The sequence below is a fragment of the Serratia sp. CY44782 genome, assembly GCF_052168715.1.
GTDB lineage: Bacteria > Pseudomonadota > Gammaproteobacteria > Enterobacterales > Enterobacteriaceae > Serratia > Serratia nevei.
Genome location: NZ_JBJNME010000012.1, coordinates 1 through 57671, shown reverse-complemented (window position 1 = coordinate 57671; position 57671 = coordinate 1). Strand labels below are relative to the sequence as shown.

Genomic DNA, 57671 nt, shown 5'->3' with positions numbered 1-57671 from the left:
CAAGCGATTCCCAGGCGTGCTGGCATTAGACCAGATCAACCTGACGCTGAATAAAGGCGAAGTGCACTGCCTGGCCGGGCAAAACGGCTGCGGCAAAAGCACCATCATTAAAATTATCTCCGGCGTCTATCAGCCGGAAAAAGGCGCCAACATTTCGCTGGAAGGCAAACTCTTCCACGCCCTGACGCCGCAGCTGTCCGGTTATTACGGCATACAGGTGATCTACCAGGACCTGTCGCTGTTCCCCAATCTGACGGTGGCGGAGAACATCGCCATCCACCGTTACCTGCCCGGCGGCCACTTCTGGGTGCGCAAGCGATTGATGCGCCAGACGGCGCTCGACGCCATGGCGCGGGTCGGCATACTCATCGACCCTGATAAAAAGGTGGAAAAACTGTCGATCGCCGATCGGCAGCTGGTGGCGATTTGCCGCGCCATCGCCGCCGAGGCGCGGCTGGTTATCATGGACGAACCGACCGCCTCGCTGACCCGCCAGGAGGTCGACGGCCTGCTGCGGGTGGTCAACGAGCTGAAGGCGGCCGGCATCTGCGTGGTATTCGTCAGCCACAGATTGGACGAAGTGATGGAAGTCGCCGATCGCATCAGCGTGATGCGCGACGGCAAGCTGGTAGGCACCTGGCCGGCCAGCGAACTGGACAGCCATGAACTGGCGTTCCTGATGACCGGCCAACGCTTCCACTACAGCCCGCTGCCGCCGCTGCCGCCGGCCGAACAGGCGCCGCTGCTCGAGGTGCGCAACCTCAGCCGCGGCGAGAAATACCGCAACGTCAATCTGGCGCTGCGCGGCGGCGAGATCGTCTCGATCGTCGGCCTGCTCGGCGCCGGCCGCACCGAACTGTGCCTCAGCCTGTTCGGCATGACGCGGCCGGACAGCGGCGAGATCCGCATCGAGGGCCAGGCGGTGCAGCTGCACAACAACCGCGAAGCGGTGCGCCACGGCATCGGCTATGTGTCGGAGGATCGCCTGACGCAGGGGCTGATCATGGAACAATCCATCTACGACAACACCATCGTCACCGTCTTCGATCGGCTGCATACCTCGCTCGGGCTGTTGGATCACGCCAAGGCGACCGAGCTGGTCAACCGGCTGATCCGCGATCTGAACATCAAGGTGTCCGACAGCGCGTTGCCGGTGAAAACCCTGTCCGGCGGCAACGCCCAACGCATCGCCATCGCCAAATGGGTGGCGACCCAGCCGAAGATCCTGATCCTCGACTCGCCCACCGTCGGCGTGGACATCGCCAACAAAGAGGGGATCTACCAGATCGCCCGCGATCTGGCGCAGCTGGGCATGGCGGTGCTGATGATCTGCGACGAGATCCCGGAAGCCTATTACAACAGCCATCGGGTGATGGTGATGCGCAAGGGTGAACTGATCGCCGAATTCGCGCCGCACCAGAGTACCGAGCAACAGATCGCCGAGGTGGTGAATGGATAAGTCATTATTGGCCCGCCTGGCCGGGCGGCACGAGTTTTATCTCGGCCTGTTGGTGCTGCTGCTGGCGATCGGCCTGAGCGCCGGCACCGACGAATTTCTGACGCTCGGCAACCTGACCGACGTCGCCACCAGCTACGCCATTCTCGGCATCCTGGCCTGCGGGCTGTTCGTGGTGCTGATCGCCGGCGGCATCGACATTTCGTTCCCGGCGGTCACCGCCATCGCCCAGTATGTGATGGCCAGCTGGGTGATCCAGCACGGCGGCAGCTTCCCGCTGGCGTTCGCCCTGGCGATCGGGGTCGGCCTGCTGCTCGGGCTGGTGAACGGTTTCCTGGTGTACTGGCTGAAAGTGCCGGCGATCATCATCACCATCGCCACCCTTAACCTGTTCTACGGCCTGCTGGTGTACGCCACCAACGGCACCTGGCTGTACGGCTTCCCGGACTGGTTCATGAACGGCATCAACTGGTTCTCGTTCCAGGGTGCCGACGGCTACGACTACGGCCTCACGCTGCCGCTGCTGTGCCTGCTGGGGACCATCGTCGTCACCGGCGTGCTGATGAACCGCACCCGGCTGGGGCGCCAGATCTACGCGATGGGCGGCAACCGCGACGCGGCGTCGCGCCTGGGGTTGAACCTGCTGCGGCTGCATTTTTGCGTCTACGGCTACATGGGCATTCTGGCCGGCGTCGCGGCGGTGGTGCAGGCGCAGATCACCCAGTCGGTGGCCCCCAACTCGCTGCTCGGCTTCGAGCTGACGGTATTGGCGGCGGTGGTGCTGGGCGGCACCAGCATGAGCGGCGGCCGCGGCTCGTTGACCGGCACCCTGCTCGGCGTGGTGCTGCTGGCCTTCCTGCAAAACGGGCTGACGCTGCTCAGCGTCTCGGCCTATTGGCACCAGGTATTCAGCGGCGCGATCATTTTGATCAGCATCAGCACCACCGCCTGGAACGAAAAACGCAAGCTGCTCAAGGAGATCTGACATGACGCAGTTAACTCGGTTGATCCCAAGCGATCGGATCATTCGCCTGCAGGGCGCGATCATCATCGCGGTGGCGCTGCTCTTCGCCGGGCTGCTCGGATCGCGCTTCTTCAGCCTCGGCAACTTCCAGTCGATCGCTTCGCAGCTGCCGATCCTCGGCCTGCTGGCGCTCGGCATGGGCATTACCATGCTGACCGGCGGCATCAACCTGTCGATCATCGCCGGCGCCAACGCCTGTTCGCTGGTGATGGCGGCGATCATCGTCAGCCATCCCGATCAGCCGCTGTTCCTGGCGCTGGCGCTGTTGGCCGGCCTGCTGGTGGCGGTGGCGATGGGCGCGCTGAACGGCGTGCTGGTGGCCTGGATCGGCGTTTCGCCAATCCTCGCCTCGCTCGGCACCATGACGCTGATCACCGGCCTGAACATCCTGCTGTCCAACGGCGCGGTGATCTCCGGCTTCCCGGCGGCGATTCAATTTCTCGGCAACGGCGCCGTGCTCGGCGTGCCGGTGGCGCTGATCCTGTTCCTGCTGGTGGCGGCCGGGCTGTGGCTGCTGCTGGAACACACCACGCTGGGCCGCAGCCTGTACCTGATCGGCTCTAACGAACAGGCCACCCGCTTCAGCGGCGTGAACACCGCGCGGGTGCAGATCGCGGTGTATATCCTGTCGGCGCTGCTCGGCTGGGGCGCCGCCCTGCTGATGATGGCCAAGTTCAACTCGGCCAAGGCCGGCTACGGCGAATCTTATCTGCTGGTGACCATTCTGGCCTCGGTGCTGGGCGGCATTAACCCGGACGGCGGTTTCGGCCGTATTCTGGGGCTGGTGCTGGCGCTGATCGTGCTGCAAATGTTGGAAAGCGGCCTCAATCTGCTGGGGGTCAGCAGCTACCTGACCATGGCCCTGTGGGGCGGCGTGCTGATCCTGTTTATCGCGTTACAGAATCGAAAAGCCTGAGGAGAAAATAATGGCGAGCTATTTTATTGGCGTAGATGTGGGCACCGGAAGCGCGCGCGCGGGCGTATTCGATCTCAATGGCCGCATGGTCGGCCAGGCCAGCCGGGCCATCGATCTGTACCGGCCGAAGGCGGATTTCGTCGAGCAGTCGTCGGATAACATCTGGCAGGCGGTGTGCAATGCGGTGCGCGACGCGGTCAACCAGGCCGACATCAACCCGATCCAGGTCAAGGGGCTGGGCTTCGACGCCACCTGTTCGCTGGTGGTGCTGGATAAAGAGGGCAAGCCGCTGACCGTCAGCCCCTCCGGCCGCACCGAACAGAACATCATCGTGTGGATGGATCACCGGGCGATCGCCCAGGCCGAGCGCATCAACGCCACCAAACACCGGGTGCTGGACTTCGTCGGTGGCATCATTTCGCCGGAGATGCAGACGCCGAAACTGCTGTGGCTGAAACAGCACATGCCCACCACCTGGGCCAACGCCGGTTACCTGTTCGATCTGCCGGACTTCCTCACCTGGCGCGCCACCCAGGACGCCACCCGCTCGCTGTGTTCGACGGTGTGCAAGTGGACCTATCTCGGCCACGAACAGCGCTGGGACAAGAGCTACTTCCAGCAGATCGGGCTGGAAGACGTGCTGGAACATGACGCGGCCAAGATCGGCAGCGACGTCAAAATGATGGGCGAGCCGCTGGGCCACGGCCTGACCCAGCGCGCCGCCAGCGAGATGGGGCTGATTGCCGGCACGGCGGTGAGCGTGTCGATCATCGACGCCCACGCCGGCACCCTCGGCACGCTGGGCGCCACCGGCGTCTCCGGCGAGGTGGCCGACTTCAACCGCCGCGTCGCGCTGATCGGCGGCACCTCCACCGGCCACATGGCGATGTCGCGCACCGCGCGCTTTATCGGCGGCGTCTGGGGGCCGTATTACTCGGCGATCCTGCCGGAATACTGGCTGAACGAGGGCGGCCAGTCCGCCACCGGCGCGCTGATCGACCACGTCATCCAGTCGCACCCGTGCTACCCGGAGCTGCTGGCGCAGGCGAAAACCCAGGGGCAGACCATCTATGAGGTGCTGAACGCCATTCTGCGCCGCATGGCCGGCGAGCCGGAGAATATCGCCTTCCTGACGCAGGACATTCATATGCTGCCGTACTTCCACGGCAACCGCTCGCCGCGCGCCAACCCAACGCTGACCGGCATCCTGACCGGGCTGAAGCTGTCGCGCACGCCGGAGGACATGGCGCTGCACTACCTGGCCACCATTCAGGCCATCGCGCTCGGCACCCGCCACATCATCGAAACCATGAACCACAGCGGCTACAGCATCGACACCATCATGGCCAGCGGCGGCGGCACCAAGAACCCGATCTTCGTGCAGGAGCACGCCAACGCCACCGGCTGCGCCATGCTGCTGCCGGAGGAGAGCGAAGCGATGCTGCTGGGCGGCGCCATGATGGGCACCGTAGCGGCCGGCGTGTTCGACACCCTGCCGGAGGCGATGAGCGCCATGAGCCGCATCGGCAAGACGGTCACGCCGCAGACCAACCAGATAAAAAGCTACTACGATCGCAAATACCGGGTATTCCACGAGCTGTACAACGACCACATGAAATACCGCCGGTTGATGCAGGAGGAGGCGTGATGCAGCAGGAATGGCGGCAGGCCGTGCAGGGTTGGCAAACCTACAGCCAGGAGCTGGCGCAGCTGGGCGAACGCCTCGACGCGCACACCTGGCAGCGGCTGCTGACGCTGCTGGCCGACTGCCGCGGTAAAATCGCCGTCACCGGCGTCGGCACCTCGGGGATTGCGGCGCGCAAGATAGCCCACATGCTGGCCTGCGTGGAACGGCCGGCGGTCTACCTCGACGCCACCGGCGCGGCGCACGGCGATCTGGGTTTTCTGCGCGCCGACGATCTGCTGATCCTGATCTCGCGCGGCGGCAATTCCGACGAGCTGACCCGCCTGCTGCCGACGCTGCAGGCCAAGGGGGTGACGCTGATCGCGGTGACGGAAAACCCGCATTCCGCCATCGCGCAGGCGGCGCAGCTGACGATCGCCACCGGGGTGCAAAAGGAAATAGATCCGCTGAACATGCTGGCCACCACCTCAATTGTGCTGGTGCTGGCGATCTTCGACGCCGCCTGCGCCTGCCTGATGGCGCGCAGCGGTTACGACAAGGAGACCTTGTTGGCGGTGCATCCGGGCGGCGGCGTGGGGAAAAGCTTGCGGGAGGAAAACTGAGGCCCGACACCGCGGGCCCGGCTGACGTTACAGCGGCATGTAGATATCGAAACGGTGGCTTTTGGTCAGCGTGGCAGCGTGCGCCGGCACGTCGGCCAGCGGCGGCGCGTAGTCCGGACGTTTCACCACCACGCGCTTGGTCGCCAGGCGGCGCGCCGGCTCCAGCAGGCCGTCGGCGTCATCGTCGCTGCCCACCAGCGATTGAAACACCCGCATCTCTTTCTTCACCAGCGCGCTTTTTTGCTTGTGCGGGAACATCGGATCGAGATACACCACCTCGGGGCGCGGGCTGAGATCCGCCAGCGCCGTCAGGCTGGAGGCGTGCAGCAGCGTCAGGCGCTCGCGCAGCCACGGGCCGATTTCCGCATCCTGATAGCCGCGCTGCAGGCCGTCGTCCAGCAACGCCGCCACCACCGGATTGCGCTCCAGCATCCGCACCCGGCAGCCCAGCGCCGCCAGCACGAAGGCGTCGCGCCCCAGCCCGGCGGTAGCGTCCACCACGTCCGGCAGATAGCTGCCCTTGATGCCGACCGCTTTGGCCACTGCCTCGCCGCGGCCGCCGCCGAAGCGGCGCCGGTGCGCCATGGTGCCGGTGACGAAATCGACGTAGATCCCGCCGAGCTTCGGCTCGTCGCGCTTGCGCAGCTCCAGCCGCTGCGGGGTCAGTACCAGCGCCATCGGCGCGTTGTCGTCGGACGTCAGCTGCCAGCGCTGCGCCAAAACAGACAAGGCGCCGGGATCGGCGCCTGCTTCACACAATAAACACACGCTCACGTGTCGGGTTATCCTTTAATGCCGTAATGGCGCAGCATAGCATCCAGCTGCGGCTCGCGGCCACGGAAGCGTTTGAACAGCGCCATCGGCTCTTCCGACCCGCCGCGCGACAGGATGTTGTCGAGGAAGGATTTGCCGGTTTCGGCGTTGAAAATCCCCTCTTCTTCGAAGCGCGAGTAAGCGTCGGCCGACAGCACTTCCGCCCACAGGTAGCTGTAGTAACCCGCCGCGTAGCCGCCGGCGAAGATGTGGCTGAAGGCGTGCGGGAAGCGGCCCCAGCTTGGCGAAGGCACCACCGCCACCATTTTCTTCACTTCCGCCAGCGTCGGCAGGATCTGCGCGCCTTTTTCCGGGCTGTATTCGAAGTGCATGCGGAAATCGAACAGGCCGAACTCCAGCTGGCGCAGGATGAACAGCGCCGCCTGGTAATTCTTGGCCGCCAGCAGCTTGTCGAGCATGGCCTTCGGCAGCGGCTCGCCGCTCTGGTAGTGGCCCGAGATAAACGCCAGCGCTTCCGGCTCCCAGCACCAGTTTTCCATAAACTGGCTCGGCAGTTCGACCGCATCCCACGGCACCCCGTTGATGCCGGAGACGCCGGCGGTATCGATCTGCGTCAGCATGTGGTGCAGACCGTGGCCGAACTCGTGGAACAGCGTGGTCACTTCGTTATGGGTGAACAGCGCCGGCTGGTCACCCAGCGGGCGGTTGAAGTTGCAGGTCAGGTAAGCGACCGGTTTTTGCAGCGTGCCGTCGGCCTTGCGCAGGCTGCCGACGCAGTCGTCCATCCAGGCGCCGCCGCGTTTGTTTTCGCGGGCGTACAGATCGAGGTAGAAGCTGCCGCGCAGCTCGCCGTTAGCGTCGAACAGATCGAAGAAACGCACGTCCGGATGCCAGGTCTCCACGTCTTTACGCTCTTTGGCGGTGATGCCGTAAATGCGTTTCACCACTTCGAACAGCCCTTCCACCACCCGCTGCTCCGGGAAGTACGGGCGCAGCTGCTCGTCGCTGATGGAGAACAGGTGCTGCTTCTGTTTTTCGCCGTAATAGGTGATGTCCCAGGCTTCGAGCTCGTCCACGCCATAGTGCTGTTTGGCGAAGGCGCGCAGCTGCGCCAGCTCTTGCTCAGCCTGCGGGCGGGCGCGCTTGGCCAGATCGCTCAGGAAGCCGATCACCTGCTCCGGGCTCTCCGCCATTTTGGTCGCCAGCGACTTGTCGGCGTAGGTGTCGAAGCCCAGCAGCTGAGCCAGCTCGTGGCGCAGCGCCAGCGTTTCCGCCATCACTTCGCTGTTGTCCCATTTGCCGGCGTTCGGCCCCTGATCGGAGGCGCGGGTGGCGAAGGCGCGGTACATCTCTTCGCGCAGCGCGCGGTTGTCGGCGTAGGTCAACACCGGCAGGTAGCTCGGCATGTCCAGCGTCAGCAGCCAGCCGTCCTGCTCTTTGGCCTGCGCCATCGCCTGTGCCTGCGCCAGGGCGCTCTCCGGCAGGCCGCTCAGCTCGGCTTCGTCGGTAATCAGTTTGCTCCAGCCCATGGTGGCGTCGAGCACGTTGTTGCTGTAGGTGGAACCCAGTTCGGACAGGCGCGCGACGATCTCGCCGTAGCGCTGCTGTTTATCCGCCGACAGACCGATGCCCGACAGTTCGAAATCGCGCAGCGCGTTGTCCACCGCCTTGCGCTGCGGCACGCTCAGCGCCTCGAACGCCGCACCCTCTTTCAGGCTGCGGTAGGCCTGGTACAGCCCTTCGTGCTGGCCAACCCAGGTGCCATACTCGGACAGCAGCGGCAGCGCCTGCTCATAGGCGGCGCGCAGCTCCGGGCTGTTTTTCACCGAGTTCAGATGCCCGATCGGCGACCAGATGCGCGACAGGCGATCGTCCGACTCCGCCAGCGGCTGACACAGATTATCCCAGGTGAACGGCCCCGGCTGCGCGACCACGCGCTCTACCGCGGCGCGGCAGTCCGCCAGCGCGGATTGCACCGCAGGCACGATATCTTCAGGGCGGATCGCCGAGAACGGCGGCAGGGAAAACGGGGTCAGCAACGGATTTGTCATAGGGCAGTCCTGATTAGCGTTGGGGCCCGCCGCGGGGGCGAGCCTTAAAATGCGTATGAATCTCTAACATGGAGCCAGACAACAGGAAAATCAATGCCCGGCGTTGATCGTTCGTGCCTTAAACGGCGCTTTGCCGGATGCGGGCGGCCAGCGCCGCCAGCTGTTCGTCGTCGGCGCGCGCGGCGTCGTGGGAGGAGATATAGCCCTCGTAACGTTCGAAAAACTTCGGCGAGGTCGATTCGATCGGCCGCCACTGATCCAGCGACGCGGTGCCGTGCAGCGGGATCAGTTTGGCGTGTACATGGTCGACGCCGTAGCCCTCGAACACCATGCCGCAGCGGCCGACGTCGTCGAACGCGCGGTCCAGCTGTTTCGCCACCCGCTTGGTCGCCAGCATCAGCGCGCTCAACACCTCGTCCGGCAGGTCAAAGGCGTAGCTCGGCTGGTGCGCCTTGGGGATCACCACGCTGAAGCCGTCGGTGTTGGGAAAGATGGACAGGAAGGCCAGATGGTCGTCGTCTTCCCAGATTTTATGGCACGGCGCCTTGCCCGCCACGATGTCGCAAAAAATGCAGCTCATCCTTTCTCCTTGTGATTCACAGCGTTTCAACCCGTTCGAACTCTTCGAACACCAGCCACATGTCCGGCGCAAAAGTGCCCTCGCGGGTAAAGAACGCCTGATGCCCCTCGCGCCAAAACGCCAGGCTTTTGTCGCCTTCGCCCTCTTTGGCCGCCATCTCGGCGGTCACCTGGTCGTAGCGCACCAGGCGCAGCGCCAGGGTTTTGATCACGCAGGCCGGTTCGCCGCGGCCGTCGAGAATAATGCTATCGTCGCCGATCATCGGCGTTTGCTCCCGGCGATAGCTCGCATAGGAGCTGCAGGTGGCGGTCTTTTCCCCGCTCAGCACCAACTGCAGCAGTTCGTCGGCCAACTCGGGGCCGTCGCCGAACGCCCAGCGCGCCGCGTCGGGGTAGTTCGCCAAAATCGCCTGTTTGCTCATCGTCCTGTCCCTTTTTGTGAACTGAACGGTGTGCCAGTATGCAAAGCCGGCGGCCGAGAAACTTCGCCGAGATAAGCAATTTTGCCGGCATATTTCGGTTTTTTTGCGAACCAGCCCATTTGCGCCTCATGAACCGTATTACGCCAATAGCCACAGCGTCCAGCTCAAGTTGAGCCACGCAAGATACCCGCGACTTCGTTGCGGCGGCAATGAAAACCTTCGATGCCATCTGGCGTGACGGTTTTCGCTACCAAAAGGCGGGCATCATGCTGAACGATTTTTGCGACAAACCTAGCCAAACCGATCTATTCGACGAGCGGCCGCCCCGCGCCGTTAGTGAACAGCTGATGAAGGTTATCGATGGCATAAACCAATCCGGGCTGGGAAAAGCCTGGCTTGCCGGCCAGAGAAGCAATACAACCTGGACGATGCGTCGCTAACTATTATCCCCTTGCTACACAACGAGAATTCAGAACATCTCGGTGGCTAAATTAGCTTAGATTAGAAAGTAAAACATGAAAGCTGGTTGATGATAGCGATTATCACTTTCATTGGAATGCTGCATCTGTGATGCTACCATCACAGAGAGTCATATCACATTGAAAAGGAAAAGCAGGATGAAAACAAGAGCAGTGCTGGCAACTCTGGTTTTATGCAGCAGTTTTTATTCCATCGCTCAAACGGCCGACGACACAAGCGCTGATATTCTTAACCGCTTGGATATGACCTCCTTTCCCAACTCTCTGGGGCCACGTCATTTAAAGCAGGGCACAACATTAGCTGAGTTAAAAAGCACTACAATTTCCAGTGAGAAAGGAATGGCAACTGCAACTAACTCGGACAATAGCTGGACTTACGCGCTGAAAGTGCTGGATGAAGACAAACAGAAAGAAACCTATACGGTTTGCTTTAACGATAAGGCGTTACCTGGCCCCCCGACATACAACAACAGCCAAGAGCTGGTTGTGAAGAAAAGTCCCCAAGGAACTTACAAGGTTATTCAGGTTGTAGCCGAAAATTCAGTTTGCTCGTCGTCGAAATAACCAATGTAAAATGCCTGGGAATTGGAAAAAGACATAATTCCCAGGCGTTAGATTATTTCAACTTACCGCTATTAATATCGGATTGGATCAATGCCGCTTCCGATTGCCTCCGCGTAGGATAGGCGTCACCGAAATTGTTGAGTTCATTAACCACATTGGCCCACTGCTTCTGCGTGACATAGTTCCAGAAAGTGGGTGCCGCCTGTGCCAAGTTTTGGCCATACTGATAGGCAACACTGACGATCGCAGTACGCGTGTTGAGTGGCAAGGCGCTAAATGAACTGCCGGCAGCAGAGGAATAACGGCTGGCCATACCGGCTGAATATTGGTTGACATAAATATTGGAGATGTCCATCGCCTGTGATTCGGGCAATGACAGGGGCGACTGATTCAACTTATCGACCGCGGATTGCCCTTTCAGTCCCAGATATGGACTTAAAATATCGACCAGATTTTGCGGCACACCGTCATTCAGCATGGACTGAGCGGAACGGCCCCCCAGGTCAATCCCTACGCCAATAGTCACGCCAGATTGGCCTAAAGCATTACCGGCCGCATCACGGGGGACATAGCCAGCCGCATGAAAACCCTCTTTCTCACGGATAAATTCCGTTTTTGCGATACGGTTAGAGTTGGACAGGAATGAAGTCATCTGGTTAACGTCGTCGAAAGTGATGAACGTCTTGTCTGATAAGACCAGGATCATCGCCCCCTGCTTCCAGACATCACCCAGGCGATTAAGCTCGTTCAAGGCGTCACTGAAATTCTTGTACGTCAGTAACAGGCGTTTATCACCTCGCTCAATAGAGACAGTATCGTCGTAAGGGAGTTCGCCTGTCAGCGGATCGATGGTACTTTGGTCACGTTTAGTGGCATCAAAGACATCATTATTGATAGCAAGAACCATGAAATCATCATGACCGGCGATATGGAACGGAACAGGGAAATTGAGCCCACCACCGGCGTTTCCGCCTGTTACAGGCACACCATCAGGCGCTGAAGGAGACGTGGGTTTACCGATAACGACAATAGTATCACTCATAATTAATTCCTCTTTGCGATTAAATGAGTCGTGCAAACAACTGTATATGCAACCAGTAATTTGCCTTGTCGATATCGTTACCGCGATTGATCTGTGTTGTGCCATTCCTCTCACAACAGCAGCGCATGGAGGCGACAGCTGAGCAGCAGCACAAACGCCAAAAAATCAGCCGAGAAGAGATGCTGCAGCGGTACGTCAGCCACATCCCAGCGCGGCATTTTAAAACGGTGCGCTATTACGGTTTTTTGGCCAACCGCAGACAGGACACGCTGCTGCCGAAGGTCTACGACGTCTGGAGATGACGGTACGGGAGAAACCGAAGCGCCCCGGGTTCGCAGTGCTGATGAAGATCTTTCAGGGCACCGACCCGTATCAGTGCATCCTATGCAAAAGCCGCCTGCATTTTACCGGCACGGTGACGGGCGAAGCACGCCACGAAATTGCTCTCTGACAGACTGTATCGGATGGCGAAAAAACGATGACTCCAGACCCAGACCCCGTTGCTGGATAAATACGCCTGAAAAATTAGTTTTAGATTAAAAACAAATCAAAACTGGTACTTTTACGCATAAATCATCGCGATTCTGCACCATCAGGGGATGCGGTGTGCTGCCGTTCATGGTTAGTCACTCTCAAAAGAAACGAACCAATCTCCTAACCATGAACGTCTGCGGCAACGGAGTCCAGTTTTTCCCGGCCAGACAGTTTATACTGTGCAGATTATAAGCCTTATTGCATTGAATGCTCCGTCTGCGGAGCACAAGGAATCGCCACCCGTCATGTTAAGTTATCGCCACAGTTTCCACGCCGGCAACCACGCCGACGTGCTCAAACACACCGTTCAGAGCCTGATCATCGAGTCGCTGAAGGAAAAAGAGAAGCCATTCCTGTATCTGGATACCCACTCGGGCGCAGGCCGTTATCAGCTCAGCGGCGAACACGCCGAGCGCACCGGCGAATACCTGGAAGGCATCGGCTTGCTGTGGCAGCGCGACGATCTGCCGGAAGAGCTGGCGGCCTACATGAGCGTGGTACACAACTTCAACCGTTCCGGCACGCTGCGCTACTATCCCGGCTCGCCGCTGATCGCCCGCCAACTGCTGCGCCCGCAGGACAAAATTCACCTGACCGAGCTGCACCCGAGCGACTACCCGCTGCTGCGCAGCGAGTTCCAGAAAGACGAACGCGCCAAAGTGCAGCGCGCCGACGGCTATCAGCAGCTGAAATCCCAGCTGCCGCCCCTGTCGCGCCGCGGCCTGATCCTGATGGACCCGCCGTATGAAATGAAGACCGATTACCAGGACGTGGTCAAAGGCATTCAGGAAGGCTACAAGCGTTTCGCCACCGGCACTTACGCGCTGTGGTACCCGGTGGTGATGCGCCAGCAGATCAAACGCATGCTGCGCGATCTGGAAGCCACCGGCATTCGCCGCATTCTGCAGATCGAACTGGCGGTGAAACCCGACAGCGATCAGCGCGGCATGACCGCCTCCGGCATGATCGTCATCAACCCGCCGTGGAAACTGGAACAGCAGATGAAAAACGTGCTGCCGTGGCTGCACAAGGTGCTGGTGCCGTCGGGCATCGGCCAACATCTGGTGAACTGGGTGGTACCGGAATAATCCCCGGCAGGGCGCGGTTCGCCGCGCCCTGCGTCCACCTATCGCAGCCATCGACGCAATCTTTGCGACAAACCCCGGTCAGGCGTTAAACTCTTACCCTCTTCAAATTCACAACTCATGGAAATCCCAGATGACGAAACATTACGATTATCTAGCAATTGGCGGCGGCAGCGGCGGTATCGCATCGATCAACCGGGCAGCCATGTACGGCCAAAAGTGTGCGCTGATTGAAGCCAAAGAGCTGGGCGGCACCTGTGTAAACGTGGGTTGTGTACCGAAAAAAGTCATGTGGCACGCGGCGCAGATCGCCGAGGCCATCCATCAGTACGGCCCGGACTACGGCTTCGACACAACCGTCAACGCCTTCGACTGGAAGAAGCTGGTCGCCAACCGCACCGCCTATATCGACCGTATCCACAACTCCTACGACAACGTGCTGGGCAAGAACAAGGTCGACGTGATCAAAGGCTTCGCGCGCTTCGTGGATGCGCACACCGTGGAAGTGAACGGCGAGACCATCACCGCCGACCACATCCTGATCGCCACCGGCGGCCGCCCGAGCCACCCGGCTATTCCGGGTGCGGAATACGGCATCGACTCCGACGGCTTCTTTGAGCTGGACGCCATGCCGAAGCGCGTCGCCGTAGTCGGCGCCGGCTATATCGCCGTGGAGATCGCCGGCGTGCTGAACGCGCTGGGCGCGGAAACGCACCTGTTCGTGCGCAAGCACGCGCCGCTGCGCAGCTTCGATCCGATGATCGTCGAAACCCTGGTGGAAGTGATGAACACCGAAGGGCCGAGCCTGCACACCGAATCGGTGCCGAAAGCGATCGTCAAGAACGCCGACGGCAGCCTGACGCTGCAGCTGGAAAACGGCAAGGCATTCACCGTCGACTGCCTGATTTGGGCCATCGGCCGCGAACCGGCGACCGACAACCTGAACCTCGGCGTTACCGGGGTGAAGACCAACGAGCAAGGCTACATTGACGTCGATAAGTTCCAGAACACCAACGTCAAAGGCATTTACGCGGTGGGCGACAACACCGGCGCGGTAGAGCTGACCCCGGTCGCCGTGGCCGCCGGCCGCCGCCTGTCCGAGCGCCTGTTCAACAACAAGCCGGACGAGCACCTGGATTACAGCAACATCGCCACCGTGGTGTTCAGCCACCCGCCGATCGGCACCGTCGGCCTGACCGAACCGGAAGCCATCGAGAAGTTCGGGGCAGACAACGTGAAGGTATACAAATCCTCCTTCACCGCCATGTACAGCGCCGTGACGCAGCACCGCCAGCCGTGCCGCATGAAGCTGGTGTGCGCGGGTAAAGAAGAGAAGATCGTCGGCCTGCACGGCATCGGCTTCGGCATGGATGAAATCCTGCAGGGCTTCGCGGTAGCGGTGAAGATGGGCGCCACCAAGAAGGACTTCGACAACACCGTGGCGATCCACCCGACCGCGGCGGAAGAGTTCGTTACCATGCGCTAACCGCTGCGGTTAGCCCACTCGCAGGCCGGTAAACACCGGCCTGTTCTTTTTGTGCGGTTTACTATTCCCTTCGCACCCGCCTGCTTTTTCTGCCATTATTCTGCCTGATAAATTAGCGGGACTGATACAACCTCCCCGCGCCTCTGGAGAACACCGATGCTGTTCAAACTATGCAAAACCCTTGCGATGGCCTGCGTGGCCCTGATTATCGCCCAGAGCAGCGCGCTCAGCTTTACCCTGGAAGTGGCGGGCAAGATCGACAACGTGACCGACCCGGTCAATAAAAGCTATCTGTTCACCGATAAGCAGCTGTTGGCGATGCCGGTGCACAGCATCACCACCTCCACTTCCTGGACGCCGCAGAGAAAATTCGAAGGAATTTCAGTGGCCGATATCCTCGAGCGCGTCGGCGCCAAGGGCGAGACGCTGACCTTCTACGCGCTGAACGATTATTACATCGACGTACCGCTGTCCGACGTCAAAAAGTACAACATGATCCTGGCCTACAAGATGGACGGGGAGATGCTGAAGCTCAGAAACTTCGGCCCGCTGTTCCTGGTTTACCCGCGCGACGCCGCCGGGCCTGAACTGAACTCGCCGTTGTACAACTCGCGCTTTATCTGGCAAGTCGACAGGATCGTGATCAAATGAAGCTGACGACCTTTAAGAACGGCAGCAGGCTGGCGATCCCGGCCATCTTCGCCGCGCTGTTTCTGGTGGCTTCGACCGTCACGCTCTATTACTACAGCGCCACCCTGTCGAAGAAAGGGCTGTATGCCATCGCCGGCACGCAGGAGAATTACTCGTGGTCGATCGCCAAGTTCTCCATCAAGCTGGCGGAATTCGACACCTTCGTCGAGCAGCAGAGCCACGCTCCGCAGGTCGACAACGACAATCTGCGGCTGCGGTTCGAAATCCTCTATTCGCGCTTTTACGTGCTGGAAACCGTCTCCGAATCGACCCAGCCGCTGTACGCCGAGCCGGGTTACCCGGAAGTGGTCAAACAGATGCGCCTGCAGATGGATCGCATCGATAAGCTGTTGGACAGCCCGAAAATCGACTTCGACCAGGTTTTCGCGGCCATGAAGGCCATCAAGCCTTACGCCATCGAAATGGCCAACCTGACCGACCACGCCGAGGTGAAGCAGCGCACCGCCGCCTATGAGGATTACATCGAGAAACGGCACATTATTTTTTATGGGCTGGTGATCGTCATGTTCTCGGTGATTGCGCTGATCGCCATCACCCTGATCGTGTTCCGCCAGCAGCGGTTGACCATTCGCCAGCAGGCCAAGGCCATCGAGGCGGAGAAAGCGACTCGCACCAAGAACGCCTTCCTCGGCGCCATCGGCCACGAGCTGCGCACCTCGTTGCAGAGCGTGATGTCGGCCATCGACGTACTGGTGAACACCCGGGTGTCGGCGGAGCATGCGGACACTTTCCAGCGGCTGGAGACCGCCGCGCAGCAAATCGAAAGCCAGATGAAAGATCTGACCGACTATGCGCACCTCGACAGCGGCATGATGGAATTGCGCATCGTGCCGTTCGACGCTCAGAAGCTGATCGCGGAGACCGCCAACGAAATCGCCACCCTGACCCGCAAAGAACAGGTCAAACTCAGCTGCGAGGTGGAGTGCAGCCACCTGCTGGTGCACTCCGATCCGCTGCGCATCCGGCAGATTATCGTCAACCTGCTGACCAACGCCTACAAATACACCGAAAGCGGCAGCATCACGCTGCACAGCTGCCTGCGCCGCCAACCGGGCGGCAGTTCGTTGATCATCGAAGTGACCGACACCGGCATCGGTATCGAAAAAGACCAGCTCGATCAGATCTTCAAGCCCTTTACCCAGTTGGATCAGTCACATACCAAGCAGTATGCCGGCGTGGGGATGGGGCTGGCGATCGTGCACGGCCTGGTGACGTTGCTCGACGGCACCATCACGGTGTACAGCGAAATCAAGAAGGGCAGCACCTTTATCGTCAGCATTCCGGTGCAGATCAGTGAAGACGAACGTGCCGACGAGCCCGCCGCCGCCAATACTTCTCTGCAGCAGAAGCCGCAGCAGGTGTTAGTGGTGGACGACAACAGGTCGGTGGGTGACGCCTTTGCGGCGCTATTGGACAAGCTGGGCTATCAGCACGAACTGTGCGACTCGCCGGAACGCGCGCTGCAGAAGCTGCTCAGACGCCCTTACGACGCGCTGTTGCTGGATCTGCAGATGCCGGGCATCGACGGGGCCGCCCTGGCCAGGCAGCTGCGCAACCGTCGCGGCCCCAACCGCCATGTGCCGATCATCGGCATCAGCGCCTACACGCCGGAGCAGCTGACGGCGGACCAGCGCGCCCTGTTCGACAACTACCTGATGAAGCCGGTTCGGCTGGATGCGCTGTCTAGCGCGCTGGCCGAGGTGTTCCCCGCTAAAAATTAAAACAGCGTTGCAGTGCGGCTTCGATCACATGGAGCCGCACCGGCTTTTCATAAGGGCCGAGCACGTCGTACTCGCGCATCGCCTGAGCGATTTCCGACTCGCGTCGGTCGGTCCCCAGCTCGCCGGTCAGCACCAGTACCGGCGCATCCGGGTTGTCGGAGGCGCGGATAGTGGCGATACAGCGATCTGCCGTTTCCTCACCGATCAGCCAGTCCACCACGTAACCGTCGAACAGGCTTTGCTGCAACGCCTGGCAGAAGCTGTCGACGTCGTAAAACGCCACCGCGTTGAAACCGCAGCCGCCGAGATACTTGGCCAGCTCATCGGCCGCCTGATGCGAATCGTCCAATACCGCGATGCTCAGCCGCTCGTCGTCGCCGAAGCCGGGCCGGATTTCGATCAGATCGACGCCGTAACGCGGGCCTGCCGGCGCCTCATCGGCGCGATAGATATGCCACTGCCCTTCCACGCGCAGCGCCACAAACTCCGCCGGCCGCCCGGCAGCAAGCTCGTCGCCGATGTGCCCGACGCAAGGTATCGCCACCCCCGCCACGACAAAGATGGCATCGCGCGCCATGTTTGGCTCGGGCGTCTCGTGTTCGGCGCTCAAATCGGCGATCGCCGCCGGCGTTTCTCCCAGTGCGGCCGCGACGCTGTTGATCTGCTCCAGCGTCCAGGGGCTTTGCCCTTTCAGTTTGCGGTGCGCATGTGAAAAACTCAGGTCCAAGATGCGGCTGAGCTCTCGGGCATGCTGACGTTTTCCAATCCCGTAATGTAAAAACAGCTCCCTGACCCGATTGGCAATCGACTGTGAATCGAATTTTTGGTGATTGTTATCCATTTGTTCCTTCGATTTTTTTTACTGATTTATCAGTCGTTTTGATTATTTCTGCTGAAAAAGCCACATCTAAAACTAGCATCTCATGCAATTATGCGTTAAAAACGTTGCTTGACATACCATGTTGCATCGTCAAACATGGTATCAAAAGAGACATACAGCAATACACTATAAAAAATAACACCAGCACGTTTTTTAATAATAACCATAGTAACACCAGGGAAAATTTGTTCCGTTGCCGCTACTGAGACGATGAGCACATCGCTCGGACTGCACAAGCAAAACGGGGCTTGAGCCTTTAGCGCTAATCTGTTTTACCCACTTTTGAGCCGGGATCCGTCAGGGTCCCGGTTTTTTATTGCCCCTGGCGCCGCGCCATCATACGGACTCACCCCGCAGCCGCAAATAAAAACGGAGCCGGCATGCCGGCTCCGTTGTCCTTGAGATCGCCGTTGAAGGTCAGAAGCGCCAGGTGAAACCGGCGTTGACGCTGTTGTCCTGGTGGTGCTGCGACAGCAGCCCGCCGTAGCCCAGCGACAGCGTGGCGTTTTCGTTCACCGCCACTTCCGCCCCCGCCTTCAGCACCATCCCGTCGCGCGAGACCGGCACGCTGTCCACCACGAACGGCGCGTTGCCGCCGTTGAACCGCAGCCCGGTGCCGCGCTCCAGACCGCCGTACTGGTGTTGCCACCCCAGTTCGCTGCGCAGCGCCACCGTCGTGCCCGGGGTCACCTGCCATTCGGTGTCCGCACGCAGGCCCAGCGTCGACACCGTCGTATCCGTGTGCTGTTTATCCCCGCGCAAGGCCGCCGCGCCGCCGCTTTCCGCGATGCCGTTGTTCTCGAAGTTCACGTACGCCAGGTTCACGAACGGCTCCAGGTTCAGCCACTCACCCTGCACGCTGTAGCCCGCTTCCGCGAACAGCTGCTCGGTGCGCGCGCTGTACTTCGCCGTGTCGCGGTCCGACTGCATCCCGTAGTTCACCGACCGCTTGGTGTCGATGCGGTGCCAGGTGTAGCCCGCCCCGCCGCGCAGCGCCAGCGCCCCGAACTGCTTGTCGCCGTACGCCGCCAGGTGGTAGTTGTCGCTGTCCGCCTTCGACCCGTACCCGCCGTGCAGCGAGGTACGGGTGTAGCCGGTCGCCACCCCCAGCCGCCAGTCGGCTGCCGCCGCCGAGTCCAGCCCCACCAGCACCCCGTAGGTCGAGGCCTGATAACCCGTGGCGTTGGCGTCGCCCGACGCGTGGTCCCACGCCCCCAGCAGCTGCGCCCAGGCACCATCCTCGTCCGCCTTGATGGCCGACGAGCTCGCCAGCCCTTCCGCCTGACGCAGACGCCCGTTCAGCGCCTCACGCAGGTAGCGGCTGTCGTTCACCAGCGCCGACGCGATATCCGCATGGATTTGCCCCGACAGCTGACGGAACGCCTGCCGCGCTTCGCCCGCCGTACCGCTGCCGAGCAGGCTCTCGTACACCGGGTTGCCCGCCGCCAGCGCATCCGCCGCCGCCGCCACCGCACGCTCGTTCGGCGTCTGCGCCACGCTGGCGAAGCTCGTGCCGTTGCGCCCGACGCTCAGCGTCACCCCGGTCGGCTGGTAGCTCAGCCCGGTGCCGAGGAACAGGTAGTTTGGCGCCACCGCGTCAAACTGCCCGCTCACCCCCTGCTGCGCGCTCAAAATGTTGTACTGCTGGCCCAGCAGGCTGCGCACCTCGCTTTGCGTCAGCAGGTTGGGGCTGTTCTCCAGCCTCACCTCTACCTCGCCGCCGCCGATCGTCGCCGATCCGCTGCTCTGGATCCGATCGCTCTGGCCGTTCGGCCCCACTTCCACCGCGTAGCGCGAACCCGGCTCGAAGCTGACGTTGCCCGCCACGTTCAGGGTGCCGATCGAGTTGCCCGGCGCCACGGTGCCGCCCTGACGGGCGGTCAGCGAACCGACCGTGCCGCTGCCGCCGACGGTGCCGCCGTTCTGCACGCTGACGGCCGAGGTGACAGAGCCGTTGACTGCCAGCCGCCCCTGATTGACCAGCGTCGGGCCGGCATAGGTGTTGGTGCCGGTCAGCTCCAGGGTTCCCGCGCCCTCTTTGGTCAGGCCGCCGTGGCCAGAAATGTTGTTGGAGTAGATTTCCCATCCACAGTGGAAGTCATCACATTTCCTGGCGTGCAGCGTACCGGCATCCACCTCGGCACCCCTCCCCGGAATATTGGCGACAAACTGGGTCGGGCCATAGGCCACGCCCGTCGGATCCGGGATGCGGAACTCCGCGGGAATATCCTCGACGGTATAGAACATACCCGGGCCGTTGATGGCCTTGCCCAGGTTGATCATCCCCCAGCCATAGAGCGCATCGATGCCCGGCGCGCCCATGTCGGTGGCGGTGGTTTTCAACACGTCGGCAATCTGCGCCGAGGTCATGTACGGGAAGCGCTGCAGCAACACCGCCACCGCGCCGGTGACGTGCGGCGTCGCCATCGAGGTGCCGTTTTTATTGCCGTAGTCCGACACCAGGTTGGCCGGATCGGAACCGTTGGCCACGGTGCTGTAGATTTTGCTGCCCGGCGACGAGACGCAGAAGCTGGCGGTATAGCCACAGCGGGAAGAGAAGCTGCTGATGGTGTAAGGCACGCTGTTGGTCGATGCCGCATCCTGCGCCACGCTGGCAACCGACAGCCAGTTCGGCGCGATGTCCGGCACGAAGTAGGCCAGCCCGCTGATCACATCCGGTTGGTTGTAGTTGCCGTCGTTGCCGGCGGCGAACAGCACCAGAATATTTTTGCGCGCCGCGTCGATGGCGCCCTGATAGCCTGCGCCGGCCAGGCTGCCGAGCAGCGGTTTGACCTGATCGAATTGTTCCTGCGCATCCTTCAGCTCAAAGTGCAGCGCGTTAGGATCGCGGCCGCCGTCGGACAGAAAGTCGGGAATACTGACGCCCCAGCTGTTGTTGATCACCCGCGCACCGCTGTTGATCATCGCCTGCCAGCCAGCATTGGTGACGGCGCCGTCCAAGCCGAGAAATTCGCCGTAGGCCGGGCCGTCGTTGTCGTTATCGACGCTGATCACCTGCGAATCGAAGGCCACGCCGTGCATGCCAACGCCATCGCGCTTGGCGGCGCTGATGCCCGCGACGTGCACCCCGTGATTGCTCAACGTCGCCCCGTTATAGAAATGGAAGGTGCCGTCGAAGTAAAAGCGGTCGCCAGCGTTAATGCCCGGCCGGTGCGGATCGGTGTAGGCGCGATAGCCTTCGGTGACCACGTTGATCAGTTTGCCGTCGCCGGCGAACTCGGGATGGCGGTTGACCGGGGTATCGAAAATGCCCACCTTCTGCCCTTTGCCGGTATAGCCTGCGGCATAGGCCTCATCGGCGTGGATCGCCCCCAGCCCCCAGTTGGCGTTGAATTCGGCGCTGCGCCAGCTGGCCGGATCGCCGGCTTGGCCGTTCACCTCGTGCGGTGCTGCCTGCGCATACCCCGCCAGCGCCATGCAGCAGACCAGCGCGTTCAGCCGCCACGGTGAGCGACGAACGTTTCCTTTGCTATCAAAACCCATTGTTGTTGTCATTTCCTTACCTTTTGCTTGTTATTGGCCGGCGCCCCAGGTGCGCCGGGTTCTCATTAGCAGGATGTGAAAAAGGAACCGCCCGCAGACGGTTCCCCTACAAGGATTGAGTCGATGTTGCTTAGAAGCGCCAGATGAAGCCGGCGTTGACGCTGTTGTCCTGGTGGTGCTGCGACAGCAGCCCGCCGTAGCCCAGCGACAGCGTGGCGTTTTCGTTCACCGCCACTTCCGCCCCCGCCTTCAGCACCATCCCGTCACGCGAGACCGGCACGCTGTCCACCACGAACGGCGCGTTGCCGCCGTTGAACCGCAGCCCGGTGCCGCGCTCCAGACCGCCGTACTGGTGTTGCCACCCCAGTTCGCTGCGCAGCGCCACCGTCGTGCCCGGGGTCACCTGCCATTCGGTGTCCGCACGCAGGCCCAGCGTCGACACCGTCGTATCCGTGTGCTGTTTATCCCCGCGCAAGGCCGCCGCGCCGCCGCTTTCCGCGATGCCGTTGTTCTCGAAGTTCACGTACGCCAGGTTCACGAACGGCTCCAGGTTCAGCCACTCACCCTGCACGCTGTAGCCCGCTTCCGCGAACAGCTGCTCGGTGCGCGCGCTGTACTTCGCCGTGTCGCGGTCCGACTGCATCCCGTAGTTCACCGACCGCTTGGTGTCGATGCGGTGCCAGGTGTAGCCCGCCCCGCCGCGCAGCGCCAGCGCCCCGAACTGCTTGTCGCCGTACGCCGCCAGGTGGTAGTTGTCGCTGTCCGCCTTCGACCCGTACCCGCCGTGCAGCGAGGTACGGGTGTAGCCGGTCGCCACCCCCAGCCGCCAGTCGGCTGCCGCCGCCGAGTCCAGCCCCACCAGCACCCCGTAGGTCGAGGCCTGATAACCCGTGGCGTTGGCGTCGCCCGACGCGTGGTCCCACGCCCCCAGCAGCTGCGCCCAGGCACCATCCTCGTCCGCCTTGATGGCCGACGAGCTCGCCAGCCCTTCCGCCTGACGCAGACGCCCGTTCAGCGCCTCACGCAGGTAGCGGCTGTCGTTCACCAGCGCCGACGCGATATCCGCATGGATTTGCCCCGACAGCTGACGGAACGCCTGCCGCGCTTCGCCCGCCGTACCGCTGCCGAGCAGGCTCTCGTACACCGGGTTGCCCGCCGCCAGCGCATCCGCCGCCGCCGCCACCGCACGCTCGTTCGGCGTCTGCGCCACGCTGGCGAAGCTCGTGCCGTTGCGCCCGACGCTCAGCGTCACCCCGGTCGGCTGGTAGCTCAGCCCGGTGCCGAGGAACAGGTAGTTTGGCGCCACCGCGTCAAACTGCCCGCTCACCCCCTGCTGCGCGCTCAAAATGTTGTACTGCTGGCCCAGCAGGCTGCGCACCTCGCTTTGCGTCAGCAGGTTGGGGCTGTTCTCCAGCCTCACCTCTACCTCGCCGCCGCCGATCGTCGCCGATCCGCTGCTCTGGATCCGATCGCTCTGGCCGTTCGGCCCCACTTCCACCGCGTAGCGCGAACCCGGCTCGAAGCTGACGTTGCCCGCCACGTTCAGGGTGCCGATCGAGTTGCCCGGCGCCACGGTGCCGCCCTGACGGGCGGTCAGCGAACCGACCGTGCCGCTGCCGCCGACGATGCCGCCGTTCTGCACGCTGACGGCCGAGGTGACCGAGCCGTTGACTGCCAGCCGCCCCTGATTGACCAGCGTCGGGCCGGCATAGGTGTTGTGACCCGTCAGCACCAGCGTGCCGATCCCCTGCTTGGTCAGGCCGCCGTGGCCGGAGATGTCGTTGCTCCAAAAGTCCAGGCCGCAAAGATCGCTGCTGCAGACGCGCTCGGTCGGTTTACCCTTGTCCAGCACCGCACCGACGCCCGGCAGATCCACCACGAACTGTGGTGAACCGTAAGCGCCGTTGACGCGGAACTCTTCGGGAATGTCCTGCTCGGTAACCAGCATGCCCGGGCCGTTGATGGCCTTGCCCAGGTTGATCATTCCCCAGCCGTAGAGTGCGTCGATGCCCGGCGCACCCATGTCGGTGGCGGTGGTTTTCAGCACGTCCGCCACCTGTGCGCCATTCAGATACGGGAAACGTTCCATCAGCACCGCAACGCTGCCGGCCACGTGCGGCGCCGCCATCGAGGTGCCGCTTTTATTGGCATAGCCGGTCGTAAGGTCGTCCACACCGGTGCCCGCGATCACCGAGCTGTACACCCGGGTACCCGGCGCAGAGACGCAGAAGCTGGCGGTATAGCCGCAGCGGGAAGAGAAGGTGCTGATGCTGTAATCGCCGCTATTGGTGGGATCTTGCAAGCTGGCGACCGACAGCCAGTGCGGCGCGATATCCGGCACAAAATAGGCCAGGCCGGCCATGGCGTCCGGGTTGTTCAGGTTGTAATCGTTACCGGCGGCGAAGATGGTGACCACGCCGCTGCGCGCCGCGTCGATCGCGCCCTGATAGGCGCCGCCGGGCTTGGTGCCGAGGATCTGTTTGATCTGATCGAACTGCTTTTGCGCGTCGTTCACCGTGAAGTGTGGATAAGCCGGGTCATAACCGCCTTTATCGAATTTTTCGGTGATACCGATACCCCAGCTGTTGTTGATGATGCGCGCGCCGCTGGCCACCAGCGCCTCCCAGCCGGCCTGGTAAACCGCGCCGTCGTTACCGAGCACAATGCCGTCTTCCGGGCCGGGATCGCCGTTTTCTGCGCTGATGATCTGCGCGTTGAACGCCACCCCGTGCATGGCGCCGCCGTCGCGGCTGCCTGCGGCGATGCCGCCCACGTGGGTGCCGTGCGAGCCTAATTTGCCGCTGGAGTCGGTGCTTGGCGTACCGTCATAGCGGAAGTCATCGCCTTTTTTCACCGGAATATAGGGATCGGTGTATTCGCGGGTGCCATGGGTAACCAGATTGATCACCTTATCAGGACCGGAAAACTCGGGGTGTTTGGCGTAGACCGGCTGATCGAAAATGCCGAGTTTGATGCCTTTGCCGGTATAACCGGCGGCGTAGGCTTGGTCAGCGTGGATCGCCCCCAGCCCCCATTCCGCGTTGAACTCGCTGCTGCGCCAGCTGGCCGGATCGCCCGCTTTGCCATTCTCTATATAGGTGGCTGCCTGCGCCCCGCCGATCGCCGTCAGGCAGATCAGCATCGCGCTCCATTGTGCGCGATGAACTCCGATTTCAGGCCAGCCGAAGGCCGCCCGAGCGGATTTGACTCCTCTAAGTTTCTTCTCCATCCCAGATACCGTCCGTTGTTGTTTGCAAATGTTTTATAAGATTTTTTGTGTAACAGTTTGGTAACACCAAATAAATAAAGCACAACAATCTCAAGTGCGCTTAATGTGTCATTCGGCAATCAGGAGGGAGGAGAGAAAGTTTCAGGGATGGATCAGGCGCAGGGGGATAAGAAATAGCAATGGCGTTTCCCAGCGCCGAAGTGGCGACAGAAAGAGAGAAAAATAACACTATAGTTATGATAAATAAGAATATAATTCATGAAGAAACGAAGGGACAGAACGCCTGAAAAGTGATTAACAGGCGTCTTTTATCACTTTTAATTATAATCTTTGCCAATATTCACTCAGTGAATTATGCTGGTTTTTCAGTCAGCCATTGGCAAAAATTGGATTATCCTGCTGATGTTTTTTTGCTGTTCATCGCGTCTTCTTCCGCCTGACGAAGAATGGCTTTGGCCATCCATTGCGTGACGTCCTGGATATTATCGAGCTCCAGCCCCCAGATATCTTTCAACACCAGGAACACTTCCGAGCCGTAAATCAGCGAGAAAGCATAAATCACTCTCTGTAGAGAGTCCGGTGGCAGTTTGCCCTGTAGCGGTTCCACCGCCATCTTCAGCAGCCGCTTGCGGTTACCGCGCACCAGCTTCTCGCCTGGCTTATCGGTGTTGGACCGAGCCAATGCCCACTGCTGCAACGAAAGCTGCAAGGCCGCTCGCAGCGCTCCCTCATGCTGTTCCATCTGCGGATAAGCAAAGCTGAGCAGCTGCAGTATCCGCGCTTCGGCGCTGTCGTCTTTCGGCTGCCACTCCAAAATGGGCCCCAGACTTTCAGCCACAACGGCGGTGATCAGATCGCTTTGCGTAGGGAAGTAGCGGTAAGCTGTCGCACGCGAGACTTGCGCATGTTGAGCCAACTCCGTTATCGAAGGAAAGGCACCGCCGTCGAACAATTCCATTGCGCTGTCAAGCAACAGCTTACGAGTTCTGGCCCGGGTATGAGTCAAGCGGGTAGATACGATTAATGGCACGGCAACCTCTTCTTTCTCTACGCCCGTCTAACATAGACCTGGCGAATAAAATCCACTGTAACAAACTTGTCAGCTATTACGCCATGCGGCGTGCGTCGAGCTCACTTTGCTTCACGTCGAAAATGAGACTTTCATCTCATTCGATGCGAATTAGACTTGCATAAATGATACTACCGTCTCATTATGATGAGGAATTCACCGACTACGCTCAGCACTCTTAGTCAACACCAGGGAATTCAATTTTACTAACGCATTAAAATATAAATTATAAATCAGCGTGTCGGCCATCTGAACCCTACGTCAGGAAGAGGCTAATGAACGACAATCAGGCAGTGATTTACGTTGCAACCACAGCGGATACCAAGGGACGGGAATTGGCTTATGTGCGCCGCCTGATCGCCGAAACCGGATTACCCACGCTGACCGTCGATCTTTCCACCCAACCGCTGGCCTCCGACAGCTACCGGGCCGATATCTCCGCCGCTACTGTCGCTCACTGCCATCCCGATGGCGAACGCGCCGTTTTTTGTGGCGATCGCGGCAAAGCGATTGCCGCCATGGCACTGGCCTTCGAAAAATTCATGCTGTCACGCCGCGATGTCGCTGCACTGCTCGGGCTGGGCGGCTCTGGCGGCACTGCGCTGATCACGCCCGCCATGCAACAGCTGCCTATCGGTTTGCCTAAGTTGATGGTTTCCACCATGGCCTCCGGCGACGTTTCCGGGTATGTCGGAGCCAGCGATATCTGCATGATGTATTCCGTCACTGACGTTGCCGGGTTGAACCGCATCTCCCGCACCGTGCTGGGCAATGCCGCGCATCAGATCGCCGGCGCCGTTCGCTTCGCAGCTCAAGCGACGGTCGACAGCAAACCGGCCGTCGGCCTCACGATGTTCGGTGTGACCACCCCCTGTATTCAAGCCGCCACGGCAGCGCTCGAAGAGAGCCTGGATTGCCTGGTATTTCATGCTACCGGCAGCGGCGGCAGAGCGATGGAAAAGCTGATCGACAGCCATTTGCTGAATGGCGTGCTGGATCTGACCACGACCGAAGTTTGCGACTACCTGTTCGGCGGCGTACTGGCGTGCAGCGAGGATCGTTTTGGTGCTCTCGCACGCACCGGCGTTCCCTGCGTGATGTCCTGTGGCGCGCTGGATATGGTGAACTTTTCCCACCCGGACAGCGTTCCCGCCCGATACGCTCAGCGCCAGTTTTATCAACACAATGCCCAAGTCACGCTGATGCGCACTACGCCGGAAGAGAATGCGCTGATGGGCCGTTGGATCGGCGACAAGCTCAATGCTTGCGAAGGCGATGTACGTTTCCTGTTACCCGAGGGCGGCGTTTCCGCACTGGATGCACCAGGGCAACCATTTTGGAACCCAGAAGCATTGGCCGCCTTTACCGACGCGTTGGAAGCAACATTGCGCGTCACGGAAAAGCGCCGCCTGATCAAGACCCCTTATAACATCAACGATCCCCGTTTTGCCGACTTCGCCGTGCAACAGTTCAGGGAGATCGCTCATTTTTGATTGGAGCTAAACATGGCTAAAAATTCCCGTCAGGAACTACTGACTCAATTCAGAGAAATGATTGCCCGTGGCGAGCCGATTATCGGCGGCGGCGCCGGAACCGGCCTCTCAGCAAAATGTGAGGAAGCCGGCGGCATCGATCTGATCGTCATTTATAACTCGGGCCGCTACCGCATGGCGGGCAGAGGTTCTCTGGCGGGTTTACTGGCCTACGGCAATGCGAACGACATCGTTATGGATATGGCAAAAGAGGTGTTGCCGGTCGTCAAACACACGCCGGTTTTAGCCGGGGTCAATGGTACCGATCCGTTCTGTCAGTTCGATAAATTCCTTAATGACATCAAGGCGATCGGTTTTTCCGGCGTACAGAATTTCCCGACGGTGGGTTTGATCGACGGCAACTTCCGCGCCAATCTCGAAGAAACCGGAATGGGCTATGCGCTGGAAGTCGACATGATTCGCCTGGCGCATGAAAAGGATCTGCTGACCACGCCTTATGTGTTCAGCGCAGATGATGCCGTCGCGATGACGCAGGCCGGCGCCGATATCATCGTACCGCATATGGGGCTGACCACCGGCGGCAATATCGGTGCGGAAACGGCGCTGACGCTGGCGGGTTGCGTTCCCCTGATCAACGAGTGGGCTCAGGCCGCGAAACGCGTGCGCGAGGACGTGATCGTTCTGTGCCATGGCGGCCCTATCGCGACGCCGAAGGATGCGGCCTACATTATGCAGCATTGCCCTTTGGTCGACGGATTCTATGGTGCCAGCTCCATGGAGCGCCTGCCCACCGAAGTGGCTTTGACGGAAACAACCCGACAATTCAAAAATATCAACAAGGGTTAACAGACTGTTTTACTCGCGCACAACACCAGGGAAAACCCGTTATTTAACGGGACGTGTAGTGAGGTAAGCAAAAGGGCCAGACAAATAGTCTGGCCCTTTTTTATTCACCGCGAGCGGATATTACTGACCGGAGGACATCTGTTCCTTCATTTTATTCATATGGTCCATCATCTTTTGCTCGCGTTTCTGATAATTCTCATTGTATTGTTTTTTCTGCTCAGGAGTCAGCAGGTTATACATTTTATTTTCCGCCTTGGCGCGTTCCAGCATGCGTTCGGATTGCGCTTTACCGATAGCGTCAATTTGCGCTTTCGCCTTCGCTTCATCAAAGCTGTCGGAAGCGACCAGATTATGCAGCGCCTGGCGTTCTTCTTTCATACCCGGCCCGCGCTTCTGGTGCGACTCTTTCATGATGTCGCGCATCTGCTGGCGCTGCTGTTCGGTCAGATTCAGACCGGCGAACGGGCCGCCTTTGCCTTCACCCTTGTGATGCATCATTTTCATCGGTGCCGCATCCGCAGCCGGAGCAGCCGCCGTGTCGGCAGCGAACGCCGCGGAAGCAGAACCCAGAGCCAGCGTGGAAGCAATAAATAAAGCCGTCAATTTACGCATAATCATTTCCTTAAAAGTTTTTCTTCATCAGGAGCGCTGTACGTTAACAGGCTCATTCGTCGTCGGAGATAATAATAGGCTGATAAAATTCAAGTAATGCGAGGGTGTGTAAACTTTTTAAAACCCGTCTCGGATTTATTCACCAATTATGAGAAAACTATGAAGATGGCGTTTATTTGATGGAAATTTTAATTTCCCGGTAAAATCCCCTCGGCTGAGTTATTTTTCAAACTCACCCTCACCGCTATAATTTACTCGCCCCCACAGCAACCTTGCATCAACCGTTTTCCGATAGCGAGGAGGTCGGTACAAACATCACAGGATCCGATGTTCTCCTACACTTTAAGACAACCGGCCGCCGGGTGACGTTTACACCGCAAAACTAATCATTGCTTATATAATAGTTTCCATCACCGCCCCGCCTGTGAAAACCTGTTATATGATGCACAGATGCGCACGGCGACCACTTTCGGGCCAACAGGCTGCCCCGGGGCCTCGTGCTGACCGGACGCCCGTGCTCTTTTGAGGAATCATCATGCCCGCAGACCAAGGCCCTGAGCTTCTTAACGCCCACTTCGGCACCCAAAGCCCCCACTGGCGGCTGGCGTTTGACAGCAATGCCCTGGAGCTGTCCGCCGTGAAGGGCAAAGCCCACGTCGCGGTGGCGCTCAGCGCCATGGAAGCGGCGAAAATCCGCCGCCTGACCGGCGTCACCGCCAGCCTTGAACTGACCATTACGCTCGCCGGAGAACCGCTGCACCTGCATCTGGTGGGGCGGCGCGTCAACCATCTCGAATGGGCAGGCACCGCCTCCGCCTTCAGCGACACCCAATCCGTGGCGCGCGATCTGGTACACGGCCTTTCCTTCGCCGAGCAGGTGGTGTCCGAAGCCAACTCGGTGATCGTGATCGTCGATCAGCACGGCCGCATCCAACGCTTCAACCGGCTGAGCGAGGAGTACACCGGGCTACGCGAACACGAAGTGATCGGCAAAAACGTTTTCCAGCTGTTTATGAGCCCGGAAGAGGCCGCCGCCTCGCGGCGCAACATCGCCGGCTTCTTCCGCAACGGTTCGTCCTATGAGGTGGAGCGCTGGGTAAAAACGGTCAAGGGGGAACGTCTGTTCCTGTTCCGCAACAAGTTCGTGCACAGCGGCAGCGGCAAGAACGAAGTCTTTCTAATCTGCTCCGGTACCGACATCACCGAAGAACGCCGCGCGCAGGAGCGGCTGCGGGTGTTGGCCAACACAGATCTCATCACCGGCCTACCGAACCGCAACGCTATCCAGGACAAGATCAATCACGCCATCGCCACGCGCGGCGAAGAGAGTTTCGGCTTGGTCTACCTCGATCTCGACAACTTCAAGAAGGTCAACGACGCCTACGGCCATATGTTCGGCGATCGGCTGCTGGTCGAAGTCGCGCTGGCGATCCTCGGCTGCCTGAGCCCGGACCAGGTGCTCGCTCGCCTCGGCGGCGACGAATTCTTGGTGCTGGCGCCGCAAACCGATCGCGAGCGCCTGCAAACGCTGGCACAGCGCATCATCGACAGGCTGAAAACCCCTTTCCGCATCGGCCTGATTGAGGTGTATACCGGCTGTTCGATCGGCATCGCGCTGTGCCCGGAGCACGGCAACGATCTCGACAGCCTGATCCGCAGCGCCGATACCGCCATGTACGTCGCCAAGGAGCACGGCAAACGCACCTATACCATCTTCTCGCCGGAGATGAACAAGCGCGTCGCCGAATACATGTGGCTGGACACCAATCTGCGCAAAGGCCTGGAGCAAAATCAGCTGGTGCTGTATTACCAGCCGAAAATCGACGCGCGCAGCGGTGAAGTGCACAGCGTGGAAGCGCTGGTGCGCTGGGATTCGCCGGAGCGCGGCCTGATCCCGCCGCTGCAGTTCATCTCCTACGCCGAGGAGTCCGGCCTGATCGGCCCGCTGGGGCAATGGGTATTGCAGACCGCCGCCGGCCAGGCGGCGCAGTGGCAAGAGCAGGGATTGAATCTGCGGGTGGCGGTCAACCTCTCCGCCCGGCAGCTGGCCGACGACAGCATCGTCAACGACCTGCTCGGGGTGCTGCGCCGTCACCGCATGGCCCCTTGTCTGTTGGACTTCGAGTTGACCGAAAGCAGCCTGATTGAAGACGAGAACCGCGCTCGCGCGCTGATCACCCGGTTGCGCGAACTGGGCGCGCAGGTGCATCTCGACGACTTCGGCACCGGCTATTCGTCGCTGGCGCAGCTGGCGCGTATTCCGCTGGACGCCATCAAGCTGGATAAAAGCTTCGTACGCGGGGTGAATTTCAACCCGGTATCGCAATCGTTGGTGCGCGCGATCGTTGCGGCGGCAGAGGCGTTGGCGTTCCGGGTGATCGCCGAAGGGGTGGAGACCGAGAGCGAAAACCACTTCCTCGACGAGGTCGGCGTGGACGAAAAACAGGGCTTTCTGTTTGCGCGGCCAATGCTCCCGGAACAGCTGGAGCATTGGCTGCAGTCCTACCGCCCGCACTCACCCTCCGCGTGAAGCGGGCGCGTTAACGTTAGCCGGCACGACGCAGGTTCAGGGTATGGCGATCCTGCAACATCACCAGCCGCTCGATGTAGGCGCGGTCTTTTTCCTCAATGGTAAAGGCCGAGTGCACCCAATCTTCGGTAATGTCCATCAGCTCGGAACGCGTCAGCTGCAACACGCGCTGACGCGCCCGCAGCATGGCGCGCATGCCGTTGAGCTTCGGCCGTATGGTATCGATAAAGGTGCGCGTCGCCATGTAGGCGTCGCCGGGCTGGAACAGCTGGTCTACCAGCCCGCGGCTCTCGAACCACTCTGCGGTGTGCGACTCGCCGCCCCAAATCAGCTCCTCGGCCAAGCGCATGCCCGCCTTGCGCGCCACCAGCGAGTAACCGCCCATACCGGGAAACAGGTTGAACGCGATCTCCGGAAACCCCATGCGCGCGTTGTTCTGCGCCAGCACGAAATGGTGCGCCAGCGCCGCTTCAAAGCCGCCGCCCAGCGCGCTGCCTTCGACCATCGCAATGCTGACCGCGCCGGTGTCGAAACCGCGCGCCGCCGCATGTACGCAGTCGATGCAGGCGCGCGCGTAGGCCATCATCGCCTCGCGCTTGCGGTTTTTGATCGCTTCGGCGAAGAACTGCAGATCGCCGCCGACGTTGAACATGTTCGGCACCAGCGAGCCGGTGACCCAGAAATCGAACCGCAGCGAAGACTCCTTCGCCGCCTGCGCCAACGTCATGATGTCTTCGATCAGCGCCTGGTTGAAGCAGGGACGCGGCGCGGCGCGCAGCAGCATCCACATGATGTGCCGCCCTTCTTCATAGTAGGCGGACAGCTGCGACAGATTGCCCGCTTCGGTAAACGGACGACAGGTGGGGTGATTAAGCAATTTCATAAGACCTTCCAGTTTTTCTGTTGATGACGGATGAGACCGTTCCAGCCCCTACGGCTGCAGCGGAGCGGCGAGCGGCAAAACGCGACGCCACATCATGAGTAAACGCTTTCTCGCCGACGAAACAGATAAAAATTGGAGGTAGGGAAGTGAAAAAAACCGAGGCGCCACGGGGTTTTCATAGGAATTTTACCTATCGCCCCCTCCCCGGCATTTCATGCCGGGCGCTAACGCGCTAAGCTCGGAAAATGACCGTTTGCCGCCCGGCGCTCAAAACGCCGCGGAGCTTTGGCTATAATCAACGCTGAAACATGCCGTTTAACGTTAAGGAAATCGTGAAGTAATGCCTACAGGACCAGACCAGGAACGCCGCCAGCCCGCACAAGACACGCCGCCGAAGCCGCTTATCGCCATCAAGACCGGCCATGAGACCCTCGACCGCCGCATCGGTGGTTTTTCACGTCTGATTGAACGCATCAAAGCCTGGCCAAGCGTGGCGCACCTGCTGCGCGCCGCCGAACGCTTTAACGATCGGCTGGGTAGCCAGTTCGGCGCCGCTATTACCTATTTTTCATTCCTCTCGCTGATCCCGATCCTGATGGTGTCGTTTGCCGCCGCCGGCTTCGTGCTGGCCTCCAACCCGGATCTGCTGGCCCGCTTGATCAACCGCATCGTCGGCAGCATCAGCGATCCGACGCTGGCCAGCACGCTGAAGAACACCGTCAACACCGCCATTCAGCAGCGCACCACCGTGGGATTGACCGGCCTGGCGCTGGCGCTCTATTCCGGCATCAGCTGGATGGGCAACCTGCGCGAGGCGATCCGCGCGCAGTCGCGCGATGTCTGGGAGCGCAATCCGCAGGATCAGGAGAAAATCTACTTCAAATACACCCGCGACTTCATCTCGCTGACCGGCCTGGTGGTCGCGCTGATCATTACGCTGTCGCTGACTTCGGTCGCCGGGTCGGCGCAGGCGGCGATCGTCAATGCGCTGGGGCTGGACGGCATCGAATGGCTGCGGCCGGCGCTGACGCTGATCGCGCTGTCGATCTCGATCTTCGCCAACTATCTGCTGTTCCTGTGGATTTTCTGGATGCTGCCGCGCCACAAACCGAAGAAAAAAGCGCTGCTGCGCGGCACCTTGCTCGCCGCCATCGGCTTTGAGGTGATCAAGTTCGTGATGACCATGACGCTGCCGCAGGTGGCGAAGTCGCCTTCCGGCGCGGCCTTCGGATCGGTGATCGGGCTGATGGCGTTCTTCTACTTCTTCGCTCGTTTGACGCTGTTTTGCGCCGCCTGGATCGCCACCGCCGACTACAAAGGCGACAAAGCGTTGCCGGAACGCGAGCCGCCGACGCGCTGAAGCCATGCGATCGTGCCGGTGTTATCGCACACACCGGCACTTTCCTCTGGATATCAGCCAGAAAACCAGTCAATACGTCTAAATAACTCGGCACGCGATCCGAAAAACCAGCATAAAAAACTGCCGCTCACTTTTCTTTGCCGCTTTTACAGCCATTCCCTCTGCACGAAAGCCCTTTCTCAACGTTTAACGCTGCAGAAAACAAGCCAGATAAAACATTAGTCTTTTTAACCGGTTAGCGGGGCCATTGCCCAAAGTTCCCGCGTTGAAAAGACCGAATGCTGTCACTAAGATGGATTTTTACCCCTTCCAACAATAAGAAATATTATGCAAGCCACCATCGCACCCCCACTCGACGCCGACGACGCGTCCACACCGGTGAACTCCCGCGGGAAAGTCATCGTCGCCTCGCTGGTCGGTACCGCCATCGAGTTCTTCGACTTCTACATCTATGCCACCGCCGCGGTGATCGTGTTTCCACATATCTTCTTCCCACAGGGCGACCCAACCACCGCGACGCTGCAGTCGCTGGCCACCTTCGCCGTCGCCTTTGTCGCGCGCCCTATCGGCTCTGCGCTGTTCGGGCACTTCGGCGATCGCGTGGGGCGCAAGGTCACGCTGGTCGCCTCGCTGCTGACCATGGGGATTTCCACCGTGCTGATCGGCCTGCTGCCGAGCTATGAAACCATCGGCATCTTCGCCCCTATCCTGCTGGCGCTGGCGCGCTTCGGGCAGGGCCTGGGGCTGGGCGGCGAATGGGGCGGCGCCGCCCTGCTGGCGACGGAGAACGCGCCGGCCAAAAAGCGCGCGCTGTACGGCTCCTTCCCCCAGTTGGGCGCGCCGATCGGCTTCTTCTTCGCCAACGGCACCTTCCTGCTGCTCTCCTGGCTGCTGAGCGACCAGCAGTTTATGGAATGGGGCTGGCGCGTGCCGTTCATCCTCTCCGCCGCGCTGGTGCTGATTGGCCTGTACGTTCGGGTATCACTGCATGAAACGCCGGTGTTCGCCAAAGTGGCCAAAGCCGGCAAACAGGTGAAAGTGCCGCTCGGCACGCTGCTGAGCAAGCATCTGAAAGCGACCATCCTCGGCACTTTCATCATGCTGGCGACCTACACGCTGTTTTATCTGATGACGGTGTATTCGATGACCTACGGCACCACGCCGCAGCCGTTGGGGCTCGGCTACTCCCGCAACAGCTTCCTGTGGATGCTGATGGTGGCGGTGATCGGTTTCGGCGTGATGGTACCGATCGCCGGCCTGCTGGCGGACGCGTTCGGCCGCCGCAAGACCATGATCGCCATTACCCTGCTGATGATCGGCTTCGCGTTCCTGTTCCCGACCCTGCTGGGTTCCGGCAACCAGGCGCTGGTGATGGGCTTCCTGCTGTGCGGCCTGAGCATCATGGGGCTGACCTTTGGCCCCATGGGCGCGCTGCTGCCGGAGCTGTTCCCGACCGAAGTGCGCTATACCGGCGCGTCGTTCTCCTACAACGTCGCGTCTATTCTCGGCGCGTCCGTGGCGCCTTATATCGCCACCTGGCTGGCGGCCCACTACGGGCTGTTCTACGTCGGCATGTACCTGGCGGCGATGGCCGGGCTGACGCTGTTGGCCCTGCTGCTGATGAAAGAAACCCGCCACCAGTCGCTGTGATCCCCTACGGCCCCCTCACTGCGGGGGGCCGCACGCGTTGTTCGTTTCCTGTCATAAAACCGGGCTATGCTGGACGTTTCTCTCGGTAACAGGATTGGCCGATGTCTCTGCGTCGTGGGGTATTTGTCTGCGTTGCGCTGCTGGCGGCTCTCGCCATCGCGCTCTATTACGGGTTGAAGCCCGACCATCCCGATGCGCTGTGGCGCATCGTCAGCCAGCAATGTCTGCCCAATCAGCAGGCGCATGACAACCCGGCGCCCTGCGCGCAGGTGGATGTGCCGGCCGGCTTCGTGGTGTTTAAAGATCGCAACGGGCCGCTGCAATATCTGCTGATGCCCAGCGCCAAAATCACCGGGATAGAAAGCCCGGCGGTGCTGGACGCCGCCACGCCGAATTTCTTCGCCCAAGCCTGGCGCGCGCGCCACGTGATGGCTGAACGCTATGGCAAACCGATCGACGACGGCGATATTTCACTGGCGATCAACTCGGAATATGGCCGCACGCAAAACCAGCTGCATATTCATATCTCCTGCCTGTTGCCGGCGGTAAAACAGCGGCTGGCGCAGATCGGCCCCGATTTTATCGAGCAATGGCAACCGCTGCCCGGCGGCCTGTTGGGGCATGACTATCTGGGGCGACGGGTGACCCCTGCCGAGCTGGAGCAACAGGGCGCCTTCCGTCTGTTGGCCTCCGGCCTGCCGCGCGCCGACGGGCGCATGGGCAGCTTCGGCCTGGCGATGACCGCGCTGCCGGACGGCGATTTCCTGCTGCTGGCGACCGAGCGCAGCCTGCTGCCATTCACCCTGGCCTCGGCGGAAGAGATCCAGGATCACGACTGCCGGCTACTCTCACCGCCGCCGCGCGCCTGATTACTTTTTACCTTTCATCTCCCGCAGGATCTGCCCGCACTGGTTTTCCTCGCCGCCTTCACTGGGCGAGACCAGCGCCAGCAGCGCCGCCGCCGGCGTCAGCACCGCCCCCAACGCCACCGCCGCCGCGCCGCGCGCGATCAGCGGCCCGGCTTTCACCCCGGCGTCGGGGTGCTTGAAGGTGCCTTTCACGTACAGCGGCGAGCGCAGGGTCAGCACGCGCATCCCCTTGCTTTCCGGATCGATGGACAAATCCAGCCGTTCGGTGGCGAGGTTGGTGTTGCCGGTGATGTTGATCACCGCGTTCTCGGTGTCGAACACGAACAGCCGCGGCGCGGCGACGCCGCTGCGGATGCCGACGTCCGCCGCGGCGCAGTTGATGCCCACCACGTCGTCGCCGAACAGCTGCGCCACCAGATAGTTGCCGACGTTCAGGCCGAGGATCTCCATCAGGCTACGGCTGATCACCCCGTTATTGATCAGCAGGCGCAGGTCGCCGTTGCTGGTCGCCAGCAGCTCGGCCACCGAATTGCCGCTGCCCGTCAGCCTGGCATCGCCGTTCATTTGCCCAAGGCTGCGCTTCATCGCTTCTACGTTCGGCAACAGCTGTTTGAGCTGGAGTTTGCGCGCGTGTATATCCACCTGGCCGCGCATCGGTTTTTTGCCGCCGTCGAGACGCACCACGGCGTTCAGGCTGCCGCCCGCCATGCCGAAGCGCAGCGGATCCAGACGCAACTCGCCATTGTTCAGCTTCAGATGCGTGGCCAGATCGCTCAGCGGTAAATCGCTGCCGCGTTCGATGCGCGCGGCGGCAAACTTCACGTCCGCATCCATCTTGCGCCAGCTTTGCGTATCGAACTGTGCGACCGGCAGCACCTTATCCGCCGGCTGGCGGCTCTTCTCGCCGCGCCCGGCTTTGGCGGCGTTGGAATCCGCGCCGATCAACGGTGCCAGATCCGCCAATCTCAGCTGCCGGGAGTTCACCGCGCCGCTCAGCGTCGGCCGCGGCTTACCGGCAACGTATTTCAAGTCGCCGTGAATGTCGCTGTCGCCGATTTTGCCGTCGAACTTCTGATATTCGAACACGGCGCCGCCCGGCTGATGCAGGCGGGCTATCAGATGGCCATCGGTCGCATACGGCGGCGTGTTCGGCAGCAGCACGCCGGTCAGGCCATAGAGGTCACCCAGGCTTTCGCCGGAAAATTTCAGCTGCACGTCCAGGCCACCGAGGTTCAGCGGATCGGACAAGATGCCCGCCACCGCAACCCGGGTGCTGCCGGAGCGCACGTCGGCCTGCAGCGGGAACGGCAGATCGGCGCTCTGCAGTGACAGCATGCCGCCGATCTTGCCGCTGCCGCTCAGCGGTTCGCCGTTATATTTGCCCTTGACCTGCCAACCGAAAACGTAGTCGGGGGTAGCGGCCTTGCCGCCGCTCTGTTTGCCGGTCACTTCACTGAACGGCAGCGGTTTGCCGAGCGGATCGATGACGGCGCGGAAATCCGCCTTCAGGGTGGCGTCTTTAAAGGCGATCTGTCCCTTGTCGAACACGATGTCGTGAACGGTGAACGACCAGGCGGAAGGCGGTTGCTGCGGATCCTGGCCAGCGGCCAAATCAAACGTCCAGTTGTTGTCGCCGTTGGCCAGGCGTTCCAACGACGCATTCGGCTGCTTGAGCCAGATGCGCGGGATCAGCAGTTCTTTCCTCAGCAGCGCCAGCGGTGCGATGCTGGCGTCGACGCGCTGCAGCGTCACCATGCTGTCGCCGGGCATGTTTTTCGGGTTACCCAGCCACACGTCTTCGGCGTGAATATGCGGCCAGGGCACCCAGGCACGCCAGCCGCCCTCATCTGGGTTACGCGACCAGTCGACGCCCAGATCGCCACGGATGGCGAACGGCCGCCGCAGTTCGGCCGACACTTTGTCGTTGATGGTGGGTTTGAGTCGATTCCAGTCGAAGGTAGCGATGAAGATCGCCATCGCGGCGATCGCCAGCAGCACAATGCCGCCCAGCCAGCTGAAAACCTTTCCTGTTCTTGTCATAGGGCTCCCTCAGCACATAAACCAGGCTGCCGAATGAAAGGAAAAAGAATGAGCAGCCCCGTTTAAGCCTAGCTGAGGATAGGCCGAAGTTCACGCCGGCGCGCCGGGCGCGGCGAACAGCGTCGGTACGCTGTGCAGAGTTTCAAAGCACGCCGGGCGGGAAAGATAGTAGCCCTGCGCGGCCAACGCGCCGGAACGCTGCACCAGCCGCCACTCCTGCTCGGTTTCCACGCCTTCGACGATCACCCCGTCGCTGTGCTGGTTCATCATCGTGATCAGGGTGCCGAGCAGCTGTACGCCCTCTTCCGACTGTTTGAGCAAGGTGAACAACTCGCGCGCCACCTTGATGTATTGATAGCGCCAGGCGCCGACGGCGGAGAAGTTGGCCAACCCGCTGCCGAAATCGTCCAGCCACAGCCGTTCGCCGCCGACGATCTGCTGCAACGGGTGGTTTGACGCCGTTTCGGCGTGCTCCACCAGCTCGAAGCGCAGATAGGGCATCTCGGCGATCTGGCGTTGCAGCTCGCTATGACGCTGCAACGCTTGCAGCGCGATGCCGTCGATATTGACCGACACCATCACCGCGTGGCGAATGAACAATGCCTGCCAGCGCTGCAACAGCACCAGCTGTTCCTGGATCACCCGCAAACGCTGGGCGACGCCGAGCGAGGCGAAATACTGTTCCGGGGATTGCCGCTTGTCCGGCTCATTCGGGTGATATACCGCCGTCAGCAGTTCCACCGCCAGCAGCGTGCCGCTGGTGCGATAAATCGGCTGGAAGGTATACAAGCGCCGGCATTGCCGCCAGTAGCGCCGCGATTTGGCGCAGGCATAGAGGGCAAAACAGGGCGCCAGCAGACCCGAGATCAGGTTGGTTATCATCGGTACTATCGCCGTGGCGGGGAAGTGAGAGCGCTGCCGCTGTTTCTTTACCCAGCTTATCGGCCGCGCCGCGTAAAACTTTAAGCATGAATTGCCGCGCGCTCTCCTCTTCGCCCTGTTGGCATGGGCCGATCGCGATCATAAAAAATTAAAACACTGTTTTAATTTATTGACTCTCTCACCGCCTTGCGTGGAGACTGGCGGTTGTTGCTTCTTCTTTAGCCAGGGCTTATTGACGATGACTATTCGAAATCTCGCCGTGATCGGCGAATGCATGATCGAGCTGTCGCAGCAGGGCGCGCAGCTGACGCGCGGCTTTGGCGGCGATACCCTCAACACCGCCGTCTACCTCGCTCGCCAAATGCCGGAACAGGCGCTGCAGGTGCATTATGTCACCGCACTCGGCACCGACAGCTTCAGCGGCGAAATGCTGCAGGCCTGGCGGCAGGAGAAGATCGAGACCAGGCTGATTCAGCAGTTGGAAAACAAACTGCCGGGCCTGTACGTGATCGAAACCGACGCCGCCGGCGAACGCACCTTCTACTACTGGCGCAACGACGCCGCCGCCCGGTATTGGCTTGCGGGCCCCCAGGCCGAGGTACTGTGCGCCCAGCTGGCGCAGTTCGATTATCTGTATCTCAGCGGCATTAGCCTGGCGATCCTCGCGCCTGCCGACCGCACGAAGCTGCTGGCGCTGCTGCGCCGCTGCCGCGCCAACGGCGGCCAGGTTATCTTCGACAACAACTACCGCCCGCGCCTGTGGCAAAGCCGTGAAGAAACGCAGCTGGCCTACCGCGAGGTGCTGGCCTGCACCGACATCGCCTTCCTGACGCTGGATGACGAAGCGTTGCTGTGGGGCATGCAGCCGGTTGAACAGGTGGTGGCACGCACGCAGGCGCTCGGCGTCGGCGAGATCGTTATCAAACGCGGCGCGGATGCCTGTCTGGTGTTCGGCGTGGGGGGAGAGCGACTTGAGGTACCGGCGATCGCGCTGCCGCCGGAGCGCGTAGTGGATACCACCGCGGCGGGCGACGCTTTCAGCGCCGGTTATCTGGCGGAACGCCTGAACGGCGGCAGCGCCCAGCAGGCGGCGCAGCGCGGCCACCGGCTTGCCGCGACGGTGATCCAACATCGCGGCGCCATCATTCCCGCAACGGCAATGCCCGCATAGCCAATAAGGCGGCGGCGAGGTTACCCCGCCGCCCGCGCAATAGTTCCCAGAAACATTGATCAGAGGATGATTGAAAGAATTTCCCTGGCGTTGGCTTATTTCCGCCCAGAGCTGCTAAGCTCGGGTCTTGGCATTGCCGCCTTTTTGAATTTATTAGCCGAGTATAAATTTCAATCCGCCGCACTGACTAGCTGGACTTTGGTGCAGGTCGGGCTGAGCCGCCGAACGACAGGGAGGTTACCGATGGCCGTCGCATTCGCCAACGCCGTCGCCGCAAGACTGCATCTTGACGGCCGACTGCACGCCTTCAGCCAATTCAAATACGCTTATTTGACCTTCAACAAGCACCGTCCCGATCGCCATCTGCTGGTCTCGAGCTACCCGCAAGAATGGCTGGACATCTACAGCGCCAATCGCTATCAGCGCATCGATCCCGTCGTGCGCGCCGCCCATAGTCGCTGCGCGCCCTTCATGTGGCACGACACCCCCGTCACCACCGAGGATCGGCATTACCGGAAGATCTTCAGCCAGGCGCGGGAATACGACATCGTGCACGGCTGCAGCTTTGTTTTGCACGATCACGACAACAACCTGGCGATCTTGTCGATCAGCGCCACGGCAGCCGATGACGCCGATCTGCGGCAGCTGATGGAAGACGAGAGGGCCAGCCTGCAGATGGTATTGGTCGATACCCACCAGCACGCTCTGGCCTTGGCCAGCGCCGAGGCGAGCCGGACAGACCGGCTCTCGCCGCGCGAAGGGGAAATCCTCTACTGGGCCAGCCAGGGCAAAACCTACCATGAGATCGCGCTGATCCTGGGGATCAAAACCGGCACGGTGAAGTTTCACATCGGCAATGCGGTGCGTAAGCTGGGGGTCGCCAACGCCAAACACGCGATCCGACGCTGCCTTGAACGGCAGCTGCTCGCGCCGCCGGAGGCATAAAAAAAGCCGGCATCACAGCCGGCTTTGTGTTCTTTACCTTGCGGAAAATCAGCCCGCAACGGCGATACGTTTCATGTCGGTCATGTAGCCACGCAGTTTGCGACCGACGGTTTCGATTGGGTGGCTGCGCACCGCTTCGTTCACGTCGCGCAGCTGCGCGTTGTCCACCGCCGTACCCGCCGCGGCTTTGCCCAAATCGCCCGCCTGCAGGGTGGTCATGAAGTCCTTCAGCAGCGGCACCGCCGCGTTGGCGAACAGGTAGTTGCCGTACTCTGCGGTATCGGAGATAACCACGTTCATTTCATACAGACGTTTGCGCGCAATGGTGTTGGCGATCAGCGGCAGCTCGTGCAGCGACTCGTAGTAAGCCGACTCTTCGATGATGCCGGCATCGACCATGGTTTCGAACGCCAGCTCAACGCCCGCTTTCACCATCGCCACCATCAGCACGCCGTGATCGAAGTACTCTTGCTCGCTGATTTTGCCTTCAAACTGCGGCGCATTCTCGAACGCGGTTTTGCCGGTCTCTTCGCGCCAGGTCAGCAATTTCACGTCGTCTTCCGCCCAGTCGGCCATCATGCCGCTGGAGAAAGCGCCGGAGATGATGTCGTCCATGTGCTTCTGGAACAGCGGCGCCATGATGGTTTTCAGCTGTTCAGACAGCGCATAGGCACGCAGCTTGGCCGGATTGGACAGGCGATCCATCATCAGCGTGATGCCACCCTGCTTCAGCGCTTCGGTGATGGTTTCCCAGCCGAACTGAATCAGTTTCTCGGCGTAAGCCGGATCGGTGCCCTCAGCAACCAACTTATCGAAGCACAGCAGCGAACCCGCCTGCAGCATGCCGCACAGAATGGTCTGCTCACCCATCAGGTCGGATTTCACTTCGGCGACGAAGGAGGACTCCAGCACGCCGGCGCGGTGGCCGCCGGTGGCCGCCGCCCAGGCCTTGGCGATCGCCATGCCTTCGCCTTTCGGATCGTTTTCCGGGTGAACCGCAATCAGGGTAGGCACGCCGAAGCCACGCTTGTACTCTTCACGCACTTCGGTGCCCGGGCATTTCGGCGCGACCATCACCACGGTGATGTCTTTACGCACCTGCTCACCCACTTCAACGATGTTGAAGCCGTGGGAGTAACCCAGCGCCGCGCCGTCTTTCATCAGCGGCTGCACCGCGCGCACCACGGAAGAGTGCTGTTTGTCCGGCGTCAGGTTGACCACCAGATCCGCCTGCGGGATCAGATCTTCGTAGGTGCCGACCTTAAAGCCGTTTTCGGTCGCCTTGCGCCAGGAAGCGCGCTTCTCGTCGATCGCTTCTTTGCGCAGGGCATAAGCGACATCCAGGCCGGAATCGCGCATGTTCAGCCCCTGGTTCAGACCCTGGGCACCACAGCCGACAATCACCACTTTTTTACCTTTCAGGTAGCCGGCTTCGTCAGCAAATTCGTCGCGCGCCATAAAGCGGCATTTACCCAATTGCGCCAACTGCTGACGCAGGTTCAATGTGTTGAAATAGTTAGCCATGGTGGTACTCCGGTTTGATGTTGTCTTGCATTGTTATTTTCATTCCCCGCCCTGTCTGTGCGGAGATTCGTTAAACTCAATGTATAACAGGAAATGCGTTGCTTAAATTGATATATTGAGAACGTGATATTGCAATTTATGCAACACTCTCACTGCGAGCGTATCGATATGGATTTACGTGATTTAAAGCTGTTCCTGCATTTGGCCGAAAGCCATCACTTCGGGCGCACCGCCAAGGCGATGCACGTCAGCCCGTCGACGCTCTCCCGCCAGATCCAGCGGCTGGAAGAGATCCTCGGGCAGCCGCTGTTCCTGCGCGACAACCGCACCGTGCAGCTGACCGACGCCGGCGAACAGCTGAAAGAATTCGCCCAGCAAACGCTGCTGCAGTATCAGCAGCTGAAGCACTCGCTCGGCCAGCACGGCCCTTCGCTGAGCGGCGAACTGCGGCTGTTCTGTTCGGTGACCGCGGCGTACAGCCACCTGCCGCCGATCCTCGATCGCTTCCGCGCGCAGCATCCGCTGGTCGAGATTAAGCTGACCACCGGCGACGCCGCCGATGCGGTCGACAAAGTGCAATCCAACGAGGCCGATCTCGGCATCGCCGGCCGGCCGGAAACGCTGCCCGCCAGCGTGGCGTTCACCAAAATCGGCGAAATCCCGCTGGTGCTGATCGCGCCGGCGCTGCCCTGTGCGGTGCGCAGCCAGGCGTTCGCCGACAGGCCCGATTGGGCCGAGATCCCGTTCATCCTGCCGGAGCACGGCCCGTCGCGAAAACGCATCGAGCTGTGGTTCCGCCGCCACCGCATCAGCAATCCGCTGATTTACGCCACCGTCGGCGGCCACGAAGCCATCGTGTCGATGGTCGCTTTGGGCTGCGGCATCGCGCTGATCCCGAGCGTGGTGGTGGACAACAGCCCGGAGCCGGTACGCAACCGCATCTCGCAGCTGGATAATATCTCAATGGTCGAACCGTTCGAGCTGGGGGTCTGCGTCCAGAAAAAGCGCCTCAGCGATCCGCTGATCGACGCCTTTTGGCGCTTGCTGCATCCCCGCTGACGCGAGGTTTACAGATCCGCCGGATCGATCTGCTTCATCGTCTCTACCTGCATCAGCCAGTGGTAGAGCGGCTCAAGCTGCAAAAATGCCCCGGTCAGCAGCGGCACCAGATCGGCGCTGAACAGCTTTTCCACTTCGCTGTCGGTCACCATCACCGCAAACGACTTGCGGTTGTACCAGGTGGCGATCTCCGCCGCCTGCTCCTTCACCAGCGGGCGCTTGTAGCTCTCACCCACCAGCTCGAACGGCCGCCGGCAGCAGGCGGCCACCTCAAGGAAAGGCTGCGGCCGCTGCCTCAGCGTATGGCGGAACAGATCCATGGTCGGCTTGTTGGCACTGTAGTAGCCGAGCCCATAGCGCAGCATGTCCGGCCCCAGTTCGAAAAAGTAGACCGGCGCGTCTTTCCAGTCTTTGCTCGGACGCTTGAACGTCAGCCACATGCGGCTGCGGTAGCGCGATTTGTCATGAGAAAAGCGCGTGTCGCGATGAATGCGCGACAGCGTTTTGCCGATCGCCGGGCGAGTCTCGAACTGCGGGTCGATCGCCAGCATGCCGGGAGCCAGCTGCTCAACCAGCGCGCGGAACGGCGCCAGCAGCTCGCGATCGTAGGTATCGCGGTTGCCGTCGAACCACGCCTTATCGTTCTCTATCCGCACCTGCTGCAGGAAATTCAGACCCTGCTGGCTAAAGCCGGAGAAGGGTTGCGTCATAAGTTTTTCCGTTCTGACGGTTTATCGGGTGTTGCGCAGATCTTCTCTCTGCCAACGGCGTTTGATAAACACGCGCCGACGCGTGCGAAAGTAAGCGACATAGAGAGAGAACGCCGCCCGGTTGCTGAATAGTGCACCGCCAACCACGCCCCCCAGCAGCATGGCGACGGTGGCGATGCCGGTCATCCCCGACGCCCACGCCGCTGCGGCGCCAAGGCAAAACAGGCCGAGCATGCCAAGGTAATATTGCAACAATACCACCCCGCTGTTTTTACCCTGCACCAGTTGGAACAGGATCAATGTCATCCACACCGCCACGATCGCGCCGCTGCCCATGAGAACGGCGGCGGAAGTCTTGCCGCTCCAGGCGGCCGCCACGTCCGTGGCCAGGCCCATCACGCCCGCCAGCCCCAACGTCAGGCATACCATCAGCAACATGACATTGCCGACGCCCGGCGGCGACAGCCGCTGGCCCGGCGTCAGGAAATGCTGCTCGAGCTGCGCATCTACGCCGGCGAACAGTGCGCGATCGCGCGCCGCGATTTGGCGTTCCATCTCCCGGCCCTGCGCGATCAGGCGTTTAATCATCCAGTCCGCCATTACCTCACCATCTGCGGCAATTTCTGCATAATGCCCACAAAATACTGCCCGGTGGTTTTCACATTCACCGGCGCAGACAGGGTGCCGCTGATGCCGCTGCCCACGAACGTCAATGAGTTATTGAGCGCCGAATGCAATTGCTGGCGCAGCCCGTTTTGGATCGCTTCCGTCGGGTAGCGCTTCGGGTATAAGCCGTTCTTCACCATCTCTTTCAAGACGTTATTGGAAATTCCCGGATTTTCCGCCCGAATGATGTTTTCGGTCAGCCGTTTCCTTTCGCTACGGGGCATGCTTTTCAGCCATTCCGTCGCCTTGCGCGCCGAAATACGGCGCATGGCGCGGTAGGTCATCGTCGCTTCCTTCAGGGCAGCCCCGGCACTGGCCAGCGAGATCACATCGAGCACGGTACTGGTGGCGATATACCACTGTTCTGAATCGAGCTGAGCCAGTTCATCGCCTTTCCCGTCATAAAGCTTGTTGACGCGGTACAGCCCGTTGCCACACTGCAACGCGCTGGCGGCCATGCCGGCATAGCCCAGATAAGCCACCGCCGAGCTGGTGCCGCCGGTAAACGGCACGGCGACGCTGCCCGACGCCAGTAAAAATACCGATACCAGCAGCGTTCCGCACGACAGCGCGGCCGAGGCCAACTCTTTGCTGACGCTGGGTTTGCTCAACGCTTCCGACAGCGTATTGGTCGCGGCAACGCGTGAAGTATGAGCCACCGTTTTACTGATGACCACGTGGGTAACCTGCGAAGCGTTTGAGTAACCGGTGTGCTGCGTCGGGCGGACTAAAAAGGAGTTCTGCCCGTCGGAAAAAATAATGCCCACGCCATGAAAGGCGAGGCTGCAGTCCAGCGAGTCCTGCAAGGCTTGCAGATTAATATCGCGATAGAATTCTTGTACGCCGGTATTGCCCAACAGGCGGGCAAACTCGGCGTTGGTCAAATCGTCCTCGGGGGAACCGAACGGCGTAGAAAAAGCGGTTTTCATTGTCGTGCATCCCTATACGTCAGAAGTCTTGGCAGTATAAAAATGCACGACAAAATCACAACCATGCAACCCATAAACTGACTAACGCGTCACGGTTGCTTATCAATCCGACTCATCCCTGCAAAAAGAAGCGGAACGCCGGGTTGTCGGTTTCGTCGTGGCAATCGTAGCCCAGCGCCTGCAGGTGCCGCTCGAATTCCGGCTCGGTTTGCGCCAGTTCGAAGGCCGCCAGCACCCGGCCGAAGTCGGTGCCGTGGCTGCGATAGTGGAACAGCGAAATGTTCCAGTGCGTGCCCAGCGTCTGCAGGAACTTCAGCAGCGCGCCCGGCGACTCCGGAAACTCAAAGCTGTACAGCCGTTCGCGCAGCGGCTTCGACGGACGCCCACCCACCATGTACCGCACGTGCAGTTTGGCCATCTCGTCGTCCGACAGATCCACCACCTGATAACCGTCGGCATTGAGCTCGTCGATGATTTCCCGCCGTTCGGCGTGCCCGCGCGTCAGACGCACGCCGACAAAAATGCAGGCGTTGTCGGCATCGGCGTAGCGATAGTTGAATTCGGTCACCGAGCGGCCGCCCAGCAGTTGGCAGAACTTGAGGAAGCTGCCCTGCTGTTCCGGAATGGTTACCGCCAGCAGCGCTTCGCGCTGTTCGCCCAGTTCGCAACGCTCGGAAACGTAGCGCAGCCCGTGGAAGTTGAGGTTGGCGCCGGACAACACGTGCGCCAGACGCTCGCCCTGAATGTTGTGCTGCTGGACGTACTTTTTCAGCCCCGCCAGCGCCAGCGCGCCGGAAGGTTCGGCAATGGCGCGCACGTCCTCGAACAGATCTTTGACCGCTGCGCAGATGGCATCGCTGTCTACGGTGATCACGTCGTCCAGATATTCACGGCACAGGCGGAAGGTTTCGTCGCCGATACGCTTCACCGCCACGCCTTCGGCGAACAGCCCGACGCGCGCCAGATCCACCGGATGGCCGGCATCCAGCGCCGCGCGCAGGCAGGCGGAGTCTTCCGCTTCGACGCCGATCACTTTGATCTGCGGCATCAGCTGCTTGATCAGCACCGCCACCCCGGCGGCCAAGCCGCCGCCGCCGACCGGCACGAAGACCCGATCCAGATGCGCGTCTTGCTGCAGCAGCTCCATCGCCAGCGTGCCCTGCCCGGCGATCACCGTCGGATGATCGAACGGCGGCACGAAGGTCATGCCCTGCTGCTGGGAAAGCTCGATCGCCTTCGCTTTGGCCTCGTCGAAATTGGCGCCGTGCAGCAGCACTTCGCCGCCGAAACCACGCACCGCATCCACTTTGATGTCCGCAGTGGACACCGGCATCACGATCAGCGTTTTGATGCCCAGCCGTTTACCGGAGAAGGCGACACCCTGCGCGTGGTTGCCGGCCGAAGCCGTCACGACGCCGCGCGCCTTCTGCTCTTCGTCCAGCCCGGCGATCATCGCATAGGCCCCGCGCAGCTTGAAGCTGTGCACCGGCTGGCGATCTTCGCGCTTCACCAAAATGGTGTTGCCGAGGCGCGAAGAAATTTTGTTCATGGCCTGCAACGGGGTGACCTGCGCCACCTCGTAGACCGGCGAGCGCAGTACCGCTCGCAGATATTCCGCGCCGCAGGGGGCGCTGGGTAGGGGTTGAGAGACCGCCATGCTGCTTATCCCCCCAGTTTGCTCTTGTCGCGTACCGCGCCTTTGTCGGCGCTGGTGGCCAACGAGGCGTAGGCGCGCAGCGCGAAGGATACCTGACGCTCACGGTTTTTCGGCGTCCAGGCCGCGTCGCCGCGCGCCAGTTCCGCTTCATGCCGCGCCGCCAGCTCCTGCTCGCTGACGTCCAGCTGGATGCCGCGATGAGGAATGTCGATCGCGATCATGTCGCCGTCCTGCACCAGGGCGATCAGGCCGCCGTTGGCCGCCTCCGGCGAGGCGTGGCCGATGGACAGCCCGGAGGTGCCGCCGGAGAAACGCCCGTCGGTAATCAGCGCGCACGCCTTGCCCAGCCCCATCGATTTCAGATACGTGGTTGGGTAAAGCATTTCCTGCATGCCCGGCCCGCCTTTCGGCCCTTCGTAACGGATAACGACCACGTCGCCCGCCACCACTTTGCCGCCGAGGATCGCTTCTACCGCATCATCCTGGCTTTCATACACTTTGGCCGGGCCGCGGAAGGTGAGGATTTCCTTGTCTACGCCGGCGGTTTTGACGATACAGCCGTTCTCCGCCAGGTTGCCGTACAGCACCGCCAACCCGCCATCCTGACTGTAGGCGTGCTCACGGGTGCGGATGCAGCCTTCCTTGCGGTCGGTGTCCAGCGAATCCCAGCGGCAGTCCTGAGAGAATGCCTGCGTGGTGCGGATACCGGCCGGCCCGGCGGAGTACATTTTCTTGACGCTTTCGTCGCGGGTCAGCATTACGTCGTAGGCTTCCAGCGTCTGCGGCAGGGTCAGCCCCAGCACGTTGTTCACCTCGCGGTTCAGCAAGCCGGCGCGATCCAGCTCGCCGAGGATGCCGATTACGCCGCCGGCGCGGTGCACATCTTCCATATGGTATTTCTGCGTGCTCGGCGCCACCTTGCACAGGTGCGGCACTTTGCGCGACAGGCGATCGATGTCTTCCATGGTGAAGTCCACCTCGCCTTCCTGCGCCGAAGCCAGCAGGTGCAGCACGGTGTTGGTCGAGCCGCCCATGGCGATGTCCAGCGTCATGGCGTTCTCAAACGCCGCCTTGTTGGCGATATTACGCGGCAGCGCGCTCTCGTCGTCCTGCTCGTAATAGCGTTTGGTCAGCTCGACGATGCGCTTGCCGGCGTTGAGGAATAGCGTTTTGCGATCGGCGTGGGTGGCCAGCAGCGAACCGTTGCCCGGCTGCGACAGGCCCAGCGCTTCGGTCAGGCAGTTCATCGAGTTAGCGGTGAACATGCCGGAGCAGGAACCGCAGGTCGGGCAGGCGGAACGCTCGATCTGCTCGCTGTCGGCGTCGCTGACGTTCGGGTTCGCGCCCTGGATCATCGCATCCACCAGATCCAGCTTGATGATCTGGTTGGAGAGTTTGGTCTTGCCGGCTTCCATCGGGCCGCCGGAGACGAAGATCACCGGGATATTCAGGCGCAACGCCGCCATCAGCATGCCTGGGGTGATCTTGTCACAGTTGGAGATGCACACCATCGCGTCGGCGCAGTGGGCGTTCACCATGTATTCGACCGAGTCGGCGATCAGCTCGCGCGACGGCAGGGAATAGAGCATGCCGCCGTGGCCCATGGCGATGCCGTCATCCACCGCGATGGTGTTGAACTCTTTGGCCACGCCGCCGGAGGCTTCGATCTGTTCGGCGACCAGTTTGCCCAGATCGCGCAGATGCACGTGGCCCGGCACGAACTGGGTAAAGGAGTTGACCACGGCGATGATCGGCTTGCCGAAATCGGCGTCGGTCATCCCGGTCGCGCGCCACAATGCGCGGGCACCCGCCATATTGCGGCCGTGGGTGGTGGTGGCGGAACGGTACTTAGGCATGCTCTTTTCACTCCAAATGTATTTATGACAGGCGGCGAACGAACCGCCTGGATATTCTTATCTGTCTGTCTTGTCGTTACGGATTTACCGGATCCAGCCAGCCGTATTTGTCTTCTGTCTTGCCGCTGAACAGGCCGAAGAACGCCTGTTGGATCTGTTTGGTCACCGGGCCGCATTTGCCGATGCCGACCTGAATGCCGTCCACGCTGCGTACCGGCGTGATTTCCGCCGCGGTGCCGGACATGAACACTTCGTCGGCCAGGTACAGCGATTCGCGCGACAGCACCTGCTCACGCACTTCGAAACCCATGTCTTTCGCCAGCTTGATGATCGCGTCGCGGGTGATGCCCGGCAGCGCCGAAGAGGTGAACGGCGGGGTGTAAATCACGCCGTCTTTCACTTCAAACAGGTTCTCACCCGCCCCTTCGGAAATGTAGCCGTGCACGTCGAGCGCGATGCCTTCCTGATAGCCGTGGCGACGCGCTTCGCTGCCCACCAGCAGGGAGGAAAGATAATTGCCGCCGGCCTTGGCCGCAGTGGGGATCGTGTTTGGTGCGACGCGGTGCCAGGAGGAGACCATCGCATCGATGCCTTGATCCAGCGCTTCTTCACCCAGATAAGCGCCCCAAGGAAACGCCGCGATAATCACGTCCGTTTTGTAACCGGCCGGCGGGTTGACGCCCATACCGACATCGCCGACGAACACCAGCGGGCGGATGTACGCGCTGACCAGGCTGTTCTTGCGCAGCGTGGCGCGGCAGGCTTCCATCAGCTCGTCGACGCTTTGCGAAACCGGCATGCGGTAGATTTTCGCCGAGTCGTGCAGGCGCTGCATATGTTCGCGATGACGGAATACCACCGGCCCCAAGTGCGAGTCATAACAGCGTACGCCTTCAAACACCGACGTGCCGTAATGCAACGCGTGCGACATCACGTGCACTTTGGCCTCGGCCCAAGGAACCATCTCACCATTGAACCAAATGTAATCGGCTTTCTTAGTCATTGTTATTTATCCTTCTCGACGCCTCAGGCGCGTATTTGTTGTGATGTTGGCTGCTGGATCTCGACGCAGGAGACGTCCAGCAGTTTGCTTAACTGAGATGACAACAGGGCAACCGGGCGCAGGCTGGCAACGGTCAATTCGATATTGATGCTGTCGGCGTTGGCCGGGGAAACCATATTCATAGCACAAACCTGAAAGCCGCGATGACGCACGACCCGCAATACGCGTTCTAACATTTCGGGGCGAAAACGCGCCTGGATCGAGAGTTGATGCTGCATCATGATATTTCCTCCAACATGGTTTCGTTGCCAGCGCCCGGCGGCACCAGCGGCCAGACGTTTTCAAGTTCGTCGATAGAGACCTGCAGCAGATAAGGGCCTTCGGTGTTGAACAGCGCCTCGAGCGCGCCTTCCACCTGATCCTTGCGGCTGATGCGCTGGCCGGGAATGCCGAAGGCGGCGGCCAGCATCAGGAAGTCGGGGTTATCGGACAGGTTGGTTTCGCTGTAGCGGCCGTCGAAGAACAGCTGCTGCCACTGACGCACCATTCCGAGGCGCTGGTTGTCCAGCAGCACGATCTTGAGCGGCAGCTGTTTACGCTTGATGGTACCCAGCTCCTGCACGTTCATCATGAAGGAGCCATCGCCCGAGACGCAGATCACCGTATCTTGCGGGCGCGCGATCTGGGCCCCCACCGCCGCCGGCACGCCGAACCCCATGGTGCCGAGGCCGCTGGAGGTGATGAAATTCTCCGGGCGTTCGAACGTCATGTGCTGCGCGCTCCACATCTGGTGCTGGCCCACGTCGGTGGTCACCACGCTGTTGGCCGGCTTGCGGGCGGACAGCTGGCGCAAGAACAGCGGCGCGTAGATCGGCTGGCCGGGGTGATCGTAGCGACAGACGTGCTCGGCTTTCAGCGCCGTCACCTGCTGCTGCCAGGCGGCGATGTTCAGCGGGCGCTGCAACGCCGGCAGCAACGCTTTCAGGTCGCCCTGCAGGGCCACATGCGCCTGGCGCAGCTTGCTCATCTCCGCCGGATCGATATCCATGTGGATCACTTTGGCGTGCGGTGCGAAGGCGTTCAGTTTGCCGGTCACGCGATCATCGAAGCGCGCGCCGACGGCAATCAGCAAATCGCACTCCTGCACCGCCAGGTTGGCAGCCTTGGTGCCGTGCATGCCCAACATGCCGAGGTACAACGGATCTTGCGCATCCGGTGCGCCCAGCCCCTTCAGGGTGGCGACGTTCGGCATGCGGGTCACGGCGATAAATTCGCGCAGCGCCGGCACCGCCTGCGCCATCCCCACGCCGCCGCCGACGTAAAGCATCGGTTTATGCGCCTGCGCCAGCAGCTCGGCCGCTTCTGCCAACGCCGTCGCCGGGAACGCCGGCGCTTCGTCGACGGGCATCAGATGTGGGTGCAAGTCGCCCTGCGCCAGCTGGATGTCTTTCGGGATATCGATCAGCACCGGGCCAGGGCGGCCGCCTGCGGCGATGGCGAACGCTTCCGCCATGATGCCCGGCAAGGCGTCCAGCGATTCCACCAGGAAGCTGTGCTTGGTGCAGGCCAGAGACAGGCCGAGAACATCGATCTCCTGAAAGGCATCGGTGCCGATCAGCGCGGAACCCACCTGACCGGTGATGGCGACAACGGGAACGGAATCGAGCAGCGCATCAGCCAGGCCAGTGATCAGGTTGGTGGCGCCAGGGCCGGAAGTGGCGATGCAAACGCCGACTTTGCCGGTGGCGCGGGCGTAGCCGATGGCAGCCATCGCGGCGCCCTGTTCATGGCGGCACAGCAGGTGTTCCACACCGCCGTCGTACAGCGCATCGTACACCGGCATGATTGCCCCGCCCGGATAGCCGAATACGGTATCCACACCCTGCGCACGCAACGCTTGAACTACCCACTGAGCGCCATTCATAGTTATTTCCCCGCCTTACTTCGACAAATGCAGGATTTTGTTCTGTTTTTCATACTCTGCCCCTTGCTCCACTTTTCTCTTGCCAATAAAAAACCCCCGGACCTGACGGTGCGGGGGTTCTCTTGCGATTCCGGCTTGTTTGCTAAGCCTTTCTTCGTCCAAGTGCAGCCCCGCACGGTGGGATAATAATCACCACCACGCTAATCACGACTAGGCTAATCACTTGGGCAAAGGCTTTCATAATGGGTTTGTTCACTGTGCTCATTCAGAACTAATGCTTACAGAGGTACCATAGTCGCGCGCGGCATGACAACACTTTTTTTGCGTTATTATTCGGCGCAATCTGGTCATACCTCACGCAAGTCGCCCCTCTTTCACACGTTGGCGCGCATGTCAGGTTTCTTCACCGCGTCGGTGATCGCCTTACCGCGCGTATCCTTGCCAAAGAACACCAACAGGGCGATCGCCACCGCCACCGTACCGGCGACGATCGCCATCGCCAGGCCGTAATTATGCCCATGATGCTCGGCGATGGTGGCTTGCAGCGTGGCGTTGACCGAGGCTATCAGATTGCCCAGCTGGTACACGAACCCCGGCAGCACCGCGCGGGTGTTGGCCGGCACCAGTTCGGTCAGGTAGGTCGGTATCACGCCCCAGGCACCCTGCACCATGAACTGCATCAGGAAAGCGCCGATCCCAAGCATCAGTGAACCGCTGGAAAACGCCCACAGCGGGATCACCGGCAGCGCCAGCAGCGCGGCGATGATGATCGCTTTCTTACGGCCGATCTTTTCCGATAACGAACCGAAGAATACGCCGCCGATAATGGACGCGATATTGTAGCTTATGGCGATGATACTGACGGTTTTAGGGTCGAAACCGTGCTGAACTTTCAAAAATACCGGATACAGATCCTGCGTGCCGTGGGAGAAGAAATTGAACGCCGCCATCAGCAGCACCAAATAGCAGCACAGCTTCCAGTGGCTCTTCAATACCGGCAGCAAGGCGGTGCTTTCTTTGCGTTCGCGCGCCGCCAGCCACACCGGCGACTCCTGCACGCAATAATATATAAACGGCAGCAGCAGGATCGGCGCCGCGCCGATAACGAACATGCCGCGCCAGCCGACCGTTTCGAACAGCAGGCCGTAGACCACCGCCGCCAGCAGATAACCGAACGGGTAGCCGGCCTGGAAAATACCCGACATCAGGCCGCGTGAGCGGTCCGGTATGGTTTCCATCGCCAATGATGACGCCACGCCCCAGATGCCGCCCATCGCAACCCCGTACAGCACCCGTAACAGCAAAAAGACCGTCAGCGAGGGCGCAGCGGCGGAGAGCAACTCAAACACCGAGAAGAAGACGATATTCAGCATCAGGATCGGCTTGCGGCCATATTTTTCCGCCGCGCGCCCGAAGATCAGCGCGCCGATAGGCCGCACCGCCAGCGTGAGCAGAATCGCCAACGTCACCTGTTCCAGGCCAACGTGAAAGGATTGCGCGATATCGCTGAGTAAGAATACCAGCACGAAAAAATCGAAAGCATCGAGCGTCCAGCTTGAAAAGCTGGCGATTGCCGCATTGCGTTGCAGCGGGGTCCAACCAAACATAGTGTTATCCCTACCGTAGAGTACGAAGTCAGGAGGCTTAGCGGCTGCCGGGCAGAATGCGGCGGCGGTCGGAGTTTGTTAAAGAAGTGATTTTTCTTTTAATCAATTGTTAAATACACCCATTAAGCCTATGGTTGCAATGCGTCTGGGCCGCTAATGTGTTGCAGCCTTCGGCGATATTGTTAATGGGTATTGCCGCAGCCTGCGAGACAGATCGCACAACCTCATTCGCTGAAATGAAAATCGGCAATTACGTTGCGAACCTCAGGGAAAAATCGCTAATAACGCCGCGCGAAGCCAGAATGAATCGCGCATCATGTTGCCCTCAGCAAGGAGAGCGATATGTCATTGGCGGTAATCTATAGCCGCGCCATCATCGGCGTTCAGGCCCCTTCAGTAACGGTGGAGGTGCATATCAGCAATGGCCTGCCCGGCCTGACGCTGGTCGGTCTGCCGGAAACCACGGTGAAAGAAGCGCGCGACCGAGTACGCAGCGCCCTGATCAACAACGGTTTCACCTTTCCTGCCCGGCGCATCACCGTCAATTTAGCGCCGGCCGACCTGCCGAAAGAAGGCGGGCGTTACGATCTGCCCATAGCGCTGGCGATCCTCGCCGCCTCCGAACAATTGCCCCTCGCACCCTTGGCGCGTTACGAGTTTCTTGGCGAGCTCGCACTGTCCGGCTCACTGCGGGCGGTCAGGGGCGCGATCCCGGCGGCGCTGGCGGCGGCTGATGCAGGACGACAACTGATCCTCTCGACGGACAATACCGCCGAGGTCGGCCTGATCGCACAGTCACAATCCCATACCGCCCGGCACCTGTTGGAAGTCTGCGCCTTTCTCCTCGGCCAGGGCGAATTGCCGGTAGCAGCCATACCTCCCGCTGCGGACACCGCCCGCGAAAATGCCGACCTGTGCGACATCATTGGTCAGGAGCAGGCCAAGCGGGCCCTGGAGATCGCCGCCGCCGGCGGGCATAACCTTTTGCTGATTGGGCCACCGGGCACCGGTAAAACCATGCTGGCCAGCCGCCTCACGGGCTTGCTGCCGCCGCTGACGGAACATGAGGCGCTGGAAAGCCTGGCGGTCGCCAGCTTGCAGCATCATATCCCCACCGCGCTACTATGGCGCCAGAGGCCATTTCGCGCACCGCATCACAGTGCATCGATGGCGGCGTTGGTCGGCGGCGGCTCACTGCCGCGCCCGGGCGAAATCTCTATGGCACATAACGGCGTGCTGTTTCTGGATGAGCTACCGGAATTCGAGCGTAAGGTGCTGGATGCACTGCGTGAGCCGCTGGAGTCCGGCGAGATCGTAATTTCACGCGCCAACGCCAAGGTCTGTTTCCCCGCCAGAGTGCAGTTGATTGCGGCAATGAACCCCAGCCCGACAGGGCATTATCAGGGGCTACACAATCGCGCCTCACCACAGCAGGTGTTGCGCTATCTGGCCCGGTTGTCAGGGCCTTTTCTCGATCGCTTCGATCTGTCTATCGAAGTGCCGCTGTTGCCACCGGGTACGCTCAGTCAGCGGAAAACTCATGGAGAAAGCAGTGATCAAGTGCGGGAAAGGGTTCAGCTGGCGCGCACCCGACAGCTCGAACGCGCCGGTAAAGTCAACGCGCTGCTGAGCAACCGTGAGGTGGAGAGGGATTGCGTTCTGCAGGCGGCAGACGCCGAGTTTTTGGAGACAACATTAAACGCGCTGGGGTTGTCGGTCCGCGCCTGGCAGCGCATCTTGAAAGTGGCACGCACGCTGGCGGACTTGGCAGGGGATGCTGAGCTCGATAGGCACCACCTCAGTGAAGCGCTGGGCTATCGCAGTATGGATCGTCTGCTGTTACAGCTGCATCGTAGTCTGGAATAGAAAATGGGGCCCGCAGGCCCCATCGTCTTTAGTCGTCGCTGTCGCTGTAATCTTCTACTGCGTCAGCCTGCGGTTTACCGCCGGACAGAGTATGGAATTTCTTCGGACGGCGTGTGCGCGCCAGATATTTAGCCCATACTTTTTCCTGCTCGGTAGCCGCTTCGCGCTCACCGCGGCACACTGCGACGAACAGCTGTTCTTCTTCAGTGGCCGGCTGGCGTTTGCCCGAGTCCAGCTCGTTAAACGCGTAGCCGAAGCGCTCTAGCAATTGCGCCTCTTTAATGGTGAAATCGCCGTGACGGGAGAACCCGCGAGGGTAATGTTTATTATCAAAAAAACGATTGGTCGTGGTGAAGCTATCCGCCATCTGACACGCTCCTAATTCTCTTATGGCCGTGCTGTTTATGGCGCGGAGTATTAGATAGGCTTGACAGCGTGTAAAACAAAACATTTAAATCTTAACGACAAATTTTTTTGGAGATAGGTGTGGATACCGAATTACTGAAAACCTTTTTGGAGGTCAGTAGAACGCGTCACTTTGGCCGAGCCGCAGAATCTTTGTACTTAACGCAGTCCGCGGTCAGTTTCCGCATCCGTCAGTTAGAAAACCAGCTGGGCGCAAATTTATTTACCCGTCATCGCAATAATATCCGCCTGACGCCTGCCGGCGAGCGGCTTCTACCCTATGCCGAAAGCCTGATGAACACCTGGCAGCTGGCGAAGAAAGAGGTCGTGCGTTCGCTGCAACACACCGAGTTATCGATCGGCGCTACCGCTTCGCTGTGGGAAGCCTATCTGACCCCCTGGTTACAGGCGCTCTATCAACAACGCGAAGCACTTCAGCTCGAAGCCAGGGTGGCATTAAGGCACTCTTTGGTAAAACAGCTGCATGAAAGGCAACTCGATTTACTGATCACCACTGAACCGCCGAAGATGGATGAATTAGCCAGCCAACAGCTGAGCAATTTCTCATTACGCCTGTTCTCTTCTGCACATCGTGACAAACAGGCTCCAATGCCCTATATCAAACTGGAATGGGGAGCCGACTTCCACCAACAGGAAAGCCGCATGTTGGAAGGTGATAACGTGCCGGTACTCACCACCACCTCCGCTCACCTGACGCGTCAGCTGCTGGAAACCACGGGCGGATGCGCTTTCCTGCCCAGCCAGTGGGAACAAGAGTACCCACAGCTGGTTGCCGCCGCCGAGATCCCAGCGATTATCCGCCCACTGTATGCCGTCTGGCTGCAAAACAGCGATCAACAGCCTTTGATTCGACAATTACTTAAAATACCTTTAAATACCGCAGCCTAAAGCGTTATGGCGGCCTTAAGCGCCGCCATCGTGGTCATGGCTGTCTATCACGCTAAAATGCGCCCATCGCCTTCTGAGAGAAGATAACGCAAAACAGCAAGGGAATCAGGAGGTCACGGGGGTAAAGATCGGAAGAAGATGGAGCAACCAGGACCGGGCAAACATCGGCACCTAACGTCCATGTGCTCTGTTTCAAAGCGGTAAGGAAGAAAAATGATAGGCAAAAAAAAACCCTTTGCTTTCGCAAAGGGTTCTTAATATGGCAGGGGCGGAGAGACTCGAACTCGCGACACCCGGTTTTGGAGACCGGTGCTCTACCAACTGAGCTACGCCCCTAAATCTCGCTTAACATTATGCCTGCTAATAAAGCAGGCATAATTAAATAAGTGGCGGAACGGACGGGGCTCGAACCCGCGACCCCCTGCGTGACAGGCAGGTATTCTAACCAACTGAACTACCGCTCCACCGATTCTTTTACGTTGCATCTCTCGATGCCGGCAAA

General features: G+C 60.6%; 46 protein-coding genes, 2 tRNA genes and 2 pseudogenes (1 of these 50 running past the window's edge). 23 read left to right on the top strand and 27 right to left on the bottom strand.

Annotated elements, in window-relative coordinates:
- The 5 genes in view from ACJ8HT_RS21345 to ACJ8HT_RS21325 are tightly spaced (at most 10 nt apart) and all read left to right on the top strand, a layout consistent with a single transcriptional unit that may run on beyond the window.
- Nucleotides 1-1459 carry the 3' portion of a sugar ABC transporter ATP-binding protein gene (locus ACJ8HT_RS21345; RefSeq protein ID WP_197653332.1) on the top strand. The gene continues 41 nt to the left of window position 1, outside the view, so the window shows 1459 of its 1500 coding nt (coding positions 42-1500); the start codon falls outside the window, past its left edge; its stop codon occupies nt 1457-1459.
- Nucleotides 1452-2441: an ABC transporter permease gene (locus ACJ8HT_RS21340; protein ID WP_047729644.1), complete on the top strand. Its 990-nt coding sequence runs from the start codon at nt 1452-1454 to the stop codon at nt 2439-2441. The genes ACJ8HT_RS21345 and ACJ8HT_RS21340 overlap by 8 nt, the downstream gene beginning before the upstream one ends.
- Before the next feature lies 1 nt (nt 2442).
- Nucleotides 2443-3396, top strand: coding sequence for an ABC transporter permease (locus ACJ8HT_RS21335; RefSeq protein WP_197653331.1), 954 nt, complete (start codon nt 2443-2445; stop codon nt 3394-3396).
- Nucleotides 3397-3406: 10 nt separating this feature from the next.
- Nucleotides 3407-5044, top strand: coding sequence for an FGGY-family carbohydrate kinase (locus tag ACJ8HT_RS21330; RefSeq protein ID WP_038873847.1), 1638 nt, complete (start codon nt 3407-3409; stop codon nt 5042-5044).
- On the top strand, nt 5044-5643 hold the full coding sequence (locus ACJ8HT_RS21325; protein ID WP_194571218.1) for a KpsF/GutQ family sugar-phosphate isomerase: 600 nt from the start codon (nt 5044-5046) through the stop codon (nt 5641-5643). Before ACJ8HT_RS21330 ends, ACJ8HT_RS21325 begins: the two co-directional genes overlap by 1 nt.
- A gap of 27 nt (nt 5644-5670) precedes the next feature.
- On the opposite strand, the gene rsmJ is transcribed toward ACJ8HT_RS21325, so the two are convergent.
- The 4 genes from rsmJ to ACJ8HT_RS21305 form a co-directional block, all read right to left on the bottom strand.
- Nucleotides 5671-6417: a 16S rRNA (guanine(1516)-N(2))-methyltransferase RsmJ gene (gene rsmJ / locus ACJ8HT_RS21320; RefSeq protein WP_194571220.1), complete on the bottom strand. Its 747-nt coding sequence runs from the start codon at nt 6415-6417 to the stop codon at nt 5671-5673.
- An 8-nt stretch (nt 6418-6425) separates the two neighbouring features.
- The gene (gene prlC, locus ACJ8HT_RS21315) at nt 6426-8468 is read right to left on the bottom strand and encodes an oligopeptidase A (RefSeq protein ID WP_049202892.1); all 2043 of its coding nucleotides are present in this window, start codon (nt 8466-8468) and stop codon (nt 6426-6428) included.
- 118 nt (nt 8469-8586) lie between these two features.
- A complete protein-coding gene (locus ACJ8HT_RS21310; RefSeq protein ID WP_197653330.1) occupies nt 8587-9048 on the bottom strand; it encodes an HIT family protein in 462 nt (153 codons plus the stop codon).
- Nucleotides 9049-9064: 16 nt separating this feature from the next.
- A complete protein-coding gene (locus tag ACJ8HT_RS21305; protein WP_047729643.1) occupies nt 9065-9469 on the bottom strand; it encodes an ASCH domain-containing protein in 405 nt (134 codons plus the stop codon).
- A 28-nt stretch (nt 9470-9497) separates the two neighbouring features.
- Between ACJ8HT_RS21305 and ACJ8HT_RS21300 the strand changes: the two are divergent.
- Both ACJ8HT_RS21300 and ACJ8HT_RS21295 read left to right on the top strand, forming a co-directional pair.
- Nucleotides 9498-9909 (top strand): annotated as a pseudogene (locus tag ACJ8HT_RS21300) (DinB/UmuC family translesion DNA polymerase); the annotation flags it as partial.
- 177 nt (nt 9910-10086) lie between these two features.
- A complete protein-coding gene (locus ACJ8HT_RS21295) occupies nt 10087-10512 on the top strand; it encodes a hypothetical protein (RefSeq protein WP_049273193.1) in 426 nt (141 codons plus the stop codon).
- A 52-nt stretch (nt 10513-10564) separates the two neighbouring features.
- Here ACJ8HT_RS21295 and ACJ8HT_RS21290 read toward each other — a convergent pair whose 3' ends face one another.
- On the bottom strand, nt 10565-11554 hold the full coding sequence (locus ACJ8HT_RS21290) for a pesticin C-terminus-like muramidase (protein ID WP_049273195.1): 990 nt from the start codon (nt 11552-11554) through the stop codon (nt 10565-10567).
- Nucleotides 11555-11697: 143 nt separating this feature from the next.
- Here ACJ8HT_RS21290 and ACJ8HT_RS21285 point away from each other — a divergent pair.
- The 5 genes and pseudogenes from ACJ8HT_RS21285 to ACJ8HT_RS21265 all read left to right on the top strand — a co-directional run.
- A pseudogene (locus tag ACJ8HT_RS21285) lies at nt 11698-12036 on the top strand (transposase); the annotation flags it as partial.
- A gap of 297 nt (nt 12037-12333) precedes the next feature.
- Nucleotides 12334-13176, top strand: coding sequence for a 23S rRNA (adenine(2030)-N(6))-methyltransferase RlmJ (locus ACJ8HT_RS21280; protein ID WP_197653328.1), 843 nt, complete (start codon nt 12334-12336; stop codon nt 13174-13176).
- 130 nt (nt 13177-13306) lie between these two features.
- On the top strand, nt 13307-14659 hold the full coding sequence (gene gorA, locus ACJ8HT_RS21275) for a glutathione-disulfide reductase (protein ID WP_025304617.1): 1353 nt from the start codon (nt 13307-13309) through the stop codon (nt 14657-14659).
- Between the two features lie 156 nt (nt 14660-14815).
- Nucleotides 14816-15310: a molybdopterin-dependent oxidoreductase gene (locus tag ACJ8HT_RS21270; RefSeq protein ID WP_049202894.1), complete on the top strand. Its 495-nt coding sequence runs from the start codon at nt 14816-14818 to the stop codon at nt 15308-15310.
- A complete protein-coding gene (locus ACJ8HT_RS21265; protein WP_197653327.1) occupies nt 15307-17091 on the top strand; it encodes an ATP-binding response regulator in 1785 nt (594 codons plus the stop codon). The genes ACJ8HT_RS21270 and ACJ8HT_RS21265 overlap by 4 nt, the downstream gene beginning before the upstream one ends.
- Here ACJ8HT_RS21265 and ACJ8HT_RS21260 read toward each other — a convergent pair.
- The 4 genes from ACJ8HT_RS21260 to ACJ8HT_RS21245 form a co-directional block, all read right to left on the bottom strand.
- A complete protein-coding gene (locus tag ACJ8HT_RS21260; RefSeq protein ID WP_197653326.1) occupies nt 17081-17932 on the bottom strand; it encodes a helix-turn-helix domain-containing protein in 852 nt (283 codons plus the stop codon). The genes ACJ8HT_RS21265 and ACJ8HT_RS21260 overlap by 11 nt on opposite strands.
- Nucleotides 17933-18388: 456 nt before the next feature.
- Nucleotides 18389-21487: an autotransporter outer membrane beta-barrel domain-containing protein gene (locus ACJ8HT_RS21255; protein ID WP_376787982.1), complete on the bottom strand. Its 3099-nt coding sequence runs from the start codon at nt 21485-21487 to the stop codon at nt 18389-18391.
- Between the two features lie 118 nt (nt 21488-21605).
- Entirely contained in the window at nt 21606-24617 is a 3012-nt protein-coding gene (locus ACJ8HT_RS21250) for an autotransporter serine protease (RefSeq protein WP_197653325.1), read from the bottom strand.
- Nucleotides 24618-25095: 478 nt separating this feature from the next.
- On the bottom strand, nt 25096-25734 hold the full coding sequence (locus ACJ8HT_RS21245) for a TetR/AcrR family transcriptional regulator (protein ID WP_049198305.1): 639 nt from the start codon (nt 25732-25734) through the stop codon (nt 25096-25098).
- Nucleotides 25735-26048: 314 nt separating this feature from the next.
- Between ACJ8HT_RS21245 and ACJ8HT_RS21240 the strand changes: the two genes are divergently transcribed.
- Both ACJ8HT_RS21240 and ACJ8HT_RS21235 read left to right on the top strand, forming a co-directional pair.
- A complete protein-coding gene (locus ACJ8HT_RS21240; RefSeq protein ID WP_197653324.1) occupies nt 26049-27266 on the top strand; it encodes a Tm-1-like ATP-binding domain-containing protein in 1218 nt (405 codons plus the stop codon).
- A 12-nt stretch (nt 27267-27278) separates the two neighbouring features.
- Entirely contained in the window at nt 27279-28112 is an 834-nt protein-coding gene (locus ACJ8HT_RS21235) for a phosphoenolpyruvate hydrolase family protein (RefSeq protein ID WP_049198307.1), read from the top strand.
- A 120-nt stretch (nt 28113-28232) separates the two neighbouring features.
- On the opposite strand, the gene spy is transcribed toward ACJ8HT_RS21235, so the two are convergent.
- Nucleotides 28233-28724 carry an ATP-independent periplasmic protein-refolding chaperone Spy gene (gene spy / locus ACJ8HT_RS21230; protein WP_049198308.1) on the bottom strand — a complete coding sequence of 164 codons (492 nt, stop codon included), beginning with the start codon at nt 28722-28724 and terminating at the stop codon, nt 28233-28235.
- 535 nt (nt 28725-29259) lie between these two features.
- On the opposite strand from spy, the gene pdeR reads away from it, so the two are divergent.
- The gene (gene pdeR / locus ACJ8HT_RS21225; RefSeq protein WP_197653323.1) at nt 29260-31254 is read left to right on the top strand and encodes a cyclic di-GMP phosphodiesterase; all 1995 of its coding nucleotides are present in this window, start codon (nt 29260-29262) and stop codon (nt 31252-31254) included.
- Between the two features lie 16 nt (nt 31255-31270).
- On the opposite strand, the gene ACJ8HT_RS21220 is transcribed toward pdeR, so the two are convergent.
- Nucleotides 31271-32137 (bottom strand): crotonase/enoyl-CoA hydratase family protein, encoded by an 867-nt coding sequence (locus tag ACJ8HT_RS21220; RefSeq protein WP_038874666.1) that lies wholly within the window; start codon nt 32135-32137, stop codon nt 31271-31273.
- A gap of 340 nt (nt 32138-32477) precedes the next feature.
- On the opposite strand from ACJ8HT_RS21220, the gene yhjD reads away from it, so the two are divergent.
- The 3 genes from yhjD to ACJ8HT_RS21205 all read left to right on the top strand — a co-directional run bounded on the left by yhjD (nt 32478) and on the right by ACJ8HT_RS21205 (nt 36016).
- Nucleotides 32478-33497, top strand: a complete 1020-nt coding sequence (yhjD, locus tag ACJ8HT_RS21215; protein WP_049270142.1) for an inner membrane protein YhjD — start codon at nt 32478-32480, stop codon at nt 33495-33497.
- Between the two features lie 327 nt (nt 33498-33824).
- A complete protein-coding gene (locus ACJ8HT_RS21210) occupies nt 33825-35147 on the top strand; it encodes an MFS transporter (RefSeq protein WP_038874673.1) in 1323 nt (440 codons plus the stop codon).
- A gap of 101 nt (nt 35148-35248) precedes the next feature.
- Entirely contained in the window at nt 35249-36016 is a 768-nt protein-coding gene (locus ACJ8HT_RS21205) for a CDP-diacylglycerol diphosphatase (RefSeq protein ID WP_047729636.1), read from the top strand.
- Here ACJ8HT_RS21205 and ACJ8HT_RS21200 read toward each other — a convergent pair whose 3' ends face one another.
- The gene (locus ACJ8HT_RS21200; protein WP_197653322.1) at nt 36017-38056 is read right to left on the bottom strand and encodes an AsmA family protein; all 2040 of its coding nucleotides are present in this window, start codon (nt 38054-38056) and stop codon (nt 36017-36019) included. It abuts the gene before it with no gap.
- 90 nt (nt 38057-38146) lie between these two features.
- A complete protein-coding gene (gene pdeH, locus ACJ8HT_RS21195) occupies nt 38147-38938 on the bottom strand; it encodes a cyclic-guanylate-specific phosphodiesterase (protein WP_197653321.1) in 792 nt (263 codons plus the stop codon).
- A gap of 238 nt (nt 38939-39176) precedes the next feature.
- On the opposite strand from pdeH, the gene ACJ8HT_RS21190 reads away from it, so the two are divergent.
- Together ACJ8HT_RS21190 and ACJ8HT_RS21185 are read left to right on the top strand one after the other, a co-directional pair.
- On the top strand, nt 39177-40109 hold the full coding sequence (locus tag ACJ8HT_RS21190) for a sugar kinase (protein WP_197653320.1): 933 nt from the start codon (nt 39177-39179) through the stop codon (nt 40107-40109).
- Between the two features lie 243 nt (nt 40110-40352).
- Nucleotides 40353-41054, top strand: a complete 702-nt coding sequence (locus tag ACJ8HT_RS21185; protein WP_060441493.1) for a LuxR family transcriptional regulator — start codon at nt 40353-40355, stop codon at nt 41052-41054.
- A gap of 48 nt (nt 41055-41102) precedes the next feature.
- Here ACJ8HT_RS21185 and ilvC read toward each other — a convergent pair whose 3' ends face one another.
- Nucleotides 41103-42578 (bottom strand): ketol-acid reductoisomerase, encoded by a 1476-nt coding sequence (ilvC, locus tag ACJ8HT_RS21180; RefSeq protein WP_038874693.1) that lies wholly within the window; start codon nt 42576-42578, stop codon nt 41103-41105.
- Between the two features lie 168 nt (nt 42579-42746).
- Here ilvC and ilvY point away from each other — a divergent pair, with 168 nt between their 5' ends.
- Nucleotides 42747-43637, top strand: a complete 891-nt coding sequence (ilvY, locus tag ACJ8HT_RS21175) for an HTH-type transcriptional activator IlvY (protein ID WP_033636409.1) — start codon at nt 42747-42749, stop codon at nt 43635-43637.
- A gap of 8 nt (nt 43638-43645) precedes the next feature.
- On the opposite strand, the gene ACJ8HT_RS21170 is transcribed toward ilvY, so the two are convergent.
- The 10 genes from ACJ8HT_RS21170 to ACJ8HT_RS21125 all read right to left on the bottom strand — a co-directional run bounded on the left by ACJ8HT_RS21170 (nt 43646) and on the right by ACJ8HT_RS21125 (nt 53989).
- Nucleotides 43646-44347 (bottom strand): DUF2461 domain-containing protein, encoded by a 702-nt coding sequence (locus ACJ8HT_RS21170; protein ID WP_197653319.1) that lies wholly within the window; start codon nt 44345-44347, stop codon nt 43646-43648.
- 21 nt (nt 44348-44368) lie between these two features.
- Complete coding sequence (locus ACJ8HT_RS21165; RefSeq protein ID WP_164268609.1) at nt 44369-44947, bottom strand: hypothetical protein; 579 nt, start codon at nt 44945-44947, stop codon at nt 44369-44371.
- On the bottom strand, nt 44947-45942 hold the full coding sequence (locus ACJ8HT_RS21160; protein ID WP_033654501.1) for a hypothetical protein: 996 nt from the start codon (nt 45940-45942) through the stop codon (nt 44947-44949). Before ACJ8HT_RS21160 ends, ACJ8HT_RS21165 begins: the two co-directional genes overlap by 1 nt.
- A 112-nt stretch (nt 45943-46054) precedes the next feature.
- On the bottom strand, nt 46055-47599 hold the full coding sequence (ilvA, locus tag ACJ8HT_RS21155) for a threonine ammonia-lyase, biosynthetic (protein WP_060425379.1): 1545 nt from the start codon (nt 47597-47599) through the stop codon (nt 46055-46057).
- Between the two features lie 5 nt (nt 47600-47604).
- Nucleotides 47605-49455 carry a dihydroxy-acid dehydratase gene (gene ilvD / locus ACJ8HT_RS21150; protein ID WP_197653318.1) on the bottom strand — a complete coding sequence of 617 codons (1851 nt, stop codon included), beginning with the start codon at nt 49453-49455 and terminating at the stop codon, nt 47605-47607.
- A gap of 76 nt (nt 49456-49531) precedes the next feature.
- Entirely contained in the window at nt 49532-50458 is a 927-nt protein-coding gene (locus tag ACJ8HT_RS21145) for a branched-chain amino acid transaminase (protein WP_197653317.1), read from the bottom strand.
- Nucleotides 50459-50481: 23 nt separating this feature from the next.
- A complete protein-coding gene (gene ilvM / locus ACJ8HT_RS21140; RefSeq protein WP_197653316.1) occupies nt 50482-50739 on the bottom strand; it encodes an acetolactate synthase 2 small subunit in 258 nt (85 codons plus the stop codon).
- A complete protein-coding gene (ilvG, locus tag ACJ8HT_RS21135) occupies nt 50736-52382 on the bottom strand; it encodes an acetolactate synthase 2 catalytic subunit (protein ID WP_197653315.1) in 1647 nt (548 codons plus the stop codon). The genes ilvM and ilvG overlap by 4 nt, the downstream gene beginning before the upstream one ends.
- Nucleotides 52383-52524: 142 nt before the next feature.
- The gene (gene ilvL, locus ACJ8HT_RS21130; RefSeq protein WP_013814970.1) at nt 52525-52623 is read right to left on the bottom strand and encodes an ilv operon leader peptide; all 99 of its coding nucleotides are present in this window, start codon (nt 52621-52623) and stop codon (nt 52525-52527) included.
- 133 nt (nt 52624-52756) lie between these two features.
- On the bottom strand, nt 52757-53989 hold the full coding sequence (locus ACJ8HT_RS21125; RefSeq protein WP_049270160.1) for an MFS transporter: 1233 nt from the start codon (nt 53987-53989) through the stop codon (nt 52757-52759).
- A gap of 342 nt (nt 53990-54331) precedes the next feature.
- On the opposite strand from ACJ8HT_RS21125, the gene ACJ8HT_RS21120 reads away from it, so the two are divergent.
- Entirely contained in the window at nt 54332-55855 is a 1524-nt protein-coding gene (locus ACJ8HT_RS21120; RefSeq protein ID WP_194572408.1) for a YifB family Mg chelatase-like AAA ATPase, read from the top strand.
- Between the two features lie 28 nt (nt 55856-55883).
- On the opposite strand, the gene ACJ8HT_RS21115 is transcribed toward ACJ8HT_RS21120, so the two are convergent.
- Nucleotides 55884-56222 (bottom strand): DUF413 domain-containing protein, encoded by a 339-nt coding sequence (locus ACJ8HT_RS21115; RefSeq protein ID WP_019455272.1) that lies wholly within the window; start codon nt 56220-56222, stop codon nt 55884-55886.
- 119 nt (nt 56223-56341) lie between these two features.
- On the opposite strand from ACJ8HT_RS21115, the gene hdfR reads away from it, so the two are divergent.
- Entirely contained in the window at nt 56342-57169 is an 828-nt protein-coding gene (gene hdfR, locus ACJ8HT_RS21110; RefSeq protein WP_049198322.1) for an HTH-type transcriptional regulator HdfR, read from the top strand.
- A gap of 260 nt (nt 57170-57429) precedes the next feature.
- Here hdfR and ACJ8HT_RS21105 read toward each other — a convergent pair.
- Together ACJ8HT_RS21105 and ACJ8HT_RS21100 are read right to left on the bottom strand one after the other, a co-directional pair.
- Nucleotides 57430-57505, bottom strand: a tRNA-Trp gene (locus ACJ8HT_RS21105).
- A gap of 51 nt (nt 57506-57556) precedes the next feature.
- Nucleotides 57557-57633, bottom strand: a tRNA-Asp gene (locus tag ACJ8HT_RS21100).
- Between the last annotated feature and the right edge of the window lie 38 nt (nt 57634-57671).

Excerpts from the sequence above, each read along its gene's own strand:
- ilvD (WP_197653318.1), bottom strand. The coding sequence starts at position 49,455 with ATGCCTAAGTACCGTTCCGCCACCACCACCCACGGCCGCAATATGGCG.
- ilvL (WP_013814970.1), bottom strand. The coding sequence starts at position 52,623 with ATGAAAGCCTTTGCCCAAGTGATTAGCCTAGTCGTGATTAGCGTGGTG.
- ACJ8HT_RS21185 (WP_060441493.1), top strand. The coding sequence starts at position 40,353 with ATGGCCGTCGCATTCGCCAACGCCGTCGCCGCAAGACTGCATCTTGAC.
- gorA (WP_025304617.1), top strand. The coding sequence starts at position 13,307 with ATGACGAAACATTACGATTATCTAGCAATTGGCGGCGGCAGCGGCGGT.
- ilvY (WP_033636409.1), top strand. The coding sequence starts at position 42,747 with ATGGATTTACGTGATTTAAAGCTGTTCCTGCATTTGGCCGAAAGCCAT.
- ACJ8HT_RS21265 (WP_197653327.1), top strand. The coding sequence starts at position 15,307 with ATGAAGCTGACGACCTTTAAGAACGGCAGCAGGCTGGCGATCCCGGCC.
- ilvM (WP_197653316.1), bottom strand. The coding sequence starts at position 50,739 with ATGATGCAGCATCAACTCTCGATCCAGGCGCGTTTTCGCCCCGAAATG.
- ACJ8HT_RS21240 (WP_197653324.1), top strand. The coding sequence starts at position 26,049 with ATGAACGACAATCAGGCAGTGATTTACGTTGCAACCACAGCGGATACC.
- ACJ8HT_RS21260 (WP_197653326.1), bottom strand. The coding sequence starts at position 17,932 with ATGGATAACAATCACCAAAAATTCGATTCACAGTCGATTGCCAATCGG.
- ACJ8HT_RS21120 (WP_194572408.1), top strand. The coding sequence starts at position 54,332 with ATGTCATTGGCGGTAATCTATAGCCGCGCCATCATCGGCGTTCAGGCC.
- ACJ8HT_RS21170 (WP_197653319.1), bottom strand. The coding sequence starts at position 44,347 with ATGACGCAACCCTTCTCCGGCTTTAGCCAGCAGGGTCTGAATTTCCTG.
- ACJ8HT_RS21220 (WP_038874666.1), bottom strand. The coding sequence starts at position 32,137 with ATGAAATTGCTTAATCACCCCACCTGTCGTCCGTTTACCGAAGCGGGC.
- ACJ8HT_RS21210 (WP_038874673.1), top strand. The coding sequence starts at position 33,825 with ATGCAAGCCACCATCGCACCCCCACTCGACGCCGACGACGCGTCCACA.
- ACJ8HT_RS21305 (WP_047729643.1), bottom strand. The coding sequence starts at position 9,469 with ATGAGCAAACAGGCGATTTTGGCGAACTACCCCGACGCGGCGCGCTGG.
- ACJ8HT_RS21280 (WP_197653328.1), top strand. The coding sequence starts at position 12,334 with ATGTTAAGTTATCGCCACAGTTTCCACGCCGGCAACCACGCCGACGTG.
- ilvA (WP_060425379.1), bottom strand. The coding sequence starts at position 47,599 with ATGGCGGTCTCTCAACCCCTACCCAGCGCCCCCTGCGGCGCGGAATAT.
- pdeR (WP_197653323.1), top strand. The coding sequence starts at position 29,260 with ATGCCCGCAGACCAAGGCCCTGAGCTTCTTAACGCCCACTTCGGCACC.
- ACJ8HT_RS21295 (WP_049273193.1), top strand. The coding sequence starts at position 10,087 with ATGAAAACAAGAGCAGTGCTGGCAACTCTGGTTTTATGCAGCAGTTTT.
- ACJ8HT_RS21255 (WP_376787982.1), bottom strand. The coding sequence starts at position 21,487 with ATGACAACAACAATGGGTTTTGATAGCAAAGGAAACGTTCGTCGCTCA.
- ACJ8HT_RS21160 (WP_033654501.1), bottom strand. The coding sequence starts at position 45,942 with ATGAAAACCGCTTTTTCTACGCCGTTCGGTTCCCCCGAGGACGATTTG.
- ACJ8HT_RS21325 (WP_194571218.1), top strand. The coding sequence starts at position 5,044 with ATGCAGCAGGAATGGCGGCAGGCCGTGCAGGGTTGGCAAACCTACAGC.
- ACJ8HT_RS21330 (WP_038873847.1), top strand. The coding sequence starts at position 3,407 with ATGGCGAGCTATTTTATTGGCGTAGATGTGGGCACCGGAAGCGCGCGC.
- ilvC (WP_038874693.1), bottom strand. The coding sequence starts at position 42,578 with ATGGCTAACTATTTCAACACATTGAACCTGCGTCAGCAGTTGGCGCAA.
- ACJ8HT_RS21270 (WP_049202894.1), top strand. The coding sequence starts at position 14,816 with ATGCTGTTCAAACTATGCAAAACCCTTGCGATGGCCTGCGTGGCCCTG.
- ACJ8HT_RS21145 (WP_197653317.1), bottom strand. The coding sequence starts at position 50,458 with ATGACTAAGAAAGCCGATTACATTTGGTTCAATGGTGAGATGGTTCCT.
- ACJ8HT_RS21340 (WP_047729644.1), top strand. The coding sequence starts at position 1,452 with ATGGATAAGTCATTATTGGCCCGCCTGGCCGGGCGGCACGAGTTTTAT.
- ACJ8HT_RS21290 (WP_049273195.1), bottom strand. The coding sequence starts at position 11,554 with ATGAGTGATACTATTGTCGTTATCGGTAAACCCACGTCTCCTTCAGCG.
- ACJ8HT_RS21310 (WP_197653330.1), bottom strand. The coding sequence starts at position 9,048 with ATGAGCTGCATTTTTTGCGACATCGTGGCGGGCAAGGCGCCGTGCCAT.
- ACJ8HT_RS21205 (WP_047729636.1), top strand. The coding sequence starts at position 35,249 with ATGTCTCTGCGTCGTGGGGTATTTGTCTGCGTTGCGCTGCTGGCGGCT.
- prlC (WP_049202892.1), bottom strand. The coding sequence starts at position 8,468 with ATGACAAATCCGTTGCTGACCCCGTTTTCCCTGCCGCCGTTCTCGGCG.
- ACJ8HT_RS21165 (WP_164268609.1), bottom strand. The coding sequence starts at position 44,947 with ATGGCGGACTGGATGATTAAACGCCTGATCGCGCAGGGCCGGGAGATG.
- ACJ8HT_RS21125 (WP_049270160.1), bottom strand. The coding sequence starts at position 53,989 with ATGTTTGGTTGGACCCCGCTGCAACGCAATGCGGCAATCGCCAGCTTT.
- ACJ8HT_RS21335 (WP_197653331.1), top strand. The coding sequence starts at position 2,443 with ATGACGCAGTTAACTCGGTTGATCCCAAGCGATCGGATCATTCGCCTG.
- ACJ8HT_RS21190 (WP_197653320.1), top strand. The coding sequence starts at position 39,177 with ATGACTATTCGAAATCTCGCCGTGATCGGCGAATGCATGATCGAGCTG.
- spy (WP_049198308.1), bottom strand. The coding sequence starts at position 28,724 with ATGCGTAAATTGACGGCTTTATTTATTGCTTCCACGCTGGCTCTGGGT.
- pdeH (WP_197653321.1), bottom strand. The coding sequence starts at position 38,938 with ATGATAACCAACCTGATCTCGGGTCTGCTGGCGCCCTGTTTTGCCCTC.
- ACJ8HT_RS21200 (WP_197653322.1), bottom strand. The coding sequence starts at position 38,056 with ATGACAAGAACAGGAAAGGTTTTCAGCTGGCTGGGCGGCATTGTGCTG.
- ACJ8HT_RS21115 (WP_019455272.1), bottom strand. The coding sequence starts at position 56,222 with ATGGCGGATAGCTTCACCACGACCAATCGTTTTTTTGATAATAAACAT.
- ACJ8HT_RS21250 (WP_197653325.1), bottom strand. The coding sequence starts at position 24,617 with ATGCTGATCTGCCTGACGGCGATCGGCGGGGCGCAGGCAGCCACCTAT.
- ilvG (WP_197653315.1), bottom strand. The coding sequence starts at position 52,382 with ATGAATGGCGCTCAGTGGGTAGTTCAAGCGTTGCGTGCGCAGGGTGTG.
- ACJ8HT_RS21235 (WP_049198307.1), top strand. The coding sequence starts at position 27,279 with ATGGCTAAAAATTCCCGTCAGGAACTACTGACTCAATTCAGAGAAATG.
- yhjD (WP_049270142.1), top strand. The coding sequence starts at position 32,478 with ATGCCTACAGGACCAGACCAGGAACGCCGCCAGCCCGCACAAGACACG.